Origin of the sequence: Azorhizobium oxalatiphilum, assembly GCF_014635325.1 — a bacterium.
GTDB classification, from domain to species: domain Bacteria; phylum Pseudomonadota; class Alphaproteobacteria; order Rhizobiales; family Xanthobacteraceae; genus Azorhizobium; species Azorhizobium oxalatiphilum.
This window is the reverse complement of the sequence record NZ_BMCT01000014.1, coordinates 1-56,932: the sequence shown is the minus strand read 5'-3', so window position 1 is coordinate 56,932 and position 56,932 is coordinate 1. Positions and strand designations below refer to the sequence as shown.

The window sequence follows — 56,932 nt, the reverse complement described above, 5'->3', positions numbered from 1 at the left end:
GCCTCGAAGGCCTCGCCGAGCACGCCTTCCACCATGGCGCCGAGATCGTCGTCCTGCCGGGTGGAAGTGAGTTCCGCCAGCGCATAGAAAGCGTGCTGGCCCTGAAGCGCGCGCACCGCGCCGGGCATGTGCTTCAGCACCATCTCCATGCCCACGTCGGGCAGGAATTCGAAGCCGGTGAGCGTATCGCCCGCCACCGTGCGCAGACGGCGGAACAGGGCAAGCACCTGATGCACGTCGGTGACGCCGATCAGCGCGGTGGCGCGCTTGCGGGGCTTGGGATAGAGGCGCAGCACGGCGGCGGTGATGATGCCGAGCGTGCCTTCCGAGCCGATGAACAGGTTGCGCAGATCGTAGCCGGTATTGTCCTTGCGCAGGCGCGACAGGCCGTTCCAGATCCGTCCGTCCGCCAGCACCACTTCGAGGCCCAGCGCCAACTCGCGCGTATTGCCATAGCGCAGCACGGCGGTGCCGCCGGCATTGGTGGCGAGGTTGCCGCCGATCTGGCAGGTGCCCTCGGAGGCGATGGAGAGCGGGAACAGGCAATCCGCGTCAGCCGCCGCCTGCTGGATCTGGTGCAGGGTACAGCCGGCTTCCGCCGTGAGGGTCAGATCGGTGGCGTCGAGCGCGCGCACCTTGTTGAGCCGGTTGAGCGAGAGCAGCAGCGCGCCGAACGGCACCTGCCCGCCCACGAGGCCGGTGTTGCCGCCCTGCGGCACCAGCGGCACGCCCAGCTCGGCGCAGGTCTTCACCACGAAGGCCACGTCCTCGGTGTTGGCCGGCCGCACCACGGCGGGCGTCACGCCTTTGAAGAGGCCGCGCGGCTCCTCGAGATAGGCGTGCGTGTCGGCGTCCGCCGTCAGCACATAGGCCGCGCCGATGCGGGCGGTGATGGCTTCGAGAGCCGCCTGAAGGCGGTCGGCGGGCAGGAGAATGGGGCGTGGCGTGGTGCTCGACATGGCGCGGACACTGCCCCAGCCGCCCGCGCGCCGCAAGCGGGTTGAAAGGCACGTACGCCACCTTGGAAGGACTGCCGACAGGTTGACCGGCGGGGCCTTTCGCGAGCCGAAAAAGTCTTGAGCGAGCGGCCTGTCAGCCGGAAGATCTTTTTGGCTCGGCTTTCAACCGAGCATGGGAATGGTCCGCTCCACCTCAATGCCTTCCGCGTCGATGCGGCACACGAGGCCGATGGCTTCCACCCCCGCCGCATGGGCGAGGTCGAAGGCCCGGCCATAGGCGGGGTCGAGGTCGCGGGCGAGACGGATTTCCTGCGCGGAGGCGATCTGGCTCAGATAGACCATCACCGCCCGGTGGCCCGCCTTAACTTCCGCCGCCAGTTCGCCGAGGTGCTTGGCCCCGCGCGCCGTGGCGCAATCGGGAAACTCGGCCACGCCCGGCGCGCGCATGAGATGGACGTTCTTCACCTCCACGAAGCAGGGCGGGCGGGCCTCGTCCTCCAGCAGAATGTCGATGCGGCTGTTGACGCCATATTTCACCTCGCGTCGCATGCGGGCATAGCCGGAAAGCTCCGGCACCAGACCGCTCGCGATGGCATCCGCCACCAGCGCGTTGGGGTGCATGGTGTTCACCCCCACCAGCTCGGGACCAGCGCCGAAATCCGCCTCCACCAGTTCCCAACCGAACGGCAGCTTGCGGCCCGCGCCCGCCTTGTCGGCGAGCCAGACGCGAGCGCCGGGCGTCATCAGCCCCAGCATGGCGCCGGAATTGGCCACATGAACGGTGACTTCACGCCCATCGGGCAGCACCACATCGGCGAGGAAGCGCTTGTAGCGGCGCACGAGGGTTGCGGGGACGAGGGGGGTCGGAAAGCGCATGGCCGGGCTCTAGTTCGGACCGGCCCGGCTGTCGAGAGGCGATAGTACGGCCGGGTGCGCCCGCCCCACGCGGGACGGCGAGGCCGCAGGCCTCAGCGCTTCAGTTCGCTGTCGTCCAGCCGGCGGGCCTCGTCGGCCAGCATGATCGGAATGCCGTCGCGGATGGGATAGGCGAGACGGGCGGAGCGCGAGACCAGCTCCTGCCGGCTGCGATCATAATCCAGCGGGCCCTTGGTGATGGGGCACACCAGAATCTCCAGCAGCTTGGGATCGACCTCATGGCCGGGGCGCTGGGTATTGGGCATCGTCTGTCCTCGTGGCGCGGCGCGCGACGCGCCGGGTTCGGCCGGCACCATATCCACCCCGCCGGACGGCTCCAAGCGCCTTTCCGGCATAGCGTATATTCGCGAAATCGCACCCGGTTCCGGAACGCGCGGCACGCCCCTCGAGACCGGGACGAAGTGCCGCTGCCGCAAGGGCGCCAGGGACAACGCGCGGGCATTCTTCACCCGCGCCAATGGATGACATCAGCACTTCTCGTTTTTGTCTGGCGGCAATGCCGTGTAGCCCGGTCGTGCCGGGATGCTCTCCGGCCGTCAGGTGCCATTTTGACCCCATCGTCCCGCGTCTCCCTCGGCCTGCTGCTCGGTTTCATTGGCATCGTCATCTTCGGTGCCACGCTGCCGGCAACGCGGCTCGCGTTGACCGGCGGGCTCGATCCGCTGTTCATCACCTTCGGCCGCGCCGCACTGGCCGGGCTGCTGGCGCTGCCCCTGCTGCTGATCCGCAGACGAGTGCCGTGGCGCGGTCACAAAGGCGCGGTGCGTGATCTCCTCATAGTCATCGCCAGCCTGATGCTGGCCTTTCCGCTGCTCATGGGCTTCGGCCTCACCACCGTTCCGGCGAGTCATGCGGGTGTGGTGCTGGGGCTGCTGCCCATCGCCACCACCTTCGGCGCCATGGCGTTCGCGGGCGAACGACCGAGCGCGGCCTTCCTCGGCTTCAGCTTTCTGGGCGCGGGACTGGTGGTGACGTTCGCCGCGCGCAATGGCGGGCTCGACCGCTTTGGCGCGGGCGACATCCTGCTGGCGGGCTCGGTGATCGCCTGCGGCATCGGCTATCCGGTGAGCGCACGGCTTGCCCGCATCATGCAGGGTTGGGAGGTCATCGCCTGGGCGCTGGCGCTCGCTTTGCCGCTGATGCTGCCGATGGCGATCCTGTTGCGACCGCAGGACATCTCCGCCGTGCCGGGGGAGGCGTGGACGGGCTTCCTTTATGTGGCCGTGATGAGCCAGTTCATCGGCTTTTTCTTCTGGAACGCCGGCATGGCCATGGGCGGGGTAGCACGGGTGGCACAGGTGCAGTTGCTGCAGACCTTCGTCACCGTGGGGCTTGCGTGGCCCGTCAATGGCGAGCGGCTGGACCTGGAGACGGTGCTGTTCGCCGTGGCGGTGGTGGCCGTCGTCGCGCTGGGCCGCAAGGCCAAGGTGGCCGGGGCGCCGGCCCCGGCCGAGTAAAGGTCAGTCCGCCAACCCCAGCGTCGGCTCGGCGCGGCGTTCCAGAATGCCGCGGATGGCATCCACCATCTCATCTTCCTTCACCGAGAACTGCGCCGGACGGGCGGAGCGGTATTCGGCATGGTCGGCGATGGAGGCGGCGATCTTCGCGCCCTCCACCAGATCCTTGATCTGGACCTCGCCGGCGTCCTTTTCGTTCGAACCCTGAATGATGACGGCCGGCGCGTTGCGCTTGTCGGCATATTTCATCTGGGGCTTCATGCCGCCGCCACCGAGATACATCTCCGCGCGGATGCCGTTGGCGCGCAGCTTCGCCACCATGGCCATGTAGTCGGCGGCGCGATCGCGATCCATGACCAGGACCACCACCGGGCCGATCTCCGCATCGCTCTCCATCTTGCCGAGATGGGCGAGGGCATGCAGCAGGCGCGAGACGCCGATGGAGAAGCCGGTGGCCGGCACCGGCTCGCCCCGGAAGCGCGCCACGAGGCCGTCATAGCGCCCGCCGCCCGCCACCGAGCCGAAGCGCACGGGGCGGCCCTTCTCGTCCTTCACCTCGAAGGTGAGTTCGGCCTCATAGACCGGGCCGGTGTAATATTCGAGGCCGCGCACCACCGAGGGGTCGATGACGATGCGCCCGTCGTCATAGCCGCCAGCAGCCACGAGGGCCGCGATCTCGCGCAGCTCGGCGATGCCGGCAAGGCCGGTCTCGCTCGATCCCACCACGTCTACCAGCTTGGCCAACCCCTCGGTGCCGGTGCCGGCATTGACGAAGGCAAGCACCTTGTCGATGGCGTCGTCGTCCAGCCCCGCGCCCTTGGTGAAGTCGCCGCTCTGGTCCTTGGGGTTCTCCCAGCGGCCCGCGCCCAGCAGGTCGCGCACGCCGGAGGCGCCGATCTTGTCCAGCTTGTCGATAGCCCGCAGCACGATCAGGCGCTTGCCCGCATTCTCCGCGCCGCCGAGGCCGATAGCCTCCAGCACGCCGTCGAGCACCTTGCGGTTGTTGATCTTGATGACGAAGTCGCCGCGCGCGATGCCCACCGCCTCCAGCGTGTCGGCGGCCATCATGCAGATCTCGGCGTCCGCAGCCACCGTGGGCGCGCCCACCGTATCGGCATCGAACTGCATGAACTGGCGGAAGCGGCCCGGGCCGGGCTTCTCGTTCCGGAACACATAGCCGTTGCGATAGGAGCGGTAGGGCTTCGGCAGCTTGTCGAAATTCTCCGCCACGTAGCGGGCCAGCGGCGCCGTCAGGTCATAGCGCAGCGAGAGCCACTGCTCGTCATCGTCCTGGAAGGAGAAGACGCCCTCGTTGGGCCGATCCTGATCGGGCAGGAACTTGCCCAGCGCGTCGGTGTACTCGATGGCGGGGGTCTCCAGCGCCTCGAACCCGTACAGCTCGTAGACGGCGCGGATCTTCTCCAGCATGGCGCGGGTCGCGACCAGTTCCGCCCCACCGCGATCGGCGAGGCCGCGCGGCAGGCGCGCTTTCGGCTTGGTGTCGGAGGCCATGGGAAAATGCCTGTTCTTCTTGGAAATGTGAGGTCGCAAGACCGTTAGCGCGCCTCTTAAAGAAGGCGCGGCTGGGTCGCAAGTTTGGGCGCCGGGGCGCCGTCTGCGAGGCGGATGGCATCGCCGGGCCGGATGGTCCCGCCGCTCAGCACCTTGGCATAGATGCCGCAGTCCGCATGGCCATAAGCCTGCGCCAGCCCCTTCACCACATTGAGGTCGCGCTGTGCGGTATCCGGGTTCACGTTGGTGGCCGCGCAACGCACCGTGCGTTTCAGCACCTGAAGGCGCACGGTCTCGCCGATGGCAATGACGCGGCCAGCCATTTCCAGCTCGGAGCCCGCCTCCCAGCCGTCCAGCAGCAGGTTCATGCGGAAGCGGATGGGATCGACGGTGGTGCCCATGCGCGTCTCGAGGTCGCGCACGCTGGCGAGATTGAGCAGGGAGACGAAGCCGGCTTTCAGCGAATCCGTGAAGCGATGCCCCTCCGGCGAGCTCAGCACCTTCAACGGACCGTTGGCGTCATCGCCCATGTAGGCGGTGAAGAAGGCCTCGATGGCGGCGCAGCCCTCCGGCGTGGAGAGGTCGCCCTCGGCCAGCGTCCTGCCGTCCTGCGCCACGGTGAGGGTGGAGGTCGCCTGATCGTAGCGCGTGTCGAGGGCGGCCAGCTGTTCGTCGCGCATGAGCACGAGGAAGGCGGTCTTGGGCCGATATTCCGGGTTCGCCGCATCGAAGCCCGAGGGGCCGTTCTCGATGGCGTGGATGCGGTCGCCGGGAAACCATGTGCCGGGCTGAAGCGCGATCTCTCCCAACACCTCATGGGAGAGCCCCTTCACGGGGTAGCGGTGGATAGCGACAAGCTCTGCGGTCATGACGTCCCTCGGGCGGGGGGAGAGGCCCAAGGGCTCGCACCCGCCGAGGTGACGGTCAAGGGACGGGAGCGCAGGCCCGCCATGCGGTGGCCTGCATCAACGGATCGCCCTCTTCCCCTGCCGCGCCAGCACGAAGAGCTGGGTGCTGAGGCCGAGGATGAGCAGCACCAGCAGGCTGCCCTGCGCACCGAGCAGCAGAGGCGAATGCAGGTCGGTAACGAAGGGATGGCCGTCCGGCACGCGGCGCAGAATTTCCGTGACCGTGGGCAGCATGAGCAGGAAGGCGGTCAGGCTCAGAAAGATGGTCTCCGCATAGCGTCCGAGCCGCCCCAGCGGCAGGAAGCCGACGCCGAAGCCAGCGATGAGCAGAACGAGCGTGGCGCCGCCGATGCCGTAGCTCACCGGGGCATGGGCGACGAGGAAGACCGTGCCCCCGCCGACAGCCATGAAGAAGAAATAGGCCACGCCAGCCAGCGAACGTGGCTCGATGCGCCCATAACGGGCGAACATATAGAACATGAGCGGAATGGCGGGCAGGCTGCCCAGCGTGTGTAGCCAACCGAGGGGAGAGATGCCGAACATGGGAGACGTCCTTCTGTCTGAGGGCTTCTGAGAAGCTATCTACTAGTTGGTAGGCGAATAGATCTGTTTCGAGGCCTCGTGCGCAGCGTGCACGCGCCTTCTCAATGCGGGCGCACGAGGCGCTCCAGCAGCGGATGGGTGATGGTGGCGAACATGGACGGATCGCCATAGGCGCGGGCGGAAAGCATCGCGCCATGAACGGTGGCCAGAAATGCTTCGGCTTCCGCCTCGGGGGTGCCGGTCAGCCGCAAGCGGCCCTCGGCCACGCCGCGCGCCAGCACCTTGGTGAGCCATCCCGAGAACGTCCGGAAATGGGCCCGCACCTCGGCCACGACATCGGCAGGAAGAACGGGAATCTCGCAGGCCAGCAGCGCGCACAGGCAGAAGGGCGCACTGGCATCCGCGATGCAGGCTTCCCAATAGCCCACATAGGCCCTGAGCTGGTTCAGCGGGTCCGGCACATTGCGATCCACCGCCCCTATGCCGGCCGCCGCCTCGGCCCGGTAGCGGGCGACAAGCGTGCGAACGAGGTCGGACTTGGCCGGAAAATGATGATGGATGCTGGCCTTGCGGATGCCCACCACGGCCGCAATGTCGGCATAGCTGAAGCCGTTGTAACCACCCGAGACGATGAGCGTCCGGGCGCAATCTAGAATGTCGTCGGCGGTGGTCGAGGGGCGAGTCATTCCACATACCTACCTTCTAGTAGGCAGACTGACAAGTGCCCCCACAAATCCCTCTTGTCCAAAGTCCCGTCCCGGTGCTTCTGGGAAGCAGCGGATACTGATCCGACAGTGGGGAAAACGCCGATGCCAGCCTTTGAGCCTGCCGATCCCGATTTCGAGCGCCGGGTACGCGAGAGTTTCGCACGCCAGCCCTTCATGACGACGCTGGGGGCGGAACTGGTCACGGTGACGCCGGGTCGGGTGGAAGTGGTGCTGCCCTATCAGGCGGGCGTCACCCAGCAGCACGGCTTCTTCCATGGCGGGGCCGTGGGCGCCATTGCCGATTCGGCGGGCGGCTACGCGGCCTTCACGCTGTTTCCGGCCGCGTCCACGGTGCTGACGGTGGAATACAAGATCAACATCATGGTGCCCGGCAATGGCGAGTTTCTGGTGGCGGTGGGCGAGGTGCTGCGCAACGGCCGCACCCTTACCATCGCTCGGGTCGACGTGTTCGGCGTGGCCGGCAGCAAGCGCACACTCTGTGCCACCTCCACCCAGACACTGATCTGCCTCCAGAACCGCAGCGACAGCCCGGCCTGAGAGTCAGCGGTTCGAGCCAGGCCGGTGGCGCAAGCTCAGGACAAGGAGCCGGGTTTAGCATCGCGGAGCATACATCCTCGTCCCCGCAGCCCCCTCGGAAAGGAGGGCACGATGCCGCTTCAGCTCGCCGCCCCCTCCCCCCGTGGTCGCTTGCCGCAACAAGCCACGGCCTCCGGCCGCCTGGCGCTCTGGACCGCCGGCCTCACGCTGGCCGGACTGCTCGCAGCAAGCCCGGCCTTTCCGCAGGATTTCACCTTCCAGCCGGCGCCCCCACCCGCGCCCTATGATCTGCCCGGCGTCACGCCCGAGGTGCGCGGCTTCACCCCCGGCATGCCGGAAGCGGAGGCGCGCGCGGCGCTGATGAAAGCCTATCCCGGCCGCGTCACGCCGGCGCCGCAGGTGGCCGTGACCTTCATGCGCGATGGCATGGTGGTGCGCTCACGTCCCGTGCCCGCTCAGATCATGGCACGCAGCGAGACACCGGGCGCGCGGGAGGACATCCAGCTCACCTTTGGCCTCCCCACCACGGGCAGCCCGGTGCTCGGCATCCAGCGGCGGGTGGAGTTCCCGAACCTGTCCGCCGCCCCCCGTGGCGAGGAACTTGAGGCGCAACTGATCGAGAAATACGGCCCGCCCTCGTCCCAGCGTGCGGACGCGTTGCGCAGCACGGTGACACTGGTCTGGCTGTACGGCGCCGGCAAGATGCAGCCCTGCGGCCGGGACCGGATGCCGCTCTGCCCCTATGTGGCGGCGAACTTCGCCATCGCCCGGCTGGAAGCCTATCGGCAGGCGTTGGAGGAAAAGCACGAGCTGATGATCCAGGTGGATCTCATCGCCCAGCCGCAGGATCGGGCCCGGGTGCGCAGCTTCAAGACCACGCTCGCCGATAATCGGGGTGCGGTGGCCACCTACGCGGCGGCCGAGATGCAGATGTTGAGCGCGGCCGACATGCGGGCCGGCGAGAACGACGACACGCCGGGGCAATAGCAAGGGCTGGACCGAAAAGCCGGCCCTGCCCTTGCGGGGGCGGCACGCCCTGGCAGGCCGCTTCCCTCAGAGCGCCTCGCCGCGCAGCAGTTTCGGCACCGTGCCGCCAAGGCCGGCGGCGTCGCGGATGAAGAACTGCTTCAGGCGCGGCAGCCGGTCCACCACCCCAAGCCCGATGTCGCGCACAATGCGCAAGGCATCCGACTGGTTGGAGAACAGCTTGTTCAGCGTGTCGCTGGCCATGCCCATGGCGAAGGTGTCGAAGCGGCGCCAGCGCTGGTAACGCTCCAGCACCTGCGGCGAGGCGAAGTCGAGGCCGACACGGGCGGCGTCCGTCATCGCTTCCGCCAGCGCCGCCACGTCGCGCAGGCCCATGTTGAGGCCCTGCCCGGCGATGGGATGGATGCGGTGCGCCGCATCGCCCACAAGCGCGAACCGCTCGCCGATGAATGTGCGGGCCATGGCAAAGCCCAGCGGATAGACCTGCGGCTTGCCCTCCACCTTCACCCAGCCGAGCTTGTGGCCGAAACGCTGCTCCAGTTCCTCCTGGAAGCGATAGTCCGGCAGATCCGCCAGCCGCCGCGCATCCTCGGTCTTCTCGGTCCAGACGATGGAGGCGCGGTTGCCCGGCAGCGGCAGGGTGGCAAAGGGGCCGGCGGGCAGGAAATGCTCGATCGCCTCGCCATGATGCGGGCGCTCATGCTCCACCGTGAAGGTCATGGCGGACTGGCCATACTCCCACTCCGTGCAGGTGATGCCGGCGAGGCTGCGCAGGCGGGACCGCGCGCCGTCGCAGGCCACCAGCAGGGACGCGCGCACGGTGGCGCCATCGCCCCCCGTCACCGTCACGCCGGAGCGGTCGGTGACGAAACCGGAGACGGGCGCGGTGCGCATGTCGAGGCCGGCACGGATGGCGGCATCGGTCAGCGCCTGCTGAAGTATGGCGTTGGGCACCATGTAGGCGAAGGGCTCGCCGGGCTCCACGTCGCCGTCGAAGGTCAGGAAGACGGGCCGGGCGGTGTCGCGCGTGCGGCTGTCGGTCACGGTCATGATGGTCATGGGCTGGGCGGCCTCGCCCACCTGCTGCCACACGCCGAGCACCGTCAGCAGGCGGCGCGCACCGGCAGCGATGGCCGAGCAGCGCTTGTCGCCGGTCAGCGGCTTGCCGAAGCCGGGGTCATAGACGGTGATGGCGGCATCCCGGCCGAGGCCCTCCTTCAGGGCCAGCGCCAGGCTGAGCCCGCCGAGGCCGCCGCCCGCGATCACCACGTCGGCCTTCTCCATACCGGCCGCTGCCGTGGAGGCCTTCGCCGCGTTGCCTGCCGTGCCGTCCATACCCATGCCTCTCTCCCATCGGCCCCTGCGGGCCGGAACTCACGAAACGCCGCCCTTTGGGCGAAGCTTCGGCACCGACACCTCTAGGGCGAAACGGCCCGGAGGTGAAATGGCCCAAGGGACATCACCCCCGGCTTAAGTCATCGCCCCGATGACCGCGCACAAGACCCCACACATCGGAGCCCCGCTGCAAAGCTTGACGCGACCTGCCGCCGCATGGCTGGTTCACGGTCATGGCCGGCGATAAACCGGCTGCATTGCCCCGCCGCGAGTATGCCCCATGTCCGACGTCGATACCCTTCTTGCCATCCTCGATCTGGAGCCATTGGAGATCAATCTGTTCCGGGGTCGCAGCGGATCTCCCGGCGGAGGCCGCGTGTTCGGTGGGCAAGTGGTGGCGCAGGCGTTGGTGGCGGCAGAGCGCACGGTGGACGGAGATCGCCCCGCCCATTCCCTGCATGGCTATTTCCTGCTGGGCGGCGATCCGCGCATCCCCATCGTCTATGAGGTGGACCGCATCCGCGACGGCAAGAGCTTCACCACGCGGCGGGTGGTGGCCATCCAGCACGGCAAGGCCATCTTCTCCATGGCGGTCTCGTTCCAGGTGCGGGAAGACGGCATCTCCCATCAGGATGTCATGCCCAAGGTGCCGCAGCCGGAAGAGCTGCCCTCCGATACGACATGGCGCGAGCAGCTGCTGGCCCGCTTCCCGGCTTCCGCCAGCCGCGACTGGATGGCGTTGCAGGCCATTGAGGTGAAGCCGGTGGGCATGACCCCCGCCTTCCTGGCCGGCGAGGCCACCGACGTGAAACCCGGCATCTGGCTGCGCGCCAAGGAAAAGCTGCCCGACGACGAGGCGGTGCATCGGGCCATCCTGTCCTATGCCTCGGACCTGTCGCTGCTGCAGGCGGCGCTGGTGCCGCATGGGCGCAGCGTGTTCGATCCCGACCTGCAGGTGGCCAGTCTCGACCACGCCCTGTGGTTCCACCGGCCGTTCCGGGCGGACGAATGGCTGCTGTATGTCCAGGACAGTCCGTCGGCACAGGCGAGCCGGGGTTTTTGCCGCGGTGCCATATATACGCGCGAGGGCGTGCTGGTTGCTTCGGCGGTGCAAGAAGGTTTGATGCGCCTCCATGAGGGGTGACGCATAATTCGTAATCTCTGTGGATATTTTTTAGGCATAAAAAGAGGCAAGTTCGCGGCGAACGCGTGTTCCAGAGGTCCTTGGCGAGAAAATAAGCACGCACTCGCGTAATCCCCCTGAATTGGCACACTCCTTGATTGCGTCTGTCCCAGGCTCGCCGTCGCGGCCGGGGATTTCCCCGTCCCCACGTGGCGGAGCCCGACAGAAACGCCGGCCGGATCCGTCGGATCGGGGGGCATTACGGGGACAGGGACCGATCCATGAAGATCGTGATGGCCATCATAAAGCCGTTCAAGCTGGAAGAGGTGCGTGACGCCCTCACCGGCATCGGGGTGCACGGGCTCACCGTTACGGAAGTGAAGGGTTACGGCCGGCAGAAAGGTCACACCGAGATCTATCGCGGCGCCGAATATGCCGTGAGCTTCCTGCCGAAGCTGAAGATCGAGGTGGCGGTGCCGTCCGATCAGGTCGCCAAGGTGGTCGAGGCCATTACCGCCTCCGCAAAGACCGGCCAGATCGGCGACGGGAAGATTTTCGTCTTCCAGATCGAGCACGCGGTGCGCATCCGCACCGGCGAAACCGACGCCGACGCGCTCTGACCTTTTCTCATTTCAGGAGCCATTTTCCATGAATCTCAAGACGTGGTCCCGCGTGGGTATTCCCGCGCTTCTTGCGGCGAGCGCGCTGGCGCTGCCGGTGCTGGCGCAGACCGCCACCCCGGCCCCGGACGCCGCCGCGGCCGCTGCCGCCGCCCCGGTCATCAACAAGGGCGACACCGCCTGGATGCTGGTGTCCGCCATCCTCGTGCTCGCCATGTCCGTGCCGGGCTTGGCCCTGTTCTACGGCGGCCTCGTCCGCTCCAAGAACATGCTCTCCGTGCTGATGCAGGTCTTCTACTCGGTGGCCATCGTCGGCATCATCTGGGTGCTGTACGGCTACTCGCTGGCCTTCACCGGCGGCAACGACTTCTTCGGCGGCTTCTCCAAGGCCTTCCTGAAGGGCGTCACCGTCGAATCCGCCGGCGGCACCTTCTCCGTGGGCGTGGCCATTCCGGAACTGGTGTTCGTCGCTTTCCAGATGACCTTCGCCATGATCACCCCGGCCCTCATCTTCGGCGCCTTCGCTGAGCGCGTGAAGTTCTCGGCGGTGGTGCTCTTCGTGCCGCTCTGGGTCACTTTCATCTACTTCCCCATGGCCCACATGGTCTGGTACTGGGCCGGCCCGGATGCGGTCGACGCCGCTGCCAAGGCCCTCGCTGCCGCTGACGCGGGTGGCAAGGCCGCCGCTCAGGCTGCCCTCGACGCCGTGCTCAGCGACGCCGGCTTCCTCTACAAGATGGGCGCCATCGACTTCGCCGGCGGCACCGTGGTGCATATCAATGCCGGTATCGCCGCCCTCGTGGGCTGCCTGATCGTCGGCAAGCGCACCGGCTACGGCAAGGAGGCCTTCCAGCCTCACTCGCTCACCCTCACGCTGGTCGGCGCCGGCCTGCTGTGGGTCGGCTGGTTCGGCTTCAACGCCGGCTCCAACCTCGAAGCCAACGGCCTCACCGCGCTGGCCATGATGAACACCTTCATCGCCACCTGCGCCGCGGCCCTGTCGTGGATGATCGTGGAATGGCTCGCCAAGGGTAAGCCCTCCATGCTCGGCGTCGTGTCCGGCGCCATCGCCGGCCTCGTGGCCGTCACCCCGATGGCCGGCTTCGCCGGCATCATGGGCGCCCTCATCTCCGGCCTCGTCGTCGGCGTCGTCTGCTTCTTCTTCTGCACCACGGTGAAGAACGCCTTCGGCTATGACGACTCGCTGGACGTGTTCGGCGTCCACGGCGTCGGCGGCATCGTCGGCGCCATCGCCACCGGCATCGTCGTGAGCCCCGCCCTCGGCGGCACGGGCATCTACGACTACACCACCGGTGCGGTCGCCGAGTACAACATGGCCACCCAGGTCATCGCCCAGATCAAGGCGGTGCTGTTCACCATCGTGTGGTCGGGCGTCGGCTCCGCCATCGTCTTCTACATCGTGCACGCGGTCGTCGGCCTGCGCGCCACGGTGGAGAAGGAGCGCGAGGGTCTCGACATCACCGAGCACGGCGAGCGCGCCTACCACAGCTGAGCGGATGGGGCGGCGCGTGCGGCGCCGCCCTCTCACTCGAAAATGTGAGCTCATCGCCCGTTCCAGCGGGCCACCCAATAAAAAGAGGGGAACACGGGCCCCGGCTTACGAGCCGGGGCCTTTTCTTTGTCCACCGCGCGACACGCAAAGCCGCCCCGAGGCCCACGCGGGCGAGCATTGTCCGCGCCCCCATGCCCTTTCCCGGCGGCGGGCAGGCTGCTAGAAGCCCGCCATGGCTTGCACGATGCCCCTCGGGTCCGCACCTTCCGTCACCCTGCCGCACCTGCGCCGCATCCGGGCGTGCGCGATCAACGCCTGCACAGCCGCGGAGTGATCAGGATGAACGCGCTTCGACTGGGCATACTGTCGGCGCTGGCCACGCTTGTTCTCGATCAGGCATCCAAGACCGCCGTGCTGTCATGGTCCGAGAGCTGGGGCTCCCCCATCCGCACCATCACGCCCTTCCTCGATTTCGTGCAGCTCTGGAATTACGGCATCAGCTACGGCCTGTTCCAGCAGGGCGATACCGGGCGCTGGGTGCTGGTGGCCATCAAGGTGGGCGCGTCCATCGGCTTCGCCATCTGGCTCGCCCGCACCAGCCGCCGCTTGGAAGCCCTTGCGCTGGGCCTGCTCATCGGCGGGGCGCTCGGCAATGCGGTGGACCGGGTCGCCTATGGCGCGGTCTTCGACTTCGTGTCGCTCCACGCATTCGAGTACCGCTGGTACGTGTTTAACGTTGCCGACATCGCGGTCGTTGTCGGCGTGATGCTCCTTCTTTATGATGCGCTCTTCGCTCGCGCCTCAAAAACGCCGCCCTCTGAGGCGAGCGGTAGGGCGCGTTCGAGCGGCGGTGGCCCCGGCGGCGAGGGCAAGCCCTCCGCCTGAGGCCAATGGCATGGCCATCGGCGCGCATGCGGGCCTGATGGGGCGGCCCGCACACCGAAACGACGCGACCTAGACGCCGCGAACCAGAACACCGGGACCACGGACCCGAAAGACGGGAAAAGGACACATGCGGAAGATCACGAGACGGTCGCAGACCACCTCCCGGATGCGTGCGCTCCTCTTCGGCGCTTCGGCCATGGCGGCCCTGCCGCTGGCCACGGTCGTCACGCCCGCCGCAGCCGAAGACAATCAGGTTTTCTTCGGCACGCTGATGGAGGCCATCGGCCTCACCGAGCCCAACAAGCCCAACATCGATTATCGCGAGCGCGCGCCGCTGGTGGTGCCGCCCGCCGCCCACGCCACCGGCGAGGCCCTGCCCGCGCCGCGGAGCCGGGCCTCCACCACGCTGCCCAACTGGCCGAAAGATCCGGACGTGACCCGCGCCCAGCAGGCCGCCGCCAAGGACAGCAACGAGCCGGTGATGCGTTACGAGGACAAGCGCGACGTGCTGCTGCCCTCCGAGCTGAACAAGGGCCGCAAGGCCAATGCCAACCGTCTCGACGGTCCGGCCCAGCGCTATGAAGACAAGCGCGACATCATGTCGCCGAGCGAACTGGGCTTCACCTCCTGGTTCGGCATCACCAAGACCGACGAGAAGCCCATGGTCTTCACCGGCGAGCCGGCGCGCGAAAGCCTGACCCAGCCGCCGGTCGGCTATCAGACTCCGGCCCCCAACGCCCCCTATGGCGTGGTCGAGAAAAAGAACGAGCCGTTCAAGTTCCCGACCCTGTTCGACCGCCAGTGAGGCGCGGTGCCACGCGGCGGGACATCCCGCCGCCGCGCACCCGCCGGGGACGCCCCGCGCCCCGGCTTCTCCTTTTATCGCCAGCCCAGCCGTCCGCGCACCATCCGCGCGCCGATGCTCTCCCGGCCGGCCCGTGCGCCATCTTCCGCGCCCTGTGCCTCCCGGCCCGCATCAAAACCCCGCGACACCGTGCGCCTTGGCGCTGCACCCGGCGTGCCGATGGGGCACAGTGGCTGCAATCGTGCCTGCCCACCGCCATCGCATCCCTTGGCCGGCAAAGCAGGACACCCTATCTCTCTAGGAAGCGCGCGCCTTTTCCGGCGCGCCGTGGAACTGCCCCGTGAATGTGAGACGCCTCGCCATGGTCGCCATTTTTGCCGCCGGGACCGCCGCCGCGGCCTCCTCCGCCTCTGCCGCCGGCCCCGAAGTGGCTCAGTATGAGCTCGCCAACGGCTTCAAGGTCATGGTGATCCCCGACCACCGCACCCCGGTGGTCACGCACATGGTCTGGTATCAGGTGGGCTCCGCCGACGAGCAGCCCGGCAAGTCGGGCATCGCCCACTTCCTTGAGCATCTGATGTTCAAGGGCACCGAGAAGAACGCCCCCGGCGTGTTCTCGGCCGAGGTCGCCCGTCTGGGCGGGCAGGAGAATGCCTTCACCTCCACCGACTACACCGCCTATTTCCAGCGCGTCGCCAAGGATCACCTCGGCAAGGTGATGGCCTTCGAGGCCGACCGCATGACCGGCCTCCAGCTCACCGATGAGGTGGTGCTGCCCGAGCGCGACGTGGTGCTGGAAGAGCGCCGCATGCGCACCGACAACGATCCCGGTGCCCGTCTCGCCGAGGCCATGCAGGCCGCCACTTACGTGAACCATCCCTATCAGCACCCGATCATCGGCTGGGAGCACGAGATCAAGCAGCTGAACCGGGAGGATGCGCTCGCCTTCTACCGGCGCTTCTACGCCCCCAACAATGCCGTGCTGGTGGTGGCCGGCGACGTGGAGCCCGCCGCCGTGAAGGCGCTGGCGGAACAGACCTACGGCAAGGTCGCCCGCGCCGACACGCCGCCCCGCAACCGCCCTCAGGAGCCCGAACCGCGCGTCCATCGCCGCGTCTCCCTGTCCGACGCCCGCGTCGCCCAGCCGGTCCTCCAGCGTTCCTATCTCGTGCCGTCCTATCGCGTCGCCAAGGATGACGAGGGCGAGGCGCTGGACGTGCTCTCGCAGATCCTCGGCGGCGGCCAGACCGGCCGCCTTTATCGCGCGCTGGTGGTGGAGCAGGGCCTCGCCGCCGGTGCGGGCGCCTGGTATCAGGGCACGGCCTATGACGAGACCCGCTTCGGCTTCTCCGCCTCGCCGCGTCCGGGCGTCAGCCTCGACAAGCTGGAAGAGGCGCTCGACGCGGTGATCGCCAAGTTCGCCGCCGAAGGCCCGGACGAGCTGGAACTGGCCCGCGCCAAAACCCGGCTCACCGCTGATGCCATCTATGCCCGCGACAATCAGGCCACCCTGGCGCGCATCTACGGGGCTTCCTGGGCCACCGGCATGAGCGTCGATCAGGTCAATGCCTGGCCCGACCGGGTGAAGGCCATCACCGCCCAGCAGGTCAAGGACGCCGCCGCCCGCTATCTGGTGCTGAGCCGCGCCGTCACCGGCCACCTCACCCCGGCCGCCGCCGCGCCCCCGGCCAAGGACCCGGCAAAGCCGGCGGAGAACCGTTCGTGAGCGGCGCCGTCCTCCCCTTCCGTTCGACAGCGCGCCCGCACGGGCGCACATTCGGCGGGGCGCTCGCGGGCGCCGCCGCCCTTCTCTCCCTGATGGTAGCCATGTCGCTCGCGCTCCTGACCCCCACGCCGGCCCAGTCGCAGACCACGCGCATCACCAAAGTGACCAGCCCCGGCGGCATCGAGGCGTGGCTGGTGCACGACACCACCCTGCCCCTCATCGCCCTGGAGTTCGCCTTCATGGGCGGCGCGGCGCAGGATCCGGCTGATGTGCCCGGCGTCGCCAGCCTCGCCGCCTCGCTGCTGGACGAGGGTGCCGGCGACATGCCGGCCGAGGCCTTCCATCGCGAACTGGCGGACAAGGCCATCGAGCTGCATTTCGATGCCGGCCGCGACGAGGTGCGGGGCTCGGTCCGCACCCTGTCCGAGAACCGCGACACCGCCTTCGACCTGCTGCGTCTCGCGGTGACGCATCCGCGTTTCGACACCGAGGCGGTGGAGCGCATCCGCACCGCCCAGCTTGCCGCCTTGCGCCGCCGTTCCACGGAGCCGAACGCCATCGCCAGCCTGCAGTGGTTCGCGAAAGCCTTCCCGAACCATCCCTATGGCCGGCCGGTGGACGGCACGCTGGAGAGCGTGCCGAAGATCAACACCGACCATCTGGCCGCCTTCGCCGCGAAGAACCTCGCCCGCTCCAACCTCAAGGTGGCGGTGGTGGGTGACATCACGCCGGAGGAACTGGGCAAGCAGCTGGACCGCATCTTCGGGGCCCTGCCTGCGAACGCGACCCTGACCCCTGTGGCCAACGTGAAGCCGCAGGGCCTCGGCACCGTGGACGTGGTGCCGCTCGAGGTCTCGCAGTCGGTGGTGATGATCGGCACCGATGGCCTCGACCGGCAGGACAAGGACTTCATTCCGGCCTATGTGCTGAACCACATCCTCGGCGGCAGCGCCTTCTCCTCGCGCCTGTTCAAGGAAGTGCGCGAGGCGCGCGGCCTTGCCTATTCGGTCTATTCCTATCAGGTGGCGCTGGAGCATGTGGGCCTGTGGTTCGCCGGCACGGCCACCAAGAACGAGCGCACGGCGGAATCCCTGAAGATCATCGCCGAGGAATTCGCCAAGATCATCGATGAAGGCCCGAGCCAGACCGAGCTGGACGAGGCCAAGGCGTATCTGACCGGCAGCTACGCGCTGCGCTTCGACACCTCCTCCAAGGTGGCCGGGCAGTTGCTGCAGATCCAGATCGACAAGCTCGGCATCGACTATATCGACCGCCGCAACGCCCTCATCGAGGCGGTGACGCTGGACGACCTGAAGCGCGTCGCGGGTCGCCTCGCCAGCGCCAAGTCCACGCTCACCGTGGTGGTGGGCAAGCCCACCGGCCTCTCCGGCGGCTGACCGCCTTCCCCACTGCGTCCCGCCCGGGACGCAGTGGGTTGCCTTCGGCGGGACCTCGCGCGCTAACCATAAAAGCAAAGACAAGGCCTCAGGCGGCGTTCAGACGCCCCTTGCCCCTCCCCGAAGACATTTACTTTTTGTTATATACGCTGCCCGCTCAGCATCGGCCCCGTTCCCTGTCATTCGTCATGGATCACGGGCGCCGCGCATGCGGGACCGGCATCGGGTCCGGTCGGGCTGTCACAGGCCGATCGGCGAACCCGCCCGGATTTGGAACGGGAACCACGCTCGGGACCGGCCTGCGTCGCAGGCGGACCGCAGCTCCCCGGAGGGATGTGCGCCATGTGCCATTCCTCGGTTCAGGAGGAAGGTGACATGCGTCTGGCGTTCCACGCCACCCTGCCAACCCGCATTCTGGCCGGCAGCGCCCTGGCACTGGCATTGGCCGGCTGCGCCGGCTTCAACTCGCAGGGCACGTTCGGCGCCCCCGGCACCACCGTGGACGGCGCCGCTGCCGCCTCGGCCGGCCCGGTGAACCCGTCGGGAACCACCGTCTCCGCCGGTACGCCCGGCGTCAGCGACGTCACCTGCCCGCCCGTAACCGTGCGCTCCGGCGCCTCCACCTGGCAGGTGCCCGCCCCCGGCGGCGGCCTCAGGGCGCAGGGCACCTTCGGCACGCTGGCCCGCGAATGCACGGTGGCCGCCGGGCAGATGAACATCAAGGTCGGCATCGAAGGCCGGGTCATCCTCGGCGAAAAGGGCACCCCCGGCGCCTTCACCGCCCCGGTGCGCGTGGCCCTCGTGGAGGAAGGCCCGAACCCGAAGACCCTGCTGACCAAATTCTTCGTGGTGCCGGTGCAGGTGCCTGCGAACGAAACCCAGGCCGCCTTCGCGGTGGTGGAGGAAGGCATCACCTTCCCCATGCCGGCGAACCCGGACGCGCTGGACAAGTACATCATCTACGTGGGCTTCGACTCCAAGGGCGAGCCCGCCGCACGCCCGGCGCGTCCCCGCCCGGCGGCAACGACGCCCCGCCCGGCAGCCACCACCAGCGCGCCGTCCACGCCGCGCCCGGCCGCCACCGCTCCGGCGGCAGCCCCTGCCGCGGCCCCCGCCGCCAGCAGCGGTGCGCCCGCCGGCGACACCTTCGGCCCCGCCCCGACCTTCGGCCCGGCGCCGACGAGCGGCGGCAGCACCACAGTCGGCCCCTCGCCCAACACCTTCGGCCCCGTTCCGGGCCAGTGAGGCGCATCTCCGATCAAGGCAAAGGCCCCGGCATCCGCCGGGGCCTTTTTCATGACCTTCCGGATTGGAGCGGGACGTAGCTTCAGCGACCGGACAGTTGCGCACGACGTCCGGGCATCCACCGACATGCTGACCGGCTCAAGCGATCCGGCGCGACGTCAGCCTACAGGGCTGACATTCCCGGCGATCTCGGCGGCATCCGCCTCATCGTCCCCGCCGGCATCCGCCTCCTGACCGTCGCCATCGGCCGCCTTGCCTTCGATCGTGGTGCGGCGGCGCGTCAGTTCGCGGGCCGCATGCTCCATGAAGGCACGCACACGCGCGGTCTGCCGGATCTCCGGATGGGTCAGCAGCCACAGACCGGATTCCATCTCCGGCACCGGCTCGGACAGGCGCGCGAGGCCCGGCGTGGCAGCGCCGATGAAGCAGGGCAGCAGTGCCAGCCCCATCCCGGCCGCAGCCGCCTCCGCCAGACCGAGCATGGTGTTGACCCGATAGACGATGCGATCCGCCCCCGCCCGCTCGCGCAGCCACTTGCCCGCGCGGATACCGGCGATGGGCTCGGCCAGTCCCACCCAGTCCAGATGGCGGATATCGGCTCGGGCGAAGGGTTGGCCGGCAAGCGCATCGGGCCGGCCATAGACCGCCCAGGCCAGACAGGCGAGGCGGCGACCCACCAGCGTGTCGCCGGGCCGGTCACTGGCGCGGATGGCCACGTCCGCATCGCGCTTGGTGAGGTTCAGCGTCTGGTTGGAGACGATCACCTCAAGCCGGATCTCGGGATAGGCGCGGCGGAAGCTCGCGAACACCGGCGTGAGCAGGTGCACCAGCAGCGTATCGTTGGTGGTGACGCGCAACTCGCCGGACGGGCGCAGATCCTGCCCCGTGATCCGCCGCTCCATGGCGGAAATCTCTTCCCCCATGCGCTCGGCGAGCCGCACCATCTCCTCGCCGGTGGTGGTGGGCACATAGCCGGAGCGGGCCCGCTCGAACAGGCGGGCACCCAGCGTCGTCTCCAGCGTGCCGAGGCGGCGGAAAACGGTGGAGTGATTGACGCCAAGCGCATCCGCCGCGCCGGCCAGGGAGCGTGTGTCAGCGATCGCCTTCACCAGACGGAGATCGTCCCAGGCAATCATGTCGCTTCGCCGCCGTTCAAAGGGGTGGCCGCAACCGATTTTACCGCTTCGGGGCGGAAAACGCATCCCCCACGCGTCGCCCTGCCCGGAAAGCCAGTCCGGACAGGAGCAAGGACACCCATTCGCACCCGGCGTCAGCCGCCCTTTTGCTGGTCCTCGGCCTTCTTGACCGGGGTCTCGTCCTCAAGACCGCTTTGCAGCTTCTTCTCGATCTTCGGCAGATCCTCGGGCTCGGGCTTCATGTCCCGCGCATGCGCCCACTGGAAGGAAGCTTCCAGCTTGCGGCCCACCTTCCAGTAGGCATCGCCCAGATGGTCGTTGATGACCGGATCCTGCGGCTTCAGCTCCACCGCGCGCTCCAGCTCGCTCACCGCCTCGTCATAGCGGCCGAGCCGGTAATAGGCCCAGCCGAGGCTGTCCACGATGTAGCCGTCGTCGGGCCGCAGGGACACGGCCTTGCGGATCATGTCCATGGCCTGATCGAGGTTGAGCTTCTGATCCACCCAGCTGTAGCCCAGATAGTTCAGCACGTGCGGCTGATCGGGATACAGCTTGAGCGCAGTCTTCAGATCGCTCTCGGCGGCGGACCAGTTCTTGTTGCGCTCGTTGCAGATGCCGCGGAAGTAGAACAGCGTCCAGTCCTTGCGGGCCGGATCCTTCAGCTGATCGATGACCTTGCCGTAAGTCTGCGCGCATTCCGCATAGAGCTTGTGGCCGCGATAGAGGCCGCCCAGCGCCACCAGCGCGTCGGTGTCCTTGGCGTCCTTCTCCACCAGCGCCACGAGGTGCTTGCGGGCGTCGTCGAACTTGCCGACCTGGTCGAGATTGATGGCCATCTGCACTTCGGCATTACGCTTCAGCGGCGAGGCGGCGGGCACCTTCTCATAGACGGAGATGGCCTTCTCCGGCTGCTTCATCTGCTCATACAGATCAGCCAGCGTCAGGCCCGCCAGCGGATGGTCGGGCTCCAGCCACAGCGAGAGCTGCAGATAGACGAGGGCGAGATCCTCGCCGCCCTGCCGACCCAGCGCTGCGCCGAGGCTGTAGAGCACTTCGGCAGAGCCTTCCTGCGGGGTGCGGATCAGCGGCGGCAGGGTCTTGCCCGCCTCCAGCTCGGCGACGGCAGTGGTCAGCAGCGGATGGCGGGGCAGCAGCTTTTCGAAGGCGGCATAAGTGGCGAGGGCCGCATCCTTGTCAGCGTTGCGGGACTGCCAGCGGGCATAGGCATCCACCGCGCGCAGCGTGGCGGGCTCCATCTTGGCGGCCTTCTCCAGCCGCTTGCCGGCGTCCTTCTTGTTGCCGGCGGCATCCAGAATGAGGCCGGCGTTGATGTCCTTGAAAGCCGCATACCATTCCGGCCCCTGGAGCCGGTCGATCAGTTCCACGCCCGACTTGGCGTTGTTGGAGCCGAGCATGGTCCAGGCGGCAAGCAGGGTGGCGGTGAGATCACCGATGGGGCCACGCACGGAGAGCGAGAGATTGGTGCGGGCGGTCTGGTACTGGCTGCGCTTGATGGCGCGGGTGGCAAGCACGAGGCGGGCGATACGATGGGACTTGTCCACCTTCACCAGACGCTCGGCGAGCGGAATGGCGTCTTCCACCTCGCCGGCCACCAGCATGGCGAAGAAGGCGCGCTCGACCAGTTCGTCATTGCACGGATCGGCCTTCATCAGCTGGCGCAGATATGTCACCGCCGCGTCCGTGTCCCGTTCGGAGCCGGCGAGGCGCGCGGACAGGAAGCTGCCGGCCACCGAGGGTTCCCCCACATAACCGGGGGTCGCATCCTCGCGGGCAAAGGCAGGGGCCGTGGACGCCAGACCGACGCTCAGGGACAGGGCAATGGCCAGAGGCGATGAGAAGGAGAGAATCTTCACCGTAAGGAAATCCCGGAAAGGAGCGCACAAGTCAGCCAAGCCGCACGCGATGGCGGGAGGATGGCCGCTTTCACCCTGTGCCGCAAGTTTAGCACCGCGTTGCACACCGCGCTGAGTTAAGGCCCCGTGACCGCGCCGCTTGCCGCCCGTGGCAACGCAGGCCATAAGCGAAGCCATGCAAAGACTTGTTGCCCGTGCCCCGGCCAAGGTCAATCTGACGTTGCGCATCCTGCGGCGACGCCCGGATGGGTTTCACGATCTCGCGAGTGTTGTCGCCTTCGCCGGCGCCGCCGACATCGTCACCCTCGACCCGTTGCGCCCCTTGGGCTTGAGTGTCGCCGGGCCTTCCGCAGCGTCGGCCGGCCCCGATGCGGACAATCTGATCCTGAAGGCCGCCCGCGCCTTCCTCAAGCAGGTACCGGACGGGCGCACAGGGCATTTCGAGCTGGTGAAGCGCCTGCCGGTGGCCGCCGGCCTCGGCGGCGGCTCGTCCGATGCGGCAGCCGCTTTGCGCCTGCTGGCGGAGCTGAACGACATTCCCCGCGACGACCCGCGCCTCTATGAGGCCGCGCAGGAGGTGGGGGCCGACGTGCCGGTGTGTCTCGCGCCTGAGGCGCGGATCATGGAGGGCATTGGCGAGCGCCTGTCGCCGCCGCTCGGCCTGCCGTTGGTCTCCGTTGTGCTGGTGAACTGCCGGGTGCCGGTACCAACCGCCGACGTGTTCCGGGCCCTGAACCTGCGCGCCGGGGAGGAGCTCGCCGGCCTGCCCCATGCGGCACCTCCGGCAGAGCGCGAGGCTTTGCTCGGCCATCTGGCCCTGCACGTCAACGATCTGGAGCCCCCTGCCGAGCGGGTGGCGCCGGAAATTACCGAGGTGAAGGCGCTACTGGCGAAACAGCCGGGCGTGCGGCTGGTGCGCATGTCGGGATCGGGGGCAACCGTGTTCGCGATCACCGACAATTGCCGGGGCGCCGCCACTGTGGCGCGCCGGGTCGCCGCCGCGCGGCCGGACTGGTGGGTACGCCCCACCGTGCTGCGGTGAGGCCGCGCGCATGACACTGCCGGTGTTCGTCTTCGCGGCACTGGCCGAGATCGCCGGCTGCTTCGCCTTCTGGCACGTGGTGCGATCAAGCGGCCATCCGCTGTGGCTGGCGGCGGGCATGATGAGTCTGGCCGCCTTCGCGGCCGCTCTGACGCAGGTGGAAGCTGACGCCGCCGGACGCGCGTTCGCGGCCTATGGCGGCATCTATATCGTCGCTTCGCTGGGCTGGATGTGGGCTGTGGAAGGCATGCGGCCCGACCGCTGGGACGTGGCCGGCGGGCTCATCTGCCTCGCCGGCGCCTGCGTGATCCTGTTCGCCCCGCGCGGCTGACCGCGCAGGGCAAAAGCACGGCGTCAGTAGCCGCGCGAAATGGCGAAATCCACCGCCTCGACGAGGGCGTCCTTCACCGGGCTGGGACCGAACAGGGCCAGCGCGTCGCGGGCCATGGCGCCATAGTGCTGCGCCCGCTCCAGCGTATCGGCCAGCGCGCGGTGCTTGATGAGAAGGGCGATGGCCTTCTGCAACTGCTCGTCGCTGGTCTCGCTCTGCTCCAGCGCCTCTTTCCAGAAAGCGCGCTCCTGCGCGTCGCCGCGCCGGAAGGCGAGGATCACCGGCAAGGTGATCTTCCCCTCGCGGAAATCGTCGCCGATGTTCTTGCCGAGCTTGGCCTGGCTGCCGCCATAGTCCAGCACGTCGTCCACGAGCTGGAAGGCGATGCCGAGATTCATGCCGAAGGAGCGGCAGGCGGTCTGTTCCGCCTTGGGGCGATGGTTCAGCACCGCGCCCACCTCGCAGGCGGCGGCGAAGAGTTCCGCCGTCTTGCCGCGGATCACAGCGAGATAATCGTCTTCCGAGGTCTCGGTGTTCTTGGCGGCGGCGAGCTGCATCACCTCGCCCTCGGCGATGGTGCAGGCGGCGGTGGAGAGGATGTCGAGGCATTCGAGAATGCCCACTTCCACCATCATCTTGAACGCCTGGCCGAGCAGGAAGTCGCCCACCAGCACGCTGGCCTCGTTGCCCCACACCTTGCGGGCGGCAAGCTTGCCCCGGCGCATGTCGCTCTCGTCCACCACGTCGTCGTGGAGGAGGGTCGCGGTGTGCATGAACTCCACCGAAGCGGCGAGCTTGATGTGCCCTTCGCCCTCGTAATCCGACAAGGCCGCGCAGGCGATGGTCAGCATCGGGCGCAGGCGCTTGCCGCCCGACGAGATCAGGTGGGTCGCGACCTCGGGGATCATCGCCACATCCGAGCCGGTGCGCGACAGGATGAGGGCGTTCACGCGCTCCATGTCCCCCTTCACCAGCCGCACCAGCGTCTCGATGGAGGGATCCTTGGGCTCAAACGGAAGGACGACAGCCAATGATTGCTCCCGCTTGTCATTCAGCGGGGCGCACCATAGGGATGCCCATGGGGTCCGTGCAAGCGGTGAGGTGTCTTTGTATGCATACCGCACCATGAATTCCGCGCCGGCCGGCGCGAATCTGCAGGAGAGCACATGCGTGAGGTTGTAAGGACCAACGACATGGTGCTGATTTCCGCCATCGAAGCCCTGCTGAAGGGCGCGGACATCGGCCACATCGTCACCGACGGCCATACCAGCGTGCTCGAAGGCTCCATCGGCGCCATTCCCCGCCGCATCCTCGTGACCGATGACGAAGAGGACGAGGCCCGCCGCCTGCTGACCGAGGCGGGCTATGCCTATGTGCTGCGACAGGATGACTGACACCCCGCCTGACCTTCCGAATACAACCCGGGACACCATTCTGGGCGGGCGGGTAACGCTGCATCAGCCGCGCCGGGGCCACCGGGTGGGCCACGACGCCATATTGCTGGCGGCACTGGCGCCCGACGACACGCGCCACCTGGTCGATCTCGGCACCGGCGTCGGGGCGGCAGGACTGGCCGTGCTCGCACGCTTGCCGGGGGCGAGCGCCCATCTGGTGGAGATCGACTCGCCCACCGCCGCCCTGGCGCGGGAGAATGTGGCGGCCAACGGCGTCGCTGAGCGCTGCGCCGTGGTGGAAGGTGACGTGCTCCGTCTCGCCCGCCCCGGCGGCCCGGCGGAACCTGCTCCGGACGCGGCCGATCTCGTGATCGCCAACCCGCCCTTCAATGCCCGCGCCGCCCACCAGACCTCGCCTGACGCTCGCCGCGCCACCGCCCATATGGCGGATGGCGACACGCTTCAGGGCTGGGTGCTGGCGGCCTATCGCTGCCTCGCCCCCGCCGGGCGATTGGCCCTGATCCTGCGGCCGGAGGACCTCACGCCCCTGCTGGCGGCGTTGGCGGGGCGCTTTGGCGCCGCCGAGCTGCTCCCCGTGCACCCTGCCCCCGGCGCCGATGCGGTGCGGCTGCTGGTACGGGCCATCAAGGGACGCCGAACCCCGCCCGTCATCCGCCCCGGCCTCGTGCTTGCCGATGCGGCAGGTCGTCCCAGCCCGGAGGCGGAGACCATTCTGCGTGACGGCACCGCATTGCGGTAGCAAGTTAAGGGTGAGTTTGCGCGCGGTCTGTGCAAGCTGAGCGCGGTCTTGGGATACGCCTTACGGCGGTATCGGCAGTCGAGACCAAGCTTCCGTTTACGCCAACCTCACGTGCTTGCGTGCCTGGCGTCACGAAATGTTGGGCTACCCTTTCGCTGATGGTTGGCGTTGGCTTATGCTGCCGCCGTTTCAGCGCCCCCGCCCGAGGAGAACGAGACAGATGTGGGACCGTCGCACGCTGCGGATCGGCGTCACCCGGGTTGGCCTTGTCGCTGGCCTGACGTTCGTCCTTGCGGCCGCTCCCGCTTTTCAGCAACCGGCAGAGGCTGCTTCCCGGAACGATCCGAATCCGGGTGCCTCCATCGGCGCGGCCTTCATGAAGACGCTGAACGAGATGACGCGTCCGGCCAAGCCGCAGCGCCGCAAGACCGCCGCCAAGCGCCCGCCCGAAGACGGCGGACCGTCTCAGATCGTTAAGCCGCAGGTGGCGCCGCTGGTCAATGTGGCCGATTCCGACATCGACCCCTTCGCCGAGCCGGTGCAGCAGGCCGGTCCCGTGCCGCAGGCCGCTGCGGTGGCCGACCACAAATGATCCGCCCCCAACCTGCCACGCGCCATGGGCGGGAACGCGCACGGCGGTTTCTGGGCGTGCTCGCGGCCGGTGTCACCCTGCTGTTCGCCAGCGGCGCGCACGCGGAAATTCCCTTCGCCATGGACAAGCCCGTGGGCAAGAGCGGCGGCTGGTCCATTGGGATCAGCGTTGCCATGGGCGGCTGCATGGCCGAGGCCAGCTATGACGACCAGACCACGGTGTGGATCGGCTTCAGCGGCCCGAAGGACACGCCCTTCTTCGTGCTCGCCAATGCCAAATGGCGCGCGTTGCAGGCCGGCAAGGCCTATGACATCCGCCTCATGCCGCGCGGGCAGGAAGAATGGACCGGCAGCTTCACCGGCCTCGAGGTGGGCGAGCGGCGCGGCCTTGTCTCGCGCCAGGTGAAGGACGACTTCATCATGGACTTCGCGCGGGCGAACATGCTCGACGTGGTCTATGACCAGAAGATCATCGCGCAATTGTCCCTTTCGGGCTCGCGCGCCGCGCTGGAGCGGGTGATCAACTGTCAGAAGGATCTCGCCACCGCCTTGCGCGACCCACCGCCGGTCTCGGCCAAGCAGGACAAGATGCCGCCTGCGGCCGCCCCCGCAAAGCCGGCAGCCCCCAGCCAACCGCCCAAGGTCGCCGCCAGGGAGCCCGTTGCCAAGGAACCGTCGTCGAAGGATCCGGCCCTGCTGCCGCAGGACAAGGAGACCGACCTCTCCGGCACCGGATTTGCCGTCTCCGAGCGCGGCCACATCCTCACCAACCACCACGTCATCAACGGCTGCCGGCGCATCACTGTCACCCGTGTGGGCGAACCGCCGGTGCCGGCAGTGCTGATCGCCAGTGACGCGCGCAATGATCTCGCCCTGCTGCAGACCGGCGCGCCCATCCGGACGGTGCCGCCGCTCAAGCTGCGGGCACGCGTGGGCGATGGGGTGTTCGTCTATGGCTTTCCGCTCTCCGGCATCCTCGCCAGCAACGGCAACTTCACCGCCGGCAACGTGACCGCCTCTGCCGGCCTCGCCGACGACACCCGCATGCTGCAGATTTCCGCCCCCGTTCAGCCGGGCAATTCCGGCGGGCCGCTGCTGGACCAGAATGCGGAGATCGTGGGTGTCGTGGTGTCGAAACTCGATGCGCTGAAGCTGGCCTCGGTCACGAACGACGTGGCGCAGAACGTGAACTTCGCCATCAAGAGCACCATTGCCGCCAACTTCCTCGAGACCAACGGCATCGAGGCCAAGGTGCAGGGCTCGTCTTCCTGGTCGCTCGGAGAGCGGCTTGATCCGGCCGCGGTGGCGGAGCAGGCCAAGAAGTTCACCTTCCGCATCGACTGCCACTGAGATCACTCTGCCGCCGATGCGGCAAAAGCTGCGCCGGGCGCTCCTTCCCTGACGCGGGGGGAGTGACTACCTTCCCTGCATGCCCGACGATTTCATCCAGACCACGAAGCGTCACCTCAAGGGGCTCCTGCCCCAGCGCTGGCGCAGCGATCTCACCCTCGTGCCCGTGGTGCGCCTGTCCGGCGCCATCGGCATGAGCTCGCCGCTGCGCCAAAGCCTCACGCTCGCGGCCGTCTCCCGCACGCTGGAGCGGGCCTTCGCGGTCAAGCGCGCGCCGGCGGTGGCCCTGGTCATCAACTCGCCGGGCGGCTCGCCGGTGCAGTCGCATCTCATCTTCAAGCGCATCCGCGCGCTGGCGGAGGAGAAGAACAAGCGCGTCTTCGCCTTCGTGGAGGACGTGGCCGCTTCCGGCGGCTACATGCTCGCCTGCGCGGCGGACGAGATCCACGCCGACCCCTCCTCCGTGGTGGGCTCCATCGGCGTGGTGTCGGCGGGCTTCGGTTTCCCGGACCTGCTCGCACGCATAGGCGTCGAGCGCCGCGTGCACACCGCCGGCACCCGCAAGACCATGCTCGATCCCTTCCGGCCCGAGCAGCCGGAGGATGTGGAGCGCCTGCTGACCATCCAGCGCGAGGTGCACGCCACCTTCGCCGATCTGGTGCGCAGCCGGCGCGGCGCTGCCCTCACGGCGCCGGAAGAGGAACTCTTCACCGGCGAGTTCTGGGTGGGCACGCAAGCCTTGCCACTTGGCCTCATCGACGGCATAGGCGACCTGCGCAGCACGCTGCGCGCGCGTTATGGCGACAAGGTTCGCATGCCGCTGATCGCGCCGCCGGGCAGTTGGTTCTCGCGACGGGCGCCGGGCGGTGTCAGTGCAGCGCTCGGGGGGCTCGACCTTTCGGGCGGCCAGTTGGGCGCAGGTCTCGCGCAGGGGCTCGCTGACGTGGCAGAGGACCGCGCGCTCTGGGCACGTTACGGTCTCTGAGCCGGAGATGGTCTGCGCCGGAGGAAACCGGCGCGGACGGGATGCGTTGAGAACAGCCCGGCCTTCAGCGTCGGGGACAATGCGGACGCGGCACCTTCCGCGAAAGAAAGGCTGCGAGGAGAACCATGCTGCCTCCCTATCTGATGGTCGCGCTCGGCGCCCTCGGGGCCGCCGCGCTCACCAAGTTCATCGCCACCGAGAACCGGCGGGTGAACGACATTCTGGACAAGCAGCGGCCTGAGGACGGCACCGAGCCGGCACCGACGCCGCTCGAACGCGACCCGGCCACCGGTGCCTACCGGCCGCGCGCGCAGGCGAGCGGAACGGCGGACGAGACCGCCCGCCCGAAGGACTGAGACCCTTCAGTCGTTCTGCGGCGCGCGGGCGACAGCCCCCGCCAGCGGCGCACCGGCCGGCAGGGTGCCGCTGGCCGAGGCCGCGGCACGGGCGGCACGGCGATCAGCCCGGCTGCGGCGGGCTTCGCTCTGGATGGAATAGAGGCCTGCGCCCACCACAAGAATGGTGCCCACGCTCGCCCAGGCATCCGGATACACGCCGAACACGACGATGCTGGAGAACAGAGCGCCGGGTACCAGCGCGTAGCGCAGGGGCGAGATGACGGCCACCGGCGCATTCCGGAAGGCGTGGATCAGCGCCAGATTGCCGATGGCGAAGGCCGTGCCCGCGCCGAGCACCAGCGCCAGCATCTTGAAACTCGGCATCGCCCACGGCTCCCAGGCCGAGAACACGAGGCCGACGAAGCCGAGCATGACGGCGCTCGCCAGCGCCACAACGGAGCCGGGCACCGCATTGCTGATGCTGCGGGTGCCGATATCCCGGACCGAGCCGCAGATGGCCGAAATGAAGGGCAGGATGGCCATGGCGTTGAAGGTGGAAGGCTCGGGCCGGGTAACGATGACGGCGCCCATGAAGCCGATGACGATGGCGCACCAGCGCTTGGGGCCGACCTTCTCGCCCAGCAGCGGCACGCAGAGCGCCGTGGTGATGAGCGGGGCGGCCATGTAGATGGTGGTGGAGGTGGCGATGGGCAGCACGGCGAGGCCCATCACGTAGGCGAAGGTGGTCCCCGCATCGAGGCCGGAGCGCAGCATGATGCGCTTGTCCAGCGCCTGCCGCACGAAGGCGAACTCGCCGTTCCAGACGATGAGCGCGGTCAGGAGCAGGGCGGCGAAGACGGAACGGATCGCCAGCACCTCGCCGACGGGGAAATCGGCGACCGCGATCTTGATCAGCGTGTCATTGGTGATGAAGCAGGCCATGGCGAACAGCATCGCCAGCAGGCCGCGCATGGAAGAGGCCGGGTTCATCACCGCACGCCCTTCTGCGCTACAAACGCCACCGGCCCCGAACGGGGACCCATCTCGCACGCCAACACGACAGCCTCGTTCCGGGCAATTTCCTCCAGAGCCCATCCGGTCTGATGCGATCAAACTTGAAACGGTCTCTGACAGAACTTTGAGGGACGGATTCACGGGTCAGATTGAAACAATCTGTCCGATCCGGCTCTGGAACAAGATGTAGCGCAATTGACGCGCGGCATCCGTTGCGTAAATCGCCGGGCAAAAAGCAAAGCTCGGCGTGCCGGGCATGGCCCCGCCATTTCCCCGCCGTAATGCCGAACGGTCGTTAACCGCCAGTGGTACTCATGTGACGATGCACCGCCGGCTGGCGGGTCTGGCGGTCGATGATGAAGTCGTGGCCCTTGGGCTTGCGGAAGATGGCCGAGTCGATGGCCGCCTGCAGCACGCCGTCATCCGGACTGGCGCGGAGCGGGCTGCGCAGGTCGGCTGCGTCCTCCTGGCCGAGGCACATGTAGAGCGTACCGGTGCAGGTGACGCGCACCCGGTTGCAGCCCTCGCAGAAATTGTGGGTCAGAGGCGTGATGAAGCCGAGACGGCCGCCCGTCTCCTTCACCTGCATGTAGCGGGCGGGGCCGCCGGTGCGGTAGTCGATGTCAATGAGGGTGTAGCGCTCGGAGAGCTGCTCGCGCACCCTGGATAGCGGCAGATACTGGTCAACGCGCTCCGCGCCCACCTCGCCGAGCGGCATCACCTCGATGAGGGAGAGGTCATGGCCTTCGCCATGGGCCCATTCCATCATGGAGCCGATCTCGTGCTCGTTCACGTCCTTCAGCGCCACCGCGTTGATCTTCACGCGGATGCCGGCCTTCTGCGCGGCCTTTACGCCATCAAGCACCTTACCGAGGTCGCCCCAGCGGGTGATGGCGCGGAACTTGTCCGCATCCAGCGTGTCGATAGAGACGTTGATGCGCTTTACGCCGCAGGCGGCCAGATCCGCCGCATAGCGGGCGAGCTGCGAGCCGTTGGTGGTGACGGTGAGTTCTTCGAGACGCCCCGTCTCCAGATGGCGCGACAAAGAGCGGAACAGGGTCATCACGTCCCGGCGCACCAGCGGTTCGCCGCCGGTGAGGCGCAGCTTGCGCACGCCGCGATTGATGAAGGCGGAGCAGAGCCGGTCCAGCTCTTCCAGCGTCAGCAGGTCGGGCTTCGGCAGGAAGGTCATGTGCTCGGACATGCAATAGACGCAGCGAAAATCGCAGCGGTCCGTCACCGACACGCGCAGATAGCTCACGGCACGGCCGAACGTATCCACCAGCGGCCCCAGGGCCGTTGCTGAACCGCCGCCGCCGCGGTCGGTCAGATCGCGGGTCGCAAACACCACGCCACCTCTTCCTTCGCTCACCATTTCCTCCGCCGCCCGGTCTGGCGCCGGCTTCGGCATCCTCCTTATATCGTATGCAAGGTGCAGATTGGTAGGGCGCCGGCTTGAGATCGCCGTGCGATCGGCCATAAGGGCGGTGAGGGAGACGGATCATGACTACCGACGCCAATGCCGATGCCGCCAACTGGCCCCGCGAACTGCGGCTGGCGCCGGACAAATCCGCTCTCACCATCACTTTCGATGACGGCAAGAGCTTCACGCTCTCCGCCGAATACCTGCGCGTGGAGAGCCCCTCCGCCGAAGTGCAGGGCCATGCGCCGCACGAGAAAGTGACGGTGCCGGGCAAGCGGCGGGTGAAGATCACCGAACTTCACCCGGTGGGCAGCTATGCCATCCGCCCCATGTTCGACGACGGCCATTCCACAGGCATCTATGCCTGGCCGGTGCTGCGCGCCATGGGCGAGGAGGAGGAGGCGCGCTTCGGCGCCTATCTCGAAGCGTTGACCGAGAAGGGTCTGTCGCGGGATTAAGGGTTGAGCGGGCTCAGGAGAGCCCGCCGATCACCCCGTCCGCATCGACGAAGATATGCTCGGCCGCCGGCACCGACGGCAGGCCCGGCATGGTCATGACGTCGCCGGTCAGCGCCACCACGAAGCCCGCACCCGCCGAGAGGCGCACCTCGCGCACCGGCAGCACGTGGCCGGAAGGCGCGTTGCGCAGCTTGGGATCGGCGGAGAAACTGTACTGGGTCTTGGCCATGCAGACCGGCAGATGGCCGAACCCCTGCGCTTCCAGCTCCGCCAGACGGCGTGTGGCCTCGGGCGTGAACACCACCTCGCCGGCGCGATAGATCTCGCGGGCGATGGTCTCGATCTTGGCGGACAGGCGCAGGTCGTCCGAATAGAGCGGATGGAAGGCGCTGGGCTTTTCGGCCAGGTTCTTCACCTCATGTGCCAGCTCTTCCGCGCCCTTGCCGCCATCGGCCCAGTGGCTGCAGACGTGCACATTGACGCCGAGGTCGCTCAGCACGCCGCGCACGGCCTCCACTTCCGCCGGGGTGTCGGACAGGAAGCGGTTGAGCGCCACCACCACCGGCACGCCGAACTTCTGCATGTTCTCCACGTGGCGGCGCAGATTGGCGGCGCCCTGCTTCACGGCGGCCACGTCCTCGTTGACCAGTTCCTTCAGGCCGACGCCGCCGTGCATCTTCAGCGCCCGCACGGTCGCCACCACCACGGCAACGTTGGGGGCAAGGCCCGCCTGCCGGCACTTGATATCGAGAAACTTCTCCGCGCCCAGATCGGCGCCGAAGCCGGCTTCCGTCACCACATAGTCCGCAAGGCGCAGGGCCGAGCGGGTGGCGATCACCGAATTGCAGCCATGGGCGATATTGGCGAAGGGACCGCCATGCACGAAGGCCGGGGTGTGCTCCATGGTCTGCACGAGGTTCGGCTGGAAGGCGTCGCGCAGCAGCGCCACCATGGAGCCGATGCCCTTCAGCGCCTCTGCGCGCACGATGGCCTTGCCCCGCGTCTGCGCCACCACCATGCGGGACAGGCGCTCCTCCAGTTCCTCCAGCGTGCGCGAGAGGCAGAAGATGGCCATCACCTCGCTGGCCACCGTGATGTCGAACCCGTCCTCGCGCGGGAAACCGTTAGCAGCACCACCCAGACCGACCACGATGGAGCGCAGCGCGCGATCGTTGAGATCGACCACCCGCTTCCAGGCGATGCGGCGCACGTCGATGTCGAGGGCATTGCCCCAGTAGATGTGATTGTCGATCAGCGCGGAGAGCAGATTGTGCGCGGCGCCGATGGCATGCAGATCGCCGGTGAAATGCAGGTTGATGTCCTGCATGGGCACGATCTGCGAATGACCGCCGCCGGTGGCGCCACCCTTGGCGCCGAAGCACGGGCCCAGCGACGGCTCACGCAGGCACACGGCGGTCTTGGCGCCGATGCGGTTCAGGGCATCGCCGAGGCCGATGGTGGTGGTGGTCTTGCCCTCGCCGGCCGGCGTCGGGCTGATGGCGGTGACGAGGATCAGCTTGCCGGCGGGCTTGTCTTCCAGCCCCTTGATGTAGTCGAGCGACAGCTTCGCCTTGTGCGGCCCGTAGCGATAGAGCGCATCCGCCGGAATGCCGAGCCGCGCGCCCACCGCCTCGATGGGCTCGGGGGTGACACTGGCCGCGATGGCCGCATCGCTCATGGGATCGAGATGGCGGGCCGTCGTCTTGTCCATGCGGGGTTCCTTGCTGGCGGCGGGAACGGCGGAACGGGCCTGAGGCCGTGCCTTGAAAAAAGAGAACCGCACGTGGCGGCTGTTAATCCTGCTCTAGAGCACGTTCGCCCCGGATTGCAACGCAATCCGGGGCGAAAAACGTTCTCTAATAACGCTTCAGAGGCGGATTCACGCATCAGACTGTGCCAGTCCGATGCGATCCGGCTCTAGCGTGCCCGCGCGGGGCCAAGCAAGCGGCGGGGCCGTTCATTCCCCATCGTGGGGCGCAAACACATAGCGCGTCGTCACCGGCGCGGCGGCGGGCGTGAGGGCGCCATCGTTCGCGATGGTACCGATGCTTTGCCCGGCCGATGCCGCCAGCACACCAAAGAAGCGCTCGAAGGCATGGGCGAGCGTCCCGTCGGTGAGGCCCATGTCCGGCTCGAACAGCTCGGCGAGATGCGGCATGGCCAGCAGCGGTGCAAACAGCGACAGCCTCGCCGCGAACATGGTGCCGGCCACATAAGGCGCGGGCGTCCATGCCGGCAGACCCGCCTCGCGGCACAGGCGCCGGAGCCAGGCCCCATTGCCGGCGGTCCCCGCATAGGCGGCCCCATCCAGCACATGATCCTGCGCTCCCAGCATGCCCATGCCGGGATGGGCCGCGAAGGCGCGCGCCAGCCCGCCGTCCCGGTCGAGCCGCAGCAGCGGGCCGGAGAGCTGCTCCAGCCAATCCTGCCCTTGCTTGCCCTGATGCGGGCTGCGCTTGGTGTGGACCTTCAGCACGTATTCGAAGCCCGCCTGATGCAGCTCCGGCAGCAGCGTCAGGAAAGGCAGGACGTCCCGCCCCCGGTTCTCGGTGACGCGCAGGTTCGCCCCCGGCGCCACGGTGGCGAGCATGGCGGCGACCGCCTCAGCCTTGTCCGGCGGGGTGGTGACATAGAGGGTTTTCGGGTCGCACCCGATGACGAGGCGTGGCAACAGCTCCGGATAGAAGCCGTGCACCACCCGCGCCACGCTGTCCGGACGCACCGGCACCGTCGGCACCACGCTGCGCCCGGTTTCCGCGCGCAGTTCATAGGGCGCGCGGACGCTGAGCGCCGCGCGCAAAGACCCGTGGCCGAGCCGCTGGCCGGGCTCCAGATGGGCGCCGTGCGGCCAGTCGTTCCAGGCGTTCAGGAAGACGAGGCGGGCATCCGCCACCGGCCGCGCTTCGGCGAAGGCTGCCGCCTCGGACAACCAGCGGGCGAAGCCATCAGCCGGATCGGCGGCCACCATCACGCGGCCCGCATCGCCCTTCAGCGGCGTGTCGTCATAGCACACCGCCACGCCGGGAAAGAGCGGCACCTGCGCCGCGCGGGCGGCCGTCATGGCGGCGGCAGCGAGGCGGAGTTGCTCGTCCACGCGCCCGGCAAACGCCCGGCTGACCGGCTCGATGCGCCGGGGCGTGCCCACGTCAGGCAACGCTTCGGGCGGCAGTTGCACCGCCGCCGAGATCCCCGCCGTCAGCGTGCCCTGCCCCGTTTCGGTCTCGAACAGGAAGGCCTCCCGCCCGAGATGGTCCTGCACCGCTGCCTGAAAGGCGCCGATGCCGGCGACATCGGGGGCGCGGGTGCCCACCAGCGGCTTGCCGTCCACCGTGAGCCAGCGCGGATCGGCCAGCGCCTCCAGCAGAGCCGGGGTCGGCGCGGGCAAGGGGCCGTCCGCCAGCAGGCAGAAGGAGATGTCGAGGTCCGGATCCGCATGGAGCTGGCGCAGGGCGGCGGGCAGTTCGCCGCCCGGCGCGCCCACAAAGCAGAAGGCGTCGATGCCGTGGGCGCGCGCCAGCGCCACCTGCCGCTCCAGCGGGGCGATGGCGGGATCATAGGCACCGGATGTCTCGGGCAGATCAGGCTGGACGTGGCGCAGGAAGCGGGGCGTTGCCGCCTCCGTCTTTTCCCAGAAGGCCGCGTCCGTCGCATCCACATAAAGCGCCACCCAGCGCACGGAGGCGGGCGGCGCGGGCGGCAGATCGGACAGAGCGGGACGATAGGCGGGGTCGCGCTGGCCCTCGGCCCGCCGCTGCATCTCGCGGGCCGCCTTGGTGGCGCGCTTGCGGGAGACAGGCCCGGGAAACAGGACGAAGGCCGCATCCCGCAGCCCGTAGCGCAGTTTCCGGATGAGAGGCCGAAGACTCATGGGTTCGGCCTCATGGAGCGCGGCCTTATGGGCGCGTCACGGATTATTCGGCGGCGCTCTCGGCGGTGACGGCGCTCGAGCTCTCTTCCTTGTGCTGCTTGCGGCGGGACGCCACGCGCGGACGATCGGAGCCGCCTTCGCGCACGAACTCGCACCACATGGTGTCCACGCCCGCCAGCGTGCCACGGAAGGTGGTCGGGCTGGTCTTGATCACCGTGAAGCAGGGCTCGAAGGTCATGCCCTCGATATAGCCGCACACGTTTTCCTCACGCACCCGCACCGTGTTCGGCGGCAGGCGCACGTAGCGGGCGATGCCCTGCGAACGCATGGTCAGCGTACCGGCGACGGAGCCGTCGGCGAAGATGCGCCCGGCGCCCCGGGTGCCCTCAAAGCAGGTGAACGCGAAGCTCCGGCCGACCACGAAGGCCTTGGCCTGCTCCGGGGAAAGGGTCTGTGCCGAGGCCGCACCGACACCAGCAAGGGTGAACGCTGCGGCGGCGAGAAGGATGCTTCGCATGGGTGCTGTTTTAATCGCCGATGGTTAACAGAACGATGCACTGCACCCATGGCCGCATGTCAAGTTCATCAGGCCGTATCGGCGTGCGGAGGCGCGGCCACGCTTGATTTTGGCCGCGCCTGTGATCGGAAAGTCGCGCCCTACACCACGGTCGTTACGGGACGGTGGACCGGCTTCTCCTTGATGGGCAGGTTCACCACCGCCGAGGCGATGGAGAGCGCCACCGACAGCCACCACACCACATCATAGGAGCCGGTGCGCACATAGAGCACGCCGCCGAGCCAGACGCCGAGGAAGCTGCCCACCTGGTGGGAGAAGAAGACGAAGCCATAGAGCATCGCCATGTAGCGGGTGCCGAACATCAGCATCACCAGCCCCGAGGTGGGCGGCACCGTGGAGAGCCAGAGCAGGCCCATGGCCACGCCGAACACCATGCAGGAGAGCGGCGTCACCGGCAGCATGATGAACACCGCAATGGCGATGCCGCGCCCGAAATAGATCCAGGCCAGCAGCCACTTGCGCGACATGCGTGTCGAGAGCCAGCCGGCCGAGAGCGAGCCCACCATGTTGGCGAGGCCGATCAGCGCCAGCGTGGTGGCGCCCACCGTGGAGGAGATGCCCTTGTCCACCAGATAGGCGGGCATGTGAACGGTGATGAAGGCGAGCTGGAAGCCGCAGGTGAAGAAGCCCAGCACCAGCATGATGTAGCTGGGATGCCGCATGGCCTCCGACAGCGCCCCGGCGATGCTCTGGTTCGGCAGATCGGTGGCGCGCGGGGCATCCTTGTTGCCGCGCGTGGCCAGCGCCAGCGACAACGGCATGACGAGGAGCATGGTGACGCCGAACACGATCAGCGTCTCCTGCCACCCCACGCTGTCGATGAGGCCGGCGGCCAGCGGCGGGAACAGGAACTGGCCGAACGAGCCCGCCGCCGTGCCGGCGCCGAAGCCCATGGAGCGCCAGCGCTCCGGCAGCAGCTTGCCGAAAGCGGCGAGCACGAGGTTGAACGAGCAGGCGGAGAGGCCGAAGCCCACCATCACGCCAGCGCTCAAATGCAGCACCAGCGGCGAGGAGGCATAGGCCATGAGCACCAGACCGGCGGCATAGAGGATGGCGCCGCCGCACAGCACGCGGATCGCGCCATAGCGGTCGGCGAAGGCGCCGGCGAAGGGCGAGCCCAGCCCCCAGAGCAGGTTCTGGATGGCGATGGCGAGGCCGAACACGTCGCGGCCCCAGCCATAGTCGTTGGACATGGGCAGCAGGAACAGGCCGGCGGCGGAGCGCGGCCCGAAGGTCAGCATGGCGATGAGGCAGCCGGCAACGACGATCAGGCCCGCCGGAATGGCGCGACCTGAGGTGGCGGCTTTGGAGGGGGTGGCGCTCATTGGGGCGGTCCTTGGGCGGGTCCTTGGGGAGCGCCGTAACCGGGCCTGCCATGGCAAGCTTCCGGAAATGGCCTCTACCCTGTGTTCTGGGCGGTGGAACACCCGAGATTGGGACCCGAGCGAATCCGGTCAGCGCCGACGCAGCGGCAGCTCACGGACCCGTTATAAACCAAGCCAGCCTTGCGAATAATCAATATTCATCAATCGAAGCATAAGCAGCGCTCATACGCTTAGCCTCAAATGAAGGCGCCCCGCCCGAGGGCGGGGCGCCGGTCACTCAACCGCGGCGCGGGCCATGATCGCCACGCGGGCCACCGGGACCGCGCGGGCCATCCTGATGCAGCAGGATCTGGAGGCGATGCTTCTGGCCGTCGTCCAGCGTCTTGTAGAGCGGCTCGGCGGCATCGGCGATCTTCTTCAGGTCCGCCGCGCGGGCGGTCATGGCGTCGGCCCGCGCGCGCATCCGCTCGATGGGATCGGGCTTGGCGCCCTGCTCCCGATCGGCCTTGCGCTCGGCGCGGAAGGCCGCCATGCGGTCGGCCCGGTCCTTCGCCACGTCACGCAGCGCGGTCTCGACACCCGGCCACAGCTTGTCCTGATCGGGGGTCAGCTTGAGGCCAGTCTTCAGGGCCGCGATGCGGGCGTCGGTCAGCGCCGCGCGGTCGGCCGGGCTCGGGCGCCAGCGCTCGGGCTTCTGGCCCTGCTCGGTGGCGGCCGCGGGGGTGGCGGCAGGAGCAGCGGTGTTGGCCGCATAGCTGGCGACGGAGCCGGCAATCAAAGCGGCGGCGGTGGCGGCGAAAAGCGTCTTCTTCATCACTCACTCCTCCTTCAAGGATGAGTTGAGCGTCGCGCACCACCCCTCAATACTCAACTTAAACTTCCGTAATGTAGATACGGAAACAATTAGACACATTAATGTACATTCATCTACATTACATTTTGGAAATGATTCAGTAAATTGAAAAATCAATACGGTTAATAACAGAGACAAATCATCTCAATTACGCAAATCAGGCCGGAACGGCGCGCGTCTCGCCAAGAAGTTCCCGGCTGTCACGCAAAGCGACATCGGCCAGCCCCTTCTGGTAGCCCCGGCATTCCATCAGGCAATTCCACGCCCCCGGCTCACCCGAGATGCGATAGAGATTGTAACGGCCTGCGCCACGGCCATCCTCCGGCCCTGCCGACGCAGAGGGCACGCCAACCACGGGAATGCGCGCACCGCCTGGCCCCGGCACGTAGGACAATGAGGCGCGGTGGTCGTGCCCATGCAGCACCAGTTCCGCCCCTTCCGCCGCCAGCACCGCACGCACCTCCTCCGCGTCCCGCAGGTCACGATGGGAATGGCGCTCGCCCACGGGCGGGTGGTGGATCATCACCACACGGAACAGCCCTTCCTCCTTCAACTGGCGCAGGAGGGCGGCGAGGCGCGCGCGCTGCGCCTTGCCAGCCTTGCCGCTGGCCAGGAACACGGCAGTGGGGATGGCGGTGGAGACGCCCACCAGCGCCACCGGCCCGCGCCGACGCACATAGGGAAAGGACGCCACGTCCAAAGGCGTGTCGGGATGGGTGTCGTCACCGGCGAGGAAGGGCGCCCAGCGCTCCAGATGATATTTCAGCGCCGAGCGCACATAGGCATCGTGATTGCCGGGGATGACCGACACCTTGTCCGGCGTGCCCAGCGAGGCGAGGAAGGTGGCCCCGGTGTCGAACTCGGCCGGCAGGCTGACGTTCACGAGGTCGCCTGTCACGGCGATATGGTCGGGATGCTGATCGGCCAGATCCGCCATCAGCGGAGCCAGCGTGGAGGCGCCGAAGTTGCGCCGCCGGGCACCGATCCAGTTCATCATGCCGAAGAAGCGTTTGCCGAGCAGTTCCGACAGGCGCGCCTCGGGAATGGGGCCGAGGTGCGGGTCGGACAAATGGGCAAGCACGAACATGCCGGAGCAATCCCTTCAGCTGTGTCAGGGTCTTTCCTTAGAGCCGGATCGGACCAGATGGAAATCTGATCCGCGAATCCGCCTCCAAAACTTCTCTCGTGTGCGGGCCCCGGGCCGGAAAGCCATATTTGGGATCGAGCCGGCCGACGGAGCCCTGTTGCCTCCGCTGGGAGGACGCAGCGCGGTGCCGGCCGGTTCCCCATCCGGGATACGGGAAAGTCCCCTCGCCTTAATGACGGCTTGACCCGCCACTATGCCCGGCGTCATGGATCAAATGTCGTGTGCTTCGGGTCCGGGCCGCCTTGGCGACCTGTTCCCGCTGCGGATCCTCAGGAGCCAGACGCCTTGTCAGTCCCCGTCCTTGCCGTCCGTCCGCGCCGCCCGCTCGTCCGCTCCATTCTGGCGTCCGGGACTGCCCGTGCGTGCATCGCGCTCGCGGCGGCCGGTCTCATCGGCATCGCCACCCCGGCACAGGCGGCAGGCGTGAGCGTGCGCGGCACGGAGATCCTGCTGGACGGCAAACCCTTCCTCGCCAACGGCGCCGCCGGCGCCAGCCGTCTCGCCGAGCTGAAGGGCATCGGCGCCAAGGTGATCCGTACCTATGGCGAGGAGCCGGGCGAGATTCTCGATGCCGCCCAGAGGGCCGGCCTGAAGGTGATCGTCGGCTTCTGGATGGAACATCCCCGGCGCGGATTCGACTATGGCAATCCTCCCGCCGTACAGGCCCAGCTCGATAATCTGCGCAAGATGGTGGAGCGCTATCGCACCCATCCGGCCCTGCTCATGTGGGGCATCGGCAATGAGGTGGAGACCGAACTCTCCCCCGCCCAGTCGGAAGCGGTGTGGGCCGGCATCGAGCAGGCCGCCAAGCTCACCAAGTCGCTCGATCCTGACCATCCCGTCATGACCGTTCTGGCCGATGCCGGTCAGGACAAGGTGGCAGCCCTCAAGCGTGCCGCCCCATCCGTGGACGTGCTGGGGCTGAATGCCTATGGCGACAGCCTGCTCACCATCGTGCCCCGCGCCCGCGCGCAGGGCTGGACCGGCCCCATCGTCATCACCGAGATGGGCGCCATCGGCCAGTGGACCGCCGCCCATACGCCGTGGGGCGCCCCCGTGGAGCCCAACAGCACCGAGAAGGCGGACAAGATGCAACGCTACCTCGCTGCCCTGAAGGCGCAGAAGGTGGCGGCCCTGCCCTTCCTGTGGGGGCAGAAGCAGGAAGTGACGCCCACCTGGCACAGCCTGTTCACGCCCACCGGCGAATGGACCGAGACCGTGCAGGTGATGGCCGACGCCTTCGGCGGCACGGTGCCAAGCGGCAACCATGCGCCGCGCATCATGACCCTGCGCCTCAACGGGCCGTCTGGCGTCGAGGCGCGCACCGGCACCAGCGCCACGCTGGGCGCCACCGATCCCGACGGCGATGCGCTGAAGGTGGAGTGGAAGGTGATGGGTGAGACCAGCGTGCGCGGCGTCGGCGGCGATCTGGAGCCGGTGCCTCCCACCTTCCGCGAGGCGATTCACGACGCCACGCCCACCAGCGTGAAGGTCTATGGGCTGGAGCCGGGCCGCTACCGCCTGTTCGTCACCGTGCGCGACGGTCGGGGCGCTGCCGCCACCGGCAACCTGCCCTTCGAGGTGCGCTAGAGTGTTTCCGTGTTCCATGGAAACACGGAAACACTCCAACGCATTGATGGAGGCTGTCTTGTCGCTTGGACTGCGAAGCAATCAAAGCCGGACATGCTCCAGAGGCGGATCGGATCAGGTCGAATCCATCCGATCCAGGAAGCTGCTCCGAAACCTTCTCTGAAGGTCCCCTGCGACACCCCTCTTAATTTGTGTCTGGAATCCCTTTAGACCTGCCGTGCCCGGCTGCAATGGTGGCGGTCCGGGTGGCGTTTGGAGCGGGCTGGTGAAGATTACGAAGATGATGGCCGGCGAGGCCATGGTGGGAGAAGGCAATGAGGTCGCCCATATCGACCTCGTGATCGGTCCGCGCGGTTCGGCGGCCGAGACCGCCTTCGTGACCGCTCTCACCAACAACAAGGACGGCTTCACCACGCTGCTCGCCATTCTGGAACCCAACGTCCTCGCCAAGCCCAACACCGTCCTGTTCAACAAGGTGGTGATCCGCGGCGCCCGGCAGGCGGCGCAGATGTTCGGCCCGGCCCAGTATGCGGTGGCCCGCGCGGTGGTGGATTCGGTGGCAGAGGGCGTGATCCCGGAAGATGAAGCCGACGACCTCTTCATCGCGGCCGGCGTGTTCATTCACTGGCAGGCGGCGGACGAGGCCAAGATCCAGGCATTCAACTATGAAGCCACCAAGCTCGCCCTGCGACGGGCGGTGGCCGGTGAGCCCACCGTGAAACAGGTGCTGGAAAAGGCAAAATCCCTGCCGCCCTTCACCGCCTGACCGCCTGACCGTCTCTCCGCTTCCGACCCTGATCAGCGTTCCGGCGGCCGGCTGCCGAAGCGTGGCGCGGCCGCCGCCAGCAGGCCCACCAACTCCGCCTGCCGGGTCAGCCCCAGCTTCGCGAGCGCCGCCTTCAGTTGCGAGCGCACCGTCTCGCGCGAGACGCCCAGCACCTCGGCGGTGGCCTCCACCGTCGCCCCCGAGGCGATGCGATGGGCCACGCGCGCCTCGGCCGGCGTCAGGTCGAACAATTGCACCAGCAGTTCCGGCGGCAGCACGGGGCGGGCCACCACCGGGGTGGCGAGGATCAGCGCCACGCAGGCCGTGAATACGTCCCGCGCCGCCCCCCGCACCGGCAGCACATGGAACACGTGTGCCTCGCCGCCGGGCTGCGGCGGCAGCGGAATGGCACGGCCGACACCGACGCCCGCCTCGATGCGGGCCAGCGCATCCATCAGCGCCGCCTGAGCCTGCCCGTTCGCGAGGATCACGGCCGGATCGCAGGCCCGCACCACCTGCGGCATCAGCGCCTCGAACAGCGTATTGGCGCTCTCCAGTCGCCCATGCGGGCGTACCAGAGCCGCCGGCAGGGAGATGATCTGCAGCGCGCTGGATGCGGCCTTGGCGCGCTCCAGCGTGAGATGGGTGGAAATCATGGAGGCCCGCGCGAGATGCGGATGCAGCCCCTCCAGGATGCGCATGTCCTCGCCCTGCACGGGGCCGGCGCCATAGTGGCGCTCCACATTCATGAAGACCGTGCGCTCATGGGGCAGCCGCATGAGCGTGGAAGCCCCCCAGCCGAAGCCGCGCGGGTAGAGCCATTCGGCATAGACCGGCTCGCGCGCCAGTTCCTCGGCATGAAAAAGATCAAGATCGCCGACAAAGCCGGTGCGGCCCGACGCCTCCAGACGGTCGTTGAAACCATCCCGGTCCAGCCAGCCTTCGGCGATGAAGCGGCTGACGTCCTCGGCGAACGCGGGAGAAGCGATCCAGCGCGCGGCAGTGCCGCCGGGCGTGAACAGGCAGGCACCAGCGGCATTGACGTTGCGGGCGATGGTGTCGAGCACGTCCGGCCAAAGGTCCGGAACGGCGGCGGCCTCATAGATCCGCCCGACCAGCGTTACGGCCTGATCCCGCAGCATGTCGTCGCCTCCCACCAGAGCCGCCGCCGACCGGTCGGAACCAGCTGGATCGGCGAGACCACCCCAAAGCCATTGTCCAGGCACGACCCGATGGAGCCATGCGCCGCTTTCCCCCTTGTTCAGTGGTAGCGCGCTTCCGCAAGCGCTGCCAAGAGCAGGTATAACGGGCGCGCGCCGGAAGCGCGCCACCGGAACGCAAAACGGGCCGCCCAAGGGCGGCCCGTCTGTCTATGTCTGCAATGGGGCAGGCAGATCACTCGGCCGCGTCGGCCGGGCCTTCCACCATCGGCTGCTCCTCGGTCTCGCCACGGGTGGCGAGGATGAGGTCGTCGCGGGAGTTGGCGGTGACGCGCAGCTTGCTCATCTGCGCGCCGGTGCCGGCCGGGATCAGGCGGCCCACGATGACGTTCTCCTTGAGACCGTCCAGCGGATCGACCTTGCCGTTGACCGCCGCCTCGGTGAGGACGCGGGTGGTCTCCTGGAACGAGGCCGCCGAGAAGAACGACCGCGTCTGCAGGCTGGCCTTGGTGATGCCGAGCAGAACGGGATGTCCGGTCGCGGGCTTCTTGCCCTCTTCCTTCATCCGCTCGTTGGCTTCCGCCAGCTCGATACGATCCACCTGCTCGCCGTCGAGGAACTCGGTGTCCCCGGCGTCGTCCAGCTCGACCTTCTGGAGCATGTTCCGGACAATCACTTCGATGTGCTTGTCGTTGATGTTCACGCCCTGAAGCCGGTAGACCTCCTGGATTTCGTTCACGAGGAAGGCCGCGAGCTCCTCCACGCCCTTGATCGCCAGGATGTCGTGCGGGGCCGGGTTGCCGTCCACCAGGAAGTCGCCCTTCTCCACGACGTCGCCGTCCTGCAGATGGATGTGCTTGCCCTTCGGGATCAGATACTCGACCGCATCACCGCCGTCCGTCGGCTCGATGGAGAGCCGGCGCTTGTTCTTGTAGTCGCGGCCGAAGCGGATGGTGCCGCTGATCTCCGCGATGATCGCCGCGTCCTTCGGACGGCGCGCCTCGAACAGCTCCGCCACGCGCGGCAGACCGCCCGTGATGTCGCGCGTCTTGGCGCTTTCCATCGGCACGCGGGCGACGATGTCACCGGCCTTGATGGTCTGACCGGGATCCACCGAGATGATGGCCTCGGCGGGCAGGCTGTAGCGGGCGTCACCGCCGCGCGGCAGCTTCAGCACCTTGCCATCCTTGCCCTTCAGCACGATGGCCGGACGCAGGTCCGCGCCACGCACGCTGCGGCTGTCGGTAACGACGCGCTTGGCAATGCCGGTCGCTTCGTCCACCGCTTCGCTCAGGGACTGGCCGTCGACCAGATCCTCGAAGCCAACGGCGCCCTCGACCTCGGTCACGATCGGCCGGGTGTAGGGATCCCACTCCGCGATGCGCTGGCCGCGCTTCACGGTGTCGCCATCGTCCACCTTCAGGCGCGAGCCGTACTGGACGCGGTGAACCGCACGCTCGGTGCCGTCAACGTCGACGATCACCACGGCGAGGTTGCGCGCCATGACGATGAGCTCGCCTTCCGAATTCTTCGCAACGTTGCGGTTACGAATGCGGACGGCGCCCTCGAAGTTCGTCTCCAGGAACGACGAGTCCGCGAGCTGCGCGGCGCCGCCGATGTGGAAGGTACGCATGGTGAGCTGGGTGCCCGGCTCGCCGATGGACTGCGCCGCGATGACGCCGACCGCCTCGCCCATGTTGACGGGCGTACCACGCGCCAGATCGCGACCGTAGCAGGTGCCGCAGACGCCGTTCCGCGTCTCGCAGGTCAGCACCGACCGGATCTTGATCTCCTGGATACCGGACTTGTTGATCCGGTCGATGTGGTGCTCCTCGATCATCATGCCCTTCGGCACGATCATCTCGCCGGTGGCCGGCACCACCACGTCTTCCACGGCGGTACGGCCGAGAACACGGGAGGACAGCGAGGCCACGATCTGCCCCGAGTCGATGATGGCGCGCATGGAGATGCCATTATCCGAGCCGCAATCGCGCTCATTGATGATGGAATCCTGCGCCACGTCGACCAGACGGCGGGTCAGGTAGCCCGAGTTCGCGGTCTTCAGAGCGGTATCGGCAAGGCCCTTACGCGCGCCGTGGGTGGAGTTGAAGTACTCCATCACGGTCAGGCCTTCCTTGAAGTTCGAGATGATCGGGGTCTCGATGATCTCGCCGGAAGGCTTCGCCATAAGGCCGCGCATGCCGGCCAGCTGCTTCATCTGGGCCGGCGACCCACGCGCTCCGGAGTGGGACATCATGTAGATCGAGTTGATCTGCGCGTCCCGCCCGGTCTTCGGGTCCTTCTTCACGGACGAGATTTCCTTCATCATCTCGTCGGCGATGCGGTCGGTGCACTTGCCCCAGGCGTCGACCACCTTGTTGTACTTCTCGCCCTGCGTGATCAGGCCGTCGTTGTACTGCTGCTCATATTCCTTGGTGAGCGTGCGCGTCTCTTCGACGAGCGCCCACTTCTTGGCCGGAACGACCATGTCGTCCTTGCCGAAGGAGATGCCCGCGCGGAACGCGTTGTAGAAGCCGAGCGACATGAGCCGGTCGCAGAAGATCACACTCTCCTTCTGCCCGCAGTGGCGGTAGACCGTATCGATCATGTTGGAGATTTCCTTCTTCGTCATCAGCTTGTTGACGACGTCGAAGGGAACCTTCGGATCCTTGGGCAGCAGCTCACCGATCTTCATGCGGCCGGGCGTGGTCTCGTAGATCTTCGAGACCTGGTTGCCGTCCGCATCCACGCCGATGTAGCGGCCGCGGATCTTGGTGTGCAGCGTGATCGCCTTGGCGGCGATGGCATGGTCGATCTCGCCCATGTCCGCGAACATCATGCCCTCGCCGGGCTCTTTCTCGCGCATGATGGAGAGATAGTAGAGGCCCAGAACGATGTCCTGCGACGGCACGATGATCGGCTGACCATTGGCCGGGTGCAGGATGTTGTTCGTGGACATCATGAGCACGCGCGCTTCCAGCTGGGCTTCCAGCGAGAGCGGGACGTGCACGGCCATCTGGTCGCCGTCGAAGTCGGCGTTAAAGGCCGAGCAGACCAGCGGATGCAGCTGGATCGCCTTGCCTTCGATGAGCGTGGGCTCGAACGCCTGGATGCCGAGGCGATGCAGCGTCGGGGCGCGGTTCAGCATCACCGGATGCTCGCGGATAACCTCGTCGAGGATATCCCAAACCTCCGGACGCTCCTTCTCCACCAGCTTCTTCGCCTGCTTGACGGTCGCGGAGTGACCCTTGGCGTCGAGGCGGGCGTAGATGAAGGGCTTGAACAGCTCCAGCGCCATCTTCTTCGGCAGGCCGCACTGGTGGAGCTTCAGCTCCGGACCCACCACGATCACCGAACGGCCGGAATAGTCCACGCGCTTGCCGAGCAGGTTCTGACGGAACCGGCCCTGCTTGCCCTTCAGCATGTCGGCGAGCGACTTCAGCGGGCGCTTGTTGGCACCCGTGATGACGCGGCCGCGACGGCCGTTGTCGAACAGCGCATCCACCGCTTCCTGAAGCATGCGCTTCTCGTTGCGGATGATGATGTCCGGCGCGCGAAGCTCGATGAGGCGCTTCAGGCGGTTGTTACGGTTGATGACGCGGCGGTACAGGTCGTTCAGGTCGGAGGTCGCGAACCGGCCGCCGTCCAGCGGGACGAGCGGGCGCAGGTCCGGCGGGATGACCGGAACGTGGGTGAGGATCATCCACTCCGGCTTGTTGCCGGAGGCCTGGAAGGCCTCGACGATCTTCAGGCGCTTGGCGAGCTTCTTGGGCTTCAGCTCGGTGGTCGCGTTGGCGATCTCGACACGGATGTCGGCGGCCAGCTTCTCCAGCTCCATCGAGCGCAGCAGCTCGCGGATGGCCTCGGCGCCGATCATGGCGGTGAACGAGTCATCGCCATACTCGTCCTGGGCGCGCAGGTAGTCGTCCTCCGAAAGGAGCTGACGATACTTGAGCGGGGTCAGGCCGGGCTCGATGACGACGAAATACTCGAAGTACAGGATGCGCTCGAGGTCCTTGAGCGTCATGTCGAGCAGCAGGCCGATGCGGCTCGGCAGCGACTTCAGGAACCAGATGTGCGCCACCGGGGCGGCCAGCTCGATGTGGCCCATGCGCTCACGGCGCACGCGCGAGAGCGTGACCTCGACGCCGCACTTCTCGCAGATGATGCCCTTGTACTTCATGCGCTTGTACTTGCCGCACAAGCACTCGTAGTCCTTGATGGGGCCGAAGATGCGCGCGCAGAACAGACCGTCACGCTCGGGCTTGAACGTGCGGTAGTTGATCGTTTCCGGCTTCTTGATCTCGCCGTAGGACCACGACGAGATCTTGTCCGGGCTCGCGATCGAGATCTTGATCTGATCGAACGTGGGCGCCGGAGCCGCCGGGTTGAAGAGATTCATCACCTCTTGATTCATGGCCGTCTCCTTCGGCTCGGCCGGTCAGCCCCCTGTGCCGCATGGGGGCCTCGGCCGGAAAATGCAAAATTCAGAGGCAAAGGCGCGGGCTCATGCCCGCGCCTCGCAAATCCGCAGCTCACTCGGCCGCGGGCAGATTTTCGCGTGTGCCCGGATTGGACTGGCGCCCGGTCTTGGAGTTCACCAGCTCGACGTTGAGGCCGAGCGAGCGCATTTCCTTCACCAGCACGTTGAAGCTTTCCGGAATGCCGCTCTCGAAGGTGTCCTCGCCGCGCACGATCGACTCGTAGACCTTGGTGCGGCCCGCGACGTCGTCCGACTTGACGGTGAGCATCTCCTGCAGCGTGTAGGCCGCGCCGTAAGCTTCCAGAGCCCACACTTCCATTTCACCGAAGCGCTGGCCGCCGAACTGTGCCTTGCCACCCAGCGGCTGCTGGGTCACGAGCGAGTAGGGGCCGATGGAGCGGGCGTGGATCTTGTCGTCGACCAGATGGTGCAGCTTCAGCATGTAGATGTAGCCCACCGTGACCTGACGGTCGAAGGGCTCACCCGTGCGGCCGTCGAACAGGGTGGACTGGCCGGAGCGATTGACGCCCGCCTTCTCCAGAGCCTCTTCGATGTCACCTTCATGGGCGCCGTCGAACACCGGAGTGGCCATCGGCACACCCTTGCGCAGGTTCTCGCCCAGCTCGATGAGCTGACCTTCGTCCAGCGGCAGGATGTCGTCCGGCCCGTAGATGTTCTCCAGCGCGCCGGTCAGCACCTGCTTGTCCTTGGAGCCGTAATAGGCGTCCACGGCGGCAGCCACCTGGCGACCGAGGTTCGCGCAGGCCCAGCCCAGATGCGTCTCGAGGATCTGGCCGACGTTCATGCGGCTCGGCACGCCGAGCGGGTTCAGCACGATGTCGACATTGGTGCCGTCCTCAAGGAACGGCATGTCCTCGACGGGAACGATGCGCGACACGACACCCTTGTTGCCGTGACGGCCGGCCATCTTGTCGCCCGGCTGGATCTTGCGCTTCACCGCGACGAAGACCTTGACCATCTTCATCACGCCGGGCGGCAGTTCGTCGCCGCGCTGCAGCTTCTCGACCTTGTCCAGGAAGCGCTGCTCAAGGCGCTTCTTGGACTCGTCATACTGCGCCCGGATGGCCTCGATCTCGCTCATGAGAGCGTCGTCGGCCACCGCGAACAGCCACCACTGCGACCGCGGGAACTCGGTCAGCAGCAGACGGGTGATCTCGCTGTCCTTCTTGAAGCCCTTCGGGCCCGCGATGGCGACCTTGCCGTCCAGCAGTTCGGCGAGGCGGCCGTAGACGTTACGGTCCAGGATCGCCTGCTCGTCGTCACGGTCCTTGGCGAGACGCTCGATTTCCTCGCGCTCGATGGCCAGCGCACGCTCGTCCTTGTCGACGCCGTGGCGGTTGAAGACGCGCACTTCCACGATGGTGCCCGTGGTGCCCGGGGGCAGACGGAGCGAGGTGTCGCGGACGTCGGCGGCCTTCTCACCGAAGATGGCGCGCAGAAGCTTCTCTTCCGGCGTCATCGGGCTTTCGCCCTTGGGGGTGATCTTGCCCACCAGGATGTCGCCGGCGCGGACTTCCGCGCCGATGTACACGATACCGGCTTCGTCGAGGTTCTTCAGCGCTTCTTCCGACACGTTCGGAATATCGCGGGTGATTTCCTCCGGGCCCAGCTTCGTGTCGCGGGCCATGGCTTCGAACTCCTCGATATGGATCGAGGTGAAGACGTCTTCCTTCACGATGGTCTCGGAAAGGAGGATGGAGTCTTCGTAGTTGTAGCCATTCCACGGCATGAACGCGACGAGCACGTTACGGCCGAGCGCCAGCTCGCCGAGTTCGGTCGAAGGACCGTCAGCGATGATGTCGCCCTTGCGGACCACGTCGCCCACACGCACCAGCGGACGCTGGTTGATGCAGGTGGACTGGTTGGAGCGCTGGAACTTCATCAGACGGTAGATGTCGACGCCGCTCTTGGACGGGTCGGCCTCTTCCGTGGCGCGGATAACGATACGGGTGGCGTCCACCTGATCGATGATGCCGGTGCGGCGGGCCGCGATGGCGGCGCCCGAGTCACGGGCGACCACCGCTTCCATGCCGGTGCCGACCAGCGGCGCCTGCGAGCGGACCAGAGGCACCGCCTGACGCTGCATGTTCGAGCCCATCAGCGCGCGGTTCGCGTCGTCGTTCTCAAGGAACGGGATGAGCGCGGCAGCGACCGACACGAGCTGCTTCGGCGACACGTCCATGAAGTCGACGCGGTCAGGCGCGACCAGCAGCACGTCACCGGCGTGACGGCAGATGATCAGGTCTTCCTCGAAGCGACCGTCCTTGTCGAGCGGGATGTTGGCCTGCGCGACGTGGTACTTCCCCTCCTCCATGGCGGAGAGATAGACCACCTCGTCGGTGACGCGGCTGTCCACCACGCGGCGGTAGGGCGCCTCGATGAAGCCGTACTTGTTCACGCGGGCAAACGTCGCCAGCGAGTTGATGAGGCCGATATTCGGACCTTCCGGCGTCTCGATCGGGCAGATGCGGCCGTAATGCGTCGGATGCACGTCGCGCACCTCGAAGCCGGCGCGCTCACGCGTCAGACCGCCCGGGCCAAGCGCCGAGAGACGGCGCTTGTGGGTGATCTCCGACAGCGGATTGGTCTGGTCCATGAACTGCGAGAGCTGCGAGGAGCCGAAGAATTCGCGCACCGCAGCCGCCACCGGCTTCGCGTTGATCAGATCCTGCGGCATCACGGTGTCGATGTCGACGGACGACATGCGTTCCTTGATGGCGCGCTCCATGCGGAGCAGACCCACGCGGTACTGGTTCTCCATGAGCTCGCCGACCGAACGCACGCGGCGGTTGCCGAGATGGTCGATGTCGTCGATCTCGCCCTTGCCGTCGCGCAGCTCAACGAGCGTCTTGATGACCGCGAGGATGTCCTCGCGGCGCAGGATGCGCACGGTGTCCTCGGCGTCGAGGTCGAGGCGCATGTTCATCTTCACGCGGCCGACGGCGGAGAGGTCGTAGCGCTCCGGATCGAAGAACAGCGAGTGGAACATCGCCTGCGCGCTGTCGATGGTCGGGGGCTCGCCCGGACGCATCACGCGGTAGATGTCGAAGAGCGCTTCCTCGCGCGAGGAATTCTTGTCCGCAACGAGGGTGTTGCGGATGTAGGCGCCGGTGTTGATGTGATCGATGTCGAGGATCGGGATCTCGTCGAACCCGGCCTCGCCAAGGGTCTTCAGCACCTTGTCGGTGATTTCCTCACCGGCCTCGGCATAGACCTCGCCCGTGTGGACGTTGACGATGTCCTCGGCGATGTACTGGCCGACCATCTCGTCGTCGGAGATCTTGAGGGCCTTGAGGCCCTTCTCCACGAGCTGGCGGGCAGCGCGCACGGTCAGCTTCTTGCCGGCCTCGACCACCACTTCGCCGGTGTCGGCGTCGATGAGGTCGGCGACCGCCTTGTAGCCCTTCATCCGCTTGGGATCGAACGGCATGCGCCAGCCGTCCTTCGAGCGGACGTACTGGATCTTCTCGAAGAAGGTGTCGAGGATCTCCTCGGAATCGAGGCCGAGCGCGAACAGCAGCGACGTCACCGGAATCTTGCGGCGACGGTCGATGCGCGCGAACACGATGTCCTTGGCGTCGAACTCGATGTCGAGCCAGGAGCCGCGATACGGGATGATGCGGGCGGCGAACAGGAGCTTGCCCGAGGAATGGGTCTTGCCCTTGTCGTGATCGAAGAACACGCCCGGCGAACGGTGCATCTGCGAGACGATAACGCGCTCGGTGCCGTTGACGATGAACGTGCCGTTCATGGTCATCAGCGGGATGTCGCCGGTGTAGACGTCCTGCTCCTTGATGTCCTTCACGGACTTCGCGCCGGTGTCGGGATCGACATCGAACACGATCAGGCGCAGCGTGACCTTCAGCGGGGCCGCGAACGTGATGCCGCGCTGGCGGCACTCGTCCACGTCATACTTGGGGGCCTCGAACTCGTAGCGCACGAACTCCAGCATCGCGGCGCCGGAGAAGTCGGAAATCGGGAATACCGACTTGAACACCGCCTGGAGACCGTCGTCCGCGCGCCCGCCCTTCGGCTCTTCGACCTGCAGGAACTGGTCATAGGACGCCTTCTGAACCTCGATGAGGTTCGGCATCTCAGCCACTTCCTTGATCTTTCCGAAGAATTTGCGGATCCGCTTACGACCGGTGAACGTTTGCGCCATCTCGATCCTCGTCCGTACTGGTCCACTCGTCGGCAGGTCCTCGCGCGGAGCGTGCCACACCGGCAAAGGGACCGCCGTCACCATCACGCCGCAGACGGTGGGGGCACTCTAGGGGTGCCATCCCGCTGCGGTCCGTCACGGCTCGCCAAGTCGTCGCCACACCGGCGACTAGGGGAACCGTCCCGTCACATCCGCATCCGGAGACGCGGATGGCGGCCCCGGGAAAACCCGGGACCGCCGAACGTCAAAAGCTCACTTGAGCTCGACCTTGGCGCCAGCCTTCTCGAGCTGGGCCTTGAGCTTCTCGGCTTCGTCCTTGGCCACGCCTTCCTTGACGGGCTTCGGAGCGCCTTCCACCAGGTCCTTGGCTTCCTTGAGGCCCAGGCCGGTGATGGCGCGGACTTCCTTGATGACTTCGATCTTCTTCTCGCCGGCGGCGGCGAGAACGACCGTGAACTCGGTCTGCTCTTCGACGGCAGCCGCAGCGGCACCGGCCGGGGCAGCCGCAACAGCGACGGCGGCAGCGGCGGAGACGCCCCACTTCTCCTCGAGAAGCTTGGCCAGCTCGGCAGCCTCGAGAACGGTCAGGGAGGACAGCTCGTCGACGAGCTTGGTCAGGTCAGCCATTGTATGTTCCTAAGATAGGTTCGAAATTCAGGTTTGCGAGATCCAACCGCCTCACGCGGCTTCGTTCTGCTTGGCATAGGCCCCAAACACGCGGGCAAGCTTCGCTGCCGGCGCGGTGGAGAGCTGGGCCAGCTTGGTCGCCGGGGCCTGGATAAGGCCGACGAGCTTGGCACGCAGTTCGTCCAGGGACGGCATGGTGGCCAGAGCCTTCACACCGTCAGTATTGAGGACCGTCTTGCCCATCGCGCCGCCAAGGATGACGAACTTGTCGTTCGCCTTGGCAAACTCGACGGCAACCTTCGGCGCCGCCACCGGATCGCTCGAATAAGCGATGATGGTGGGTCCCTTCAGAAGGGAGGCCACATGGGCGACGTCGGAGCCTTCCAGAGCGATCTTGGCGAGGCGGTTCTTCGCCACCTTCACGACCGCACCCTCAGCCTTCATCTGCCGACGGAGTTTCGACAGCTGGGCCACGGTGAGGCCGGAGTAGTGGGCCACCACGACGACCGAAGTGGTCTTGAACACTTCGGTGAGCGTCGTGACGAGCTCTTGTTTTTCCGCTCGATCCACTGCTGGCTCTCTTTAAGCCTGTGGTGAAACCAGAGACTGGCCTCACCGGTTGCGCCTTGCCGCTCGTCACTTCCAGACATGCTGGTCGCGGACGCGCGACGCTCACATGCCCTGTCCCCTCGGATCCGGGTCACAGGCCATAAGGCCACCGGCTACAAGGCGCTGGTTCGAACCTAACTCTTCGCGGACGCAGCTGCGCCGCTCGAAATCCGGTCTTCCCCGTCTATGCTGGCCCTCCAGAGGACACCTCCGGGCGAGGTGTCTGGCGAGGATTAAACCGTGCCGGGCACGGTGCCTGCAGTCTCGGACAGGACTCCCGCCCGCCTCACGCACCACACCCCGGAACATCACATTTCCGGGAACGGATACCACAGACAGACGTTAAGGCCGGGTGGGCGAACCCTCCCAGCCGCTCCACCCGTTTCCAGGCAGAAGCTCACAAAACATAACAAACCGCACCATGTCTCCATGGTCCGGGGAACGGGCTATATAGGCCCCGCCCATGCGGTTGTCACGCCCTTTTTTAACCCTTCCTGCCGTCCGAAGATCGGCAAGCGGAAGCTCTACCGGAGCGTTCCAACAGAAAGGGCCGGGTCGAAACCCGGCCCTCTCCTTGTCCTGAAACGTCGCGATCAGACCGGGGCGGTCACGGTGGCGGTGTCCACCTTGATGCCCGGGCCCATGGTCGAGGACACGGCCACGCGCTGCACGTAGGTGCCCTTGGCGCCGGTCGGCTTGGCCTTCACCACCGCGTCCACGAAGGCGCGGATGTTCTCGGCCAGCTTGTCGGCCTCGAACGAGGCCTTGCCGATACCGCCGTGGATGATGCCGGCCTTCTCGACGCGGAACTCCACCGCGCCGCCCTTGGCGGCGGCGACGGCGCCCTTGACGTCCATGGTCACGGTGCCGACCTTCGGGTTCGGCATCAGGCCGCGCGGGCCGAGCACCTTGCCGAGACGGCCGACCAGCGGCATCAGGTCCGGGGTCGCGATGCAGCGATCGAACTCGATGGTGCCGCCCTGCACGATTTCCAGCAGATCCTCGGCGCCCACGATGTCGGCGCCGGCAGCCTTGGCCTCGTCGGCCTTGGCGCCACGGGCGAACACCGCCACACGCACCGTACGGCCGGAGCCGTTGGGCAGCTGGCACACGCCACGGACCATCTGGTCCGCATGGCGCGGGTCAACGCCGAGGTTGATGGCGACCTCGATGGTCTCATCGAACTTGGCGGTGGTGCGGGCCTTGAGCAGAGCCAGGGCCTCGTCCAGCGGGTAGAGCTTGAGGCGATCGATGCCTTCGTTGGCGGCGCGGATGCGCTTTCCGTTAGTAGCCATCGCGATCAACCCTCAACCTGCAGGCCCATGGACCGGGCCGAACCTTCGAGCATCAGGACCGCGGACGCGACGTTGTCGCAGTTCAGGTCCTTCATCTTCTTCTCGGCGATCTCCGCGAGCTGGGCGCGCGTGACCTTGCCGACAGTGGCGCCCTTGCCCGGGGTCTTGGAGCCGGTGCCGGGCTTCTTCTTCGTGTCGAGGCCGGCGGCCTTCTTCAGGAAGTAGGAAACCGGGGGGGTCTTCAGCTCGAAGGTGAAGGAGCGATCCTGATAGGCCGTGATCACCACGGGGATCGGCATGCCCTTCTCGAGCTGCGCGGTCTGCGCATTGAAGGCCTTGCAGAATTCCATGATGTTCAGGCCGCGCTGACCGAGCGCGGGACCAATCGGCGGGGCCGGATTGGCGCTGCCGGCGGGAACCTGCAGCTTGACGTAACCGGTGATTTTCTTCGCCATCTCAATACTCCCGTCATGGGTCCGGCCCGCCCGAAGGCAGACACGTGGACCGGGATTGCGTGGTGCGGATCGCAGGAGCGTTTGGCGAGACGCTCCGTCACCTCCCACGCTGGCCGGCAGTCCGTTCGGACTTCGGCCACAACGACAGCCTGAATACTCAAGCCGTCATCTCCACGGGACCGGAAACCCGGCCCGCGAAGGGTGCACCGCATAAAGCAACGCGCCGTCCGGGACAAGCCCGGCGGCGCGCGCCATGCGAATTGTTTGAGGTCAGACCTTCTCGACCTGCCCGAATTCCAGCTCCACCGGGGTGGCGCGGCCGAAGATGGACACCGCCACCTTGAGGCGCGAGCGGGCCTCGTCCACTTCTTCCACGATGCCGTTGAAGGTGGCGAAGGGACCGTCGGAGACCTTCACCGTCTCGCCCACCTCGTAGGAGATGGACGGCTTCGGACGCTCGATGCCTTCCTGCACCTGCTGCAGGATGCGCATGGCCTCGTTCTCGGAGATCGGCATGGGCTTGTTGTCGGCGCCCAGGAAGCCAGTGACCTTCGGCGTGTTCTTGATGAGATGGAAGGCCTCATCGGTGAGGTCCATCTTCACCAGCACGTAGCCGGGGAAGAACTTGCGCTCTGCATCCACCTTGCGGCCGCGGCGCACTTCCACGACCTTCTCGGTCGGGACGAGGATCTGCTCGAACAGCTCCGAGAGGTTGCGCTGATCCGCCTGCTCGCGAATCGAGTCCGCCACCTTCTTCTCGAAGTTGGAATAGGCGTGGACGATATACCAACGCTTGGCCATGACGTCCCCTCAGTGCCCGAGCGACAGGAGCTGGCTGACGCCGAAGCGCAGGATCTGGTCGATGATCATGAAGAAGATCGACGCCACCAGAACCATGACGAACACCATCGCCGTGGTGATGGCCGTCTCGCGCCGCGAGGGCCAGGTCACTTTCGCCGTCTCGGCGCGGACCTGCTGGAAGAACTCCACGGGACTGATCTTTGCCATGTCGCTCCGGCTGCTCGCCCGGCATCCCGAAGGAGCCCGCGCCACAGCCACCTTTCTGATCTTGCGGCGCCCGCCAGACCTCATGGTCCGCCAGTCGGCCACCTGAACCTCACCTTCCGCTTCACCCTTACGTGCGGGATAGAAGCGAAACTCGCGCCGGATGTCCGGCCAGCGGCGGCACGCCCGGAAACCGGAGCCGACGCCGAGACCTCCCTCGAATGGGAGGCCGAATGTCTATTTAGGCTGAAACCAACGCGGGTCCAGCCCCTGCCCGAAGGCGATCAGATGTCCAGATGCGGGTGCCGCTCCGTCCTGCGCGCGGCAGGCCCTCACTACAGGCCGGTTCAGGAACAATGTCCTGCCGAGGCGCCATCTTGCGCCGTGGCAGGAGTGGAGGGACTCGAACCCCCAACCCCCGGTTTTGGAGACCGGTGCTCTAACCAGTTGAGCTACACTCCTAGAGGCCGCGCTTAAGGGTAAGCGACCCCGCGCCGGGAAACGATCCAGCGCAACGGGTTCGTGTGTCTAGTCAGCCGGAAGCCATCTGTAAAGGGGGCGCGGGACGCAGCCGGGTTATCCCCAAGCCGCAGCCCCACCGGAAGGCGGCAACCGACCGCTAGTTCGGGGGCGCAGCCGCTCCCTCCCGCTTCCGGGATGGAGCCGTGGCGCATTCCCGATTGAGCCCTGTGCCGGGCGCATTCTCGAAGACGCAGCGCCGATCCGGCGGATCGCCGCAGACCTTGGCCAGTTCCCTGAAGCCGACGCAGCGCCCATCCGGCCCGCGATAGCCGGGGCCACCCTTGCACCCGCATCCGGTGCAGGCCGGGCGCTCCGGACAACCGGCCGCCTCCGCCGCCCCGGCCGCAGGCGGGACGAGCAGGAACGCGGCGAGGAGAATCAGCGGGCCGGCAGAACGGCGAGCGATGCGCATGGTCACCGGAACGAAAAGGGGCGGCATCGCGATGATGCCGCCCCGAAGAGTGTCAGCGATGGCGAGGGCCGCAGGCCCTCGGGATCACTCGATGATCGAGGCGACGACGCCGGCGCCGACAGTGCGGCCGCCTTCACGGATAG

General features: G+C 67.2%; 50 protein-coding genes and 1 tRNA gene (1 of these 51 cut by a window edge). 22 read left to right on the top strand and 29 right to left on the bottom strand.

Features of this window, described 5'->3' with window-relative positions:
- The 3 genes from IEW24_RS28000 to IEW24_RS27990 form a co-directional block, all read right to left on the bottom strand.
- Positions 1-959, bottom strand: the 5' portion of a protein-coding gene (locus IEW24_RS28000; protein ID WP_188584214.1) for an FAD-binding oxidoreductase. The gene continues 499 nt to the left of window position 1, outside the view; the window shows 959 of its 1,458 coding nt (coding positions 1-959); its start codon is at positions 957-959; the stop codon falls past the left edge of the window.
- A gap of 162 nt (positions 960-1,121) precedes the next feature.
- Entirely contained in the window at positions 1,122-1,835 is a 714-nt protein-coding gene (sfsA, locus tag IEW24_RS27995) for a DNA/RNA nuclease SfsA (protein WP_188584213.1), read from the bottom strand.
- Between the two features lie 92 nt (positions 1,836-1,927).
- Positions 1,928-2,140, bottom strand: coding sequence for a Trm112 family protein (locus tag IEW24_RS27990; protein ID WP_188584212.1), 213 nt, complete (start codon positions 2,138-2,140; stop codon positions 1,928-1,930).
- 303 nt (positions 2,141-2,443) lie between these two features.
- Here IEW24_RS27990 and IEW24_RS27985 point away from each other — a divergent pair, with 303 nt between their 5' ends.
- Entirely contained in the window at positions 2,444-3,352 is a 909-nt protein-coding gene (locus IEW24_RS27985) for a DMT family transporter (RefSeq protein ID WP_244644715.1), read from the top strand.
- Positions 3,353-3,355: 3 nt separating this feature from the next.
- Here IEW24_RS27985 and hisS read toward each other — a convergent pair whose 3' ends face one another.
- The 4 genes from hisS to IEW24_RS27965 form a co-directional block, all read right to left on the bottom strand.
- Positions 3,356-4,864 carry a histidine--tRNA ligase gene (gene hisS / locus IEW24_RS27980; protein WP_188584210.1) on the bottom strand — a complete coding sequence of 503 codons (1,509 nt, stop codon included), beginning with the start codon at positions 4,862-4,864 and terminating at the stop codon, positions 3,356-3,358.
- Between the two features lie 56 nt (positions 4,865-4,920).
- Positions 4,921-5,733 carry an MOSC domain-containing protein gene (locus tag IEW24_RS27975; protein WP_188584209.1) on the bottom strand — a complete coding sequence of 271 codons (813 nt, stop codon included), beginning with the start codon at positions 5,731-5,733 and terminating at the stop codon, positions 4,921-4,923.
- Between the two features lie 96 nt (positions 5,734-5,829).
- A complete protein-coding gene (locus tag IEW24_RS27970) occupies positions 5,830-6,315 on the bottom strand; it encodes a hypothetical protein (RefSeq protein ID WP_188584208.1) in 486 nt (161 codons plus the stop codon).
- A gap of 101 nt (positions 6,316-6,416) precedes the next feature.
- On the bottom strand, positions 6,417-7,001 hold the full coding sequence (locus IEW24_RS27965) for a TetR/AcrR family transcriptional regulator (RefSeq protein ID WP_188584207.1): 585 nt from the start codon (positions 6,999-7,001) through the stop codon (positions 6,417-6,419).
- A gap of 123 nt (positions 7,002-7,124) precedes the next feature.
- Here IEW24_RS27965 and IEW24_RS27960 point away from each other — a divergent pair, with 123 nt between their 5' ends.
- Positions 7,125-7,580 carry a PaaI family thioesterase gene (locus IEW24_RS27960; RefSeq protein ID WP_188584206.1) on the top strand — a complete coding sequence of 152 codons (456 nt, stop codon included), beginning with the start codon at positions 7,125-7,127 and terminating at the stop codon, positions 7,578-7,580.
- 111 nt (positions 7,581-7,691) lie between these two features.
- Complete coding sequence (locus IEW24_RS27955) at positions 7,692-8,567, top strand: hypothetical protein (RefSeq protein ID WP_188584205.1); 876 nt, start codon at positions 7,692-7,694, stop codon at positions 8,565-8,567.
- Between the two features lie 66 nt (positions 8,568-8,633).
- On the opposite strand, the gene IEW24_RS27950 is transcribed toward IEW24_RS27955, so the two are convergent.
- The gene (locus IEW24_RS27950) at positions 8,634-9,851 is read right to left on the bottom strand and encodes a ubiquinone biosynthesis hydroxylase (RefSeq protein WP_188584250.1); all 1,218 of its coding nucleotides are present in this window, start codon (positions 9,849-9,851) and stop codon (positions 8,634-8,636) included.
- A gap of 331 nt (positions 9,852-10,182) precedes the next feature.
- Here IEW24_RS27950 and tesB point away from each other — a divergent pair, with 331 nt between their 5' ends.
- The 8 genes from tesB to IEW24_RS29050 all read left to right on the top strand — a co-directional run bounded on the left by tesB (position 10,183) and on the right by IEW24_RS29050 (position 19,216).
- Positions 10,183-11,046 carry an acyl-CoA thioesterase II gene (tesB, locus tag IEW24_RS27945; protein WP_188584204.1) on the top strand — a complete coding sequence of 288 codons (864 nt, stop codon included), beginning with the start codon at positions 10,183-10,185 and terminating at the stop codon, positions 11,044-11,046.
- 260 nt (positions 11,047-11,306) lie between these two features.
- The gene (locus tag IEW24_RS27940) at positions 11,307-11,645 is read left to right on the top strand and encodes a P-II family nitrogen regulator (protein ID WP_188584203.1); all 339 of its coding nucleotides are present in this window, start codon (positions 11,307-11,309) and stop codon (positions 11,643-11,645) included.
- Positions 11,646-11,673: 28 nt separating this feature from the next.
- A complete protein-coding gene (locus IEW24_RS27935) occupies positions 11,674-13,158 on the top strand; it encodes an ammonium transporter (protein ID WP_188584202.1) in 1,485 nt (494 codons plus the stop codon).
- A 339-nt stretch (positions 13,159-13,497) separates the two neighbouring features.
- Positions 13,498-14,043, top strand: coding sequence for a signal peptidase II (lspA, locus tag IEW24_RS27930; RefSeq protein ID WP_188584201.1), 546 nt, complete (start codon positions 13,498-13,500; stop codon positions 14,041-14,043).
- Positions 14,044-14,170: 127 nt separating this feature from the next.
- The gene (locus IEW24_RS27925) at positions 14,171-14,848 is read left to right on the top strand and encodes a hypothetical protein (RefSeq protein WP_188584200.1); all 678 of its coding nucleotides are present in this window, start codon (positions 14,171-14,173) and stop codon (positions 14,846-14,848) included.
- A 361-nt stretch (positions 14,849-15,209) separates the two neighbouring features.
- A complete protein-coding gene (locus tag IEW24_RS27920; protein ID WP_188584249.1) occupies positions 15,210-16,574 on the top strand; it encodes a M16 family metallopeptidase in 1,365 nt (454 codons plus the stop codon).
- A complete protein-coding gene (locus IEW24_RS27915; RefSeq protein ID WP_244644714.1) occupies positions 16,571-17,971 on the top strand; it encodes a M16 family metallopeptidase in 1,401 nt (466 codons plus the stop codon). The genes IEW24_RS27920 and IEW24_RS27915 overlap by 4 nt, the downstream gene beginning before the upstream one ends.
- 375 nt (positions 17,972-18,346) lie before the next feature.
- On the top strand, positions 18,347-19,216 hold the full coding sequence (locus IEW24_RS29050; RefSeq protein WP_188584199.1) for a hypothetical protein: 870 nt from the start codon (positions 18,347-18,349) through the stop codon (positions 19,214-19,216).
- Positions 19,217-19,374: 158 nt separating this feature from the next.
- Here the strand turns inward: IEW24_RS29050 and IEW24_RS27905 are convergent, their stop codons facing one another.
- Entirely contained in the window at positions 19,375-20,352 is a 978-nt protein-coding gene (locus IEW24_RS27905) for a LysR family transcriptional regulator (RefSeq protein ID WP_188584198.1), read from the bottom strand.
- Between the two features lie 134 nt (positions 20,353-20,486).
- Positions 20,487-22,226, bottom strand: a complete 1,740-nt coding sequence (locus IEW24_RS27900; protein WP_244644713.1) for a tetratricopeptide repeat protein — start codon at positions 22,224-22,226, stop codon at positions 20,487-20,489.
- 175 nt (positions 22,227-22,401) lie between these two features.
- Here IEW24_RS27900 and IEW24_RS27895 point away from each other — a divergent pair, with 175 nt between their 5' ends.
- Together IEW24_RS27895 and IEW24_RS27890 are read left to right on the top strand one after the other, a co-directional pair.
- Complete coding sequence (locus IEW24_RS27895; RefSeq protein ID WP_188584197.1) at positions 22,402-23,268, top strand: 4-(cytidine 5'-diphospho)-2-C-methyl-D-erythritol kinase; 867 nt, start codon at positions 22,402-22,404, stop codon at positions 23,266-23,268.
- Between the two features lie 10 nt (positions 23,269-23,278).
- Complete coding sequence (locus IEW24_RS27890) at positions 23,279-23,599, top strand: YnfA family protein (protein ID WP_188584196.1); 321 nt, start codon at positions 23,279-23,281, stop codon at positions 23,597-23,599.
- A gap of 23 nt (positions 23,600-23,622) precedes the next feature.
- On the opposite strand, the gene IEW24_RS27885 is transcribed toward IEW24_RS27890, so the two are convergent.
- Entirely contained in the window at positions 23,623-24,630 is a 1,008-nt protein-coding gene (locus IEW24_RS27885; RefSeq protein WP_188584195.1) for a polyprenyl synthetase family protein, read from the bottom strand.
- Positions 24,631-24,765: 135 nt separating this feature from the next.
- Between IEW24_RS27885 and IEW24_RS27880 the strand changes: the two genes are divergently transcribed.
- The 6 genes from IEW24_RS27880 to IEW24_RS27855 all read left to right on the top strand — a co-directional run bounded on the left by IEW24_RS27880 (position 24,766) and on the right by IEW24_RS27855 (position 29,035).
- Positions 24,766-24,993 carry a putative signal transducing protein gene (locus IEW24_RS27880; protein ID WP_188584194.1) on the top strand — a complete coding sequence of 76 codons (228 nt, stop codon included), beginning with the start codon at positions 24,766-24,768 and terminating at the stop codon, positions 24,991-24,993.
- On the top strand, positions 24,986-25,753 hold the full coding sequence (locus IEW24_RS27875; RefSeq protein WP_188584193.1) for a tRNA1(Val) (adenine(37)-N6)-methyltransferase: 768 nt from the start codon (positions 24,986-24,988) through the stop codon (positions 25,751-25,753). Before IEW24_RS27880 ends, IEW24_RS27875 begins: the two co-directional genes overlap by 8 nt.
- A gap of 220 nt (positions 25,754-25,973) precedes the next feature.
- Positions 25,974-26,345: a hypothetical protein gene (locus tag IEW24_RS27870; protein ID WP_188584192.1), complete on the top strand. Its 372-nt coding sequence runs from the start codon at positions 25,974-25,976 to the stop codon at positions 26,343-26,345.
- Between the two features lie 56 nt (positions 26,346-26,401).
- On the top strand, positions 26,402-27,694 hold the full coding sequence (locus IEW24_RS27865; RefSeq protein ID WP_188584191.1) for a S1C family serine protease: 1,293 nt from the start codon (positions 26,402-26,404) through the stop codon (positions 27,692-27,694).
- A 79-nt stretch (positions 27,695-27,773) separates the two neighbouring features.
- Positions 27,774-28,679, top strand: a complete 906-nt coding sequence (locus IEW24_RS27860) for a S49 family peptidase (protein ID WP_188584190.1) — start codon at positions 27,774-27,776, stop codon at positions 28,677-28,679.
- Between the two features lie 125 nt (positions 28,680-28,804).
- On the top strand, positions 28,805-29,035 hold the full coding sequence (locus IEW24_RS27855; protein ID WP_244644712.1) for a hypothetical protein: 231 nt from the start codon (positions 28,805-28,807) through the stop codon (positions 29,033-29,035).
- Between the two features lie 6 nt (positions 29,036-29,041).
- Here IEW24_RS27855 and IEW24_RS27850 read toward each other — a convergent pair whose 3' ends face one another.
- Positions 29,042-30,007 carry a DMT family transporter gene (locus tag IEW24_RS27850; RefSeq protein WP_188584189.1) on the bottom strand — a complete coding sequence of 322 codons (966 nt, stop codon included), beginning with the start codon at positions 30,005-30,007 and terminating at the stop codon, positions 29,042-29,044.
- Positions 30,008-30,326: 319 nt separating this feature from the next.
- A complete protein-coding gene (gene moaA / locus IEW24_RS27845; RefSeq protein WP_244644716.1) occupies positions 30,327-31,361 on the bottom strand; it encodes a GTP 3',8-cyclase MoaA in 1,035 nt (344 codons plus the stop codon).
- Positions 31,362-31,534: 173 nt separating this feature from the next.
- Here moaA and IEW24_RS27840 point away from each other — a divergent pair, with 173 nt between their 5' ends.
- Entirely contained in the window at positions 31,535-31,912 is a 378-nt protein-coding gene (locus IEW24_RS27840; protein WP_188584188.1) for a gamma-butyrobetaine hydroxylase family protein, read from the top strand.
- A 13-nt stretch (positions 31,913-31,925) separates the two neighbouring features.
- Here IEW24_RS27840 and IEW24_RS27835 read toward each other — a convergent pair whose 3' ends face one another.
- The 6 genes from IEW24_RS27835 to IEW24_RS27810 form a co-directional block, all read right to left on the bottom strand.
- The gene (locus tag IEW24_RS27835) at positions 31,926-33,623 is read right to left on the bottom strand and encodes a formate--tetrahydrofolate ligase (RefSeq protein WP_188584187.1); all 1,698 of its coding nucleotides are present in this window, start codon (positions 33,621-33,623) and stop codon (positions 31,926-31,928) included.
- Between the two features lie 246 nt (positions 33,624-33,869).
- Positions 33,870-35,780 (bottom strand): glycoside hydrolase family 99-like domain-containing protein, encoded by a 1,911-nt coding sequence (locus tag IEW24_RS27830; RefSeq protein ID WP_188584186.1) that lies wholly within the window; start codon positions 35,778-35,780, stop codon positions 33,870-33,872.
- Between the two features lie 43 nt (positions 35,781-35,823).
- Positions 35,824-36,297, bottom strand: a complete 474-nt coding sequence (locus IEW24_RS27825) for a hypothetical protein (RefSeq protein ID WP_188584185.1) — start codon at positions 36,295-36,297, stop codon at positions 35,824-35,826.
- Positions 36,298-36,437: 140 nt separating this feature from the next.
- Entirely contained in the window at positions 36,438-37,682 is a 1,245-nt protein-coding gene (locus IEW24_RS27820; RefSeq protein ID WP_188584184.1) for an MFS transporter, read from the bottom strand.
- 277 nt (positions 37,683-37,959) lie between these two features.
- The gene (locus tag IEW24_RS27815) at positions 37,960-38,496 is read right to left on the bottom strand and encodes a Spy/CpxP family protein refolding chaperone (protein ID WP_188584183.1); all 537 of its coding nucleotides are present in this window, start codon (positions 38,494-38,496) and stop codon (positions 37,960-37,962) included.
- 196 nt (positions 38,497-38,692) lie between these two features.
- Entirely contained in the window at positions 38,693-39,622 is a 930-nt protein-coding gene (locus IEW24_RS27810) for a metallophosphoesterase family protein (protein WP_188584182.1), read from the bottom strand.
- Between the two features lie 345 nt (positions 39,623-39,967).
- Here IEW24_RS27810 and IEW24_RS27805 point away from each other — a divergent pair, with 345 nt between their 5' ends.
- Both IEW24_RS27805 and fae read left to right on the top strand, forming a co-directional pair.
- On the top strand, positions 39,968-41,272 hold the full coding sequence (locus IEW24_RS27805) for a glycoside hydrolase family 2 TIM barrel-domain containing protein (RefSeq protein WP_244644711.1): 1,305 nt from the start codon (positions 39,968-39,970) through the stop codon (positions 41,270-41,272).
- A gap of 262 nt (positions 41,273-41,534) precedes the next feature.
- A complete protein-coding gene (fae, locus tag IEW24_RS27800; protein ID WP_188584243.1) occupies positions 41,535-42,038 on the top strand; it encodes a formaldehyde-activating enzyme in 504 nt (167 codons plus the stop codon).
- A 32-nt stretch (positions 42,039-42,070) separates the two neighbouring features.
- Here the strand turns inward: fae and IEW24_RS27795 are convergent, their stop codons facing one another.
- The 10 genes from IEW24_RS27795 to IEW24_RS27750 form a co-directional block, all read right to left on the bottom strand.
- On the bottom strand, positions 42,071-43,180 hold the full coding sequence (locus tag IEW24_RS27795; RefSeq protein WP_188584181.1) for a helix-turn-helix transcriptional regulator: 1,110 nt from the start codon (positions 43,178-43,180) through the stop codon (positions 42,071-42,073).
- Positions 43,181-43,433: 253 nt separating this feature from the next.
- Entirely contained in the window at positions 43,434-47,615 is a 4,182-nt protein-coding gene (gene rpoC / locus IEW24_RS27790) for a DNA-directed RNA polymerase subunit beta' (protein WP_188584180.1), read from the bottom strand.
- Positions 47,616-47,733: 118 nt separating this feature from the next.
- Positions 47,734-51,864, bottom strand: a complete 4,131-nt coding sequence (gene rpoB, locus IEW24_RS27785) for a DNA-directed RNA polymerase subunit beta (protein WP_188584179.1) — start codon at positions 51,862-51,864, stop codon at positions 47,734-47,736.
- Positions 51,865-52,116: 252 nt separating this feature from the next.
- Positions 52,117-52,491, bottom strand: coding sequence for a 50S ribosomal protein L7/L12 (gene rplL, locus IEW24_RS27780; protein ID WP_188584178.1), 375 nt, complete (start codon positions 52,489-52,491; stop codon positions 52,117-52,119).
- A gap of 51 nt (positions 52,492-52,542) precedes the next feature.
- Complete coding sequence (rplJ, locus tag IEW24_RS27775; protein ID WP_188584177.1) at positions 52,543-53,061, bottom strand: 50S ribosomal protein L10; 519 nt, start codon at positions 53,059-53,061, stop codon at positions 52,543-52,545.
- A gap of 632 nt (positions 53,062-53,693) precedes the next feature.
- The gene (gene rplA / locus IEW24_RS27770; RefSeq protein WP_188584176.1) at positions 53,694-54,395 is read right to left on the bottom strand and encodes a 50S ribosomal protein L1; all 702 of its coding nucleotides are present in this window, start codon (positions 54,393-54,395) and stop codon (positions 53,694-53,696) included.
- A 5-nt stretch (positions 54,396-54,400) separates the two neighbouring features.
- Positions 54,401-54,850 carry a 50S ribosomal protein L11 gene (gene rplK / locus IEW24_RS27765; protein ID WP_188584175.1) on the bottom strand — a complete coding sequence of 150 codons (450 nt, stop codon included), beginning with the start codon at positions 54,848-54,850 and terminating at the stop codon, positions 54,401-54,403.
- Positions 54,851-55,120: 270 nt separating this feature from the next.
- Positions 55,121-55,651 (bottom strand): transcription termination/antitermination protein NusG, encoded by a 531-nt coding sequence (gene nusG / locus IEW24_RS27760; RefSeq protein ID WP_188584174.1) that lies wholly within the window; start codon positions 55,649-55,651, stop codon positions 55,121-55,123.
- A gap of 9 nt (positions 55,652-55,660) precedes the next feature.
- A complete protein-coding gene (gene secE / locus IEW24_RS27755; RefSeq protein WP_188584173.1) occupies positions 55,661-55,858 on the bottom strand; it encodes a preprotein translocase subunit SecE in 198 nt (65 codons plus the stop codon).
- A gap of 382 nt (positions 55,859-56,240) precedes the next feature.
- Positions 56,241-56,317: transfer RNA gene (locus IEW24_RS27750), tRNA-Trp, on the bottom strand.
- Between the last annotated feature and the right edge of the window lie 615 nt (positions 56,318-56,932).

What these genes read in the sequence shown, in the direction of transcription:
- IEW24_RS27965 (WP_188584207.1), bottom strand. Translation starts at nt 7,001, where the DNA reads ATGACTCGCCCCTCGACCACCGCCGACGACATTCTAGATTGCGCCCGG.
- sfsA (WP_188584213.1), bottom strand. Translation starts at nt 1,835, where the DNA reads ATGCGCTTTCCGACCCCCCTCGTCCCCGCAACCCTCGTGCGCCGCTAC.
- IEW24_RS27830 (WP_188584186.1), bottom strand. Translation starts at nt 35,780, where the DNA reads ATGAGTCTTCGGCCTCTCATCCGGAAACTGCGCTACGGGCTGCGGGAT.
- IEW24_RS27895 (WP_188584197.1), top strand. Translation starts at nt 22,402, where the DNA reads ATGCAAAGACTTGTTGCCCGTGCCCCGGCCAAGGTCAATCTGACGTTG.
- IEW24_RS27860 (WP_188584190.1), top strand. Translation starts at nt 27,774, where the DNA reads ATGCCCGACGATTTCATCCAGACCACGAAGCGTCACCTCAAGGGGCTC.
- IEW24_RS27795 (WP_188584181.1), bottom strand. Translation starts at nt 43,180, where the DNA reads ATGCTGCGGGATCAGGCCGTAACGCTGGTCGGGCGGATCTATGAGGCC.
- IEW24_RS27880 (WP_188584194.1), top strand. Translation starts at nt 24,766, where the DNA reads ATGCGTGAGGTTGTAAGGACCAACGACATGGTGCTGATTTCCGCCATC.
- hisS (WP_188584210.1), bottom strand. Translation starts at nt 4,864, where the DNA reads ATGGCCTCCGACACCAAGCCGAAAGCGCGCCTGCCGCGCGGCCTCGCC.
- IEW24_RS27815 (WP_188584183.1), bottom strand. Translation starts at nt 38,496, where the DNA reads ATGAAGAAGACGCTTTTCGCCGCCACCGCCGCCGCTTTGATTGCCGGC.
- IEW24_RS27810 (WP_188584182.1), bottom strand. Translation starts at nt 39,622, where the DNA reads ATGTTCGTGCTTGCCCATTTGTCCGACCCGCACCTCGGCCCCATTCCC.
- IEW24_RS27820 (WP_188584184.1), bottom strand. Translation starts at nt 37,682, where the DNA reads ATGAGCGCCACCCCCTCCAAAGCCGCCACCTCAGGTCGCGCCATTCCG.
- rplK (WP_188584175.1), bottom strand. Translation starts at nt 54,850, where the DNA reads ATGGCGAAGAAAATCACCGGTTACGTCAAGCTGCAGGTTCCCGCCGGC.
- IEW24_RS27840 (WP_188584188.1), top strand. Translation starts at nt 31,535, where the DNA reads ATGACTACCGACGCCAATGCCGATGCCGCCAACTGGCCCCGCGAACTG.
- IEW24_RS27970 (WP_188584208.1), bottom strand. Translation starts at nt 6,315, where the DNA reads ATGTTCGGCATCTCTCCCCTCGGTTGGCTACACACGCTGGGCAGCCTG.
- IEW24_RS27925 (WP_188584200.1), top strand. Translation starts at nt 14,171, where the DNA reads ATGCGGAAGATCACGAGACGGTCGCAGACCACCTCCCGGATGCGTGCG.
- IEW24_RS27955 (WP_188584205.1), top strand. Translation starts at nt 7,692, where the DNA reads ATGCCGCTTCAGCTCGCCGCCCCCTCCCCCCGTGGTCGCTTGCCGCAA.
- secE (WP_188584173.1), bottom strand. Translation starts at nt 55,858, where the DNA reads ATGGCAAAGATCAGTCCCGTGGAGTTCTTCCAGCAGGTCCGCGCCGAG.
- rplL (WP_188584178.1), bottom strand. Translation starts at nt 52,491, where the DNA reads ATGGCTGACCTGACCAAGCTCGTCGACGAGCTGTCCTCCCTGACCGTT.
- tesB (WP_188584204.1), top strand. Translation starts at nt 10,183, where the DNA reads ATGTCCGACGTCGATACCCTTCTTGCCATCCTCGATCTGGAGCCATTG.
- IEW24_RS27875 (WP_188584193.1), top strand. Translation starts at nt 24,986, where the DNA reads ATGACTGACACCCCGCCTGACCTTCCGAATACAACCCGGGACACCATT.
- IEW24_RS27855 (WP_244644712.1), top strand. Translation starts at nt 28,805, where the DNA reads ATGCTGCCTCCCTATCTGATGGTCGCGCTCGGCGCCCTCGGGGCCGCC.
- rpoC (WP_188584180.1), bottom strand. Translation starts at nt 47,615, where the DNA reads ATGAATCAAGAGGTGATGAATCTCTTCAACCCGGCGGCTCCGGCGCCC.
- IEW24_RS27850 (WP_188584189.1), bottom strand. Translation starts at nt 30,007, where the DNA reads ATGAACCCGGCCTCTTCCATGCGCGGCCTGCTGGCGATGCTGTTCGCC.
- nusG (WP_188584174.1), bottom strand. Translation starts at nt 55,651, where the DNA reads ATGGCCAAGCGTTGGTATATCGTCCACGCCTATTCCAACTTCGAGAAG.
- IEW24_RS27960 (WP_188584206.1), top strand. Translation starts at nt 7,125, where the DNA reads ATGCCAGCCTTTGAGCCTGCCGATCCCGATTTCGAGCGCCGGGTACGC.
- IEW24_RS27940 (WP_188584203.1), top strand. Translation starts at nt 11,307, where the DNA reads ATGAAGATCGTGATGGCCATCATAAAGCCGTTCAAGCTGGAAGAGGTG.
- IEW24_RS27825 (WP_188584185.1), bottom strand. Translation starts at nt 36,297, where the DNA reads ATGCGAAGCATCCTTCTCGCCGCCGCAGCGTTCACCCTTGCTGGTGTC.
- IEW24_RS27870 (WP_188584192.1), top strand. Translation starts at nt 25,974, where the DNA reads ATGTGGGACCGTCGCACGCTGCGGATCGGCGTCACCCGGGTTGGCCTT.
- IEW24_RS27905 (WP_188584198.1), bottom strand. Translation starts at nt 20,352, where the DNA reads ATGATTGCCTGGGACGATCTCCGTCTGGTGAAGGCGATCGCTGACACA.
- rpoB (WP_188584179.1), bottom strand. Translation starts at nt 51,864, where the DNA reads ATGGCGCAAACGTTCACCGGTCGTAAGCGGATCCGCAAATTCTTCGGA.
- IEW24_RS27920 (WP_188584249.1), top strand. Translation starts at nt 15,210, where the DNA reads ATGGTCGCCATTTTTGCCGCCGGGACCGCCGCCGCGGCCTCCTCCGCC.
- IEW24_RS27975 (WP_188584209.1), bottom strand. Translation starts at nt 5,733, where the DNA reads ATGACCGCAGAGCTTGTCGCTATCCACCGCTACCCCGTGAAGGGGCTC.
- IEW24_RS29050 (WP_188584199.1), top strand. Translation starts at nt 18,347, where the DNA reads ATGCGTCTGGCGTTCCACGCCACCCTGCCAACCCGCATTCTGGCCGGC.
- IEW24_RS27935 (WP_188584202.1), top strand. Translation starts at nt 11,674, where the DNA reads ATGAATCTCAAGACGTGGTCCCGCGTGGGTATTCCCGCGCTTCTTGCG.
- rplA (WP_188584176.1), bottom strand. Translation starts at nt 54,395, where the DNA reads ATGGCTACTAACGGAAAGCGCATCCGCGCCGCCAACGAAGGCATCGAT.
- lspA (WP_188584201.1), top strand. Translation starts at nt 13,498, where the DNA reads ATGAACGCGCTTCGACTGGGCATACTGTCGGCGCTGGCCACGCTTGTT.
- IEW24_RS27835 (WP_188584187.1), bottom strand. Translation starts at nt 33,623, where the DNA reads ATGGACAAGACGACGGCCCGCCATCTCGATCCCATGAGCGATGCGGCC.
- IEW24_RS27950 (WP_188584250.1), bottom strand. Translation starts at nt 9,851, where the DNA reads ATGGAGAAGGCCGACGTGGTGATCGCGGGCGGCGGCCTCGGCGGGCTC.
- IEW24_RS27890 (WP_188584196.1), top strand. Translation starts at nt 23,279, where the DNA reads ATGACACTGCCGGTGTTCGTCTTCGCGGCACTGGCCGAGATCGCCGGC.
- IEW24_RS27990 (WP_188584212.1), bottom strand. Translation starts at nt 2,140, where the DNA reads ATGCCCAATACCCAGCGCCCCGGCCATGAGGTCGATCCCAAGCTGCTG.